Source organism: Microbacterium halophytorum (genome assembly GCF_002970975.1).
Classification (GTDB): Bacteria; Actinomycetota; Actinomycetes; order Actinomycetales; family Microbacteriaceae; genus Microbacterium; species Microbacterium halophytorum.
This window is the reverse complement of record NZ_PNFA01000012.1, coordinates 57,105-111,805: the sequence shown is the minus strand read 5'-3', so window position 1 is coordinate 111,805 and position 54,701 is coordinate 57,105. Positions and strand designations below refer to the sequence as shown.

The window sequence follows — 54,701 nt, the reverse complement described above, 5'->3', positions numbered from 1 at the left end:
CGTCCCGATTCTGGTCGGCCTCCTGGTGGGGGCAGGCGTCGGGGCGCTGAACGGCGTCGGTGTCGCATACGGCGGCGTGCCATCGTTCATCGTGACGCTCGGCACACTCACCGCCGTGCGAGGTCTCGCGCTGATGCTCTCGGGAGGCGCGCCCGTGACGGATCTCAGCTCGGCGTTCCGCGAACTCGCCTCGGGGCAGGTGTGGGGCATCCCGACGCTGGCGATCTACCTCGTCGTCGTCGCAGCCGTGGCTGCGTTCGTGCTTCGACGCACGGTGTTCGGTCGGCGTGTGTACGCGCTCGGCGGGAACCCGGCGGCGGCCGAGGTGTCCGGAATCTCCGTGAAGCGCCTCACGGTCGCACCGTTCGTCATCGCGGGAGTGCTCGCCGGTCTGGCGGGCGTGCTGCTGGCATCCCGCACGTTCACGGGCTCGCCGACCGCCGGTGCGTCGTACGAGCTCGACGCGATCGCGGCCGTCGTGATCGGCGGAGTGAGCATGGCTGGAGGTCGCGGCCGCGCCTTCGGCGTCCTCATCGGTGCGCTGATGATCGCCGTGATTGCGAACGGCCTCGACATCCTCGGCATCGACTCGAACGCGCAACTGCTGATCAAGGGCGCGATCATCGTGCTCGCCGTCCTGATCGATGTCAAGACCCGGCGCGACTGACCAGTCGCGCGAACTGCACAGATCCCGTATGGAGAGGAAACGAAGATGACGAAGAGGGCCGTATGGACAGCCGCGGCACTGGCGGCCGCGTCCGCCGTGGTGCTGACCGGCTGTGACACGACATCCGGTGAGAGCGGAGAAGTGTCGGGGGAAGAACCTCGGATCGCGCTTGTGATGAGCCATATGACCAATGAGTTCACGACGACGATCGCGGGTGCGGCCGAGGCGAAGGGCGAGGACCTCGGTTACGCCGTTACGGTCTTCGACGGTGAGCAGGACGCGGCGACGCAGGTGTCGCAGATCGAGCAGGCCGTGAGTCAGGGATTCGACGGCATCCTCGTCGAACCGGTGTCGACCGACGGTGTCGTGCCGGGCCTGCTCGCGGCCAATGACGCGGGTATCCCGATCGCGACGATCGTGCAGCGAGCGTCGGAGCAGTCGCTCGCCGCGTCGTACATCGGGGGCGACGAAGAGCGGGCGGGAGAGCTGCAGATGCAGCACGCGCTCGAGGATCTCGGTGGGCAGGGCTCGATCGCAGTCCTGTACGGCCCGATGGGGAGCGACGCGCAGATCACTCGGAACGAAGGCTACGAGACCGTGCTCGCTGAGAACCCCGATGTGAGCGTGGCGTTCGAGCAGTCGGGGAATTGGGTGACGGCCGAGGCGCTGAATCTCGTCGAGAACTGGCTGTCGACCGGTGAGGAGATCGACGCGATCGTCGCGCAGAACGATGGCATGGCGGTCGGTGCGGTGCAGGCGATCGACAACGCCGGGAGGGCGGGCGAGATCGCGGTGTACGGCATCGACGCGACCGCCGACGGCATCGCCGCGATCGAGGCTGGTGGGCTCGCCGGCACGGTCTCGCAGGACACGGCCGGCATGGGCGAGCTCGGCGTGGAGACGATGGCGAAGCTCATCGACGGCGAACAAGTGCCCGATGAGGTGCTGACCGAGGCCGTGTGGATCACGGCGGAGAACCTCGACGAGCTCGAATAGCCCCTCCACCGGCGCGATGGACACGGACGGATAACGCCTGTCATTGTGTCATTGACAATATGTCCGAACAATTAGAAACTCAACCTTATCCGGAACGATCCGATACACGATGGAGTGAGATCGAATGAACACAGCAGGCAAGAAATTCGGCAGGATGGTCGGCGTCGGCGGCTTCGTCGCAGCGGGCGTGCTGGCGCTCGCGGGTTGCGGGGGTGGACCGGCCGGCGCGCAGAAGGAGGGCGCGGCGGAAGAGCTCGACCCTCTGAAGGTCGCGATGATCACGCATCAGGCACCTGGCGACACCTTCTGGGACATCGTTCGGAGCGGCGCCGAGACCGCCGCGGAGCGCAACGGTGTTGAGTTCCTGTACAGCAGCGACCCTGATGGCGCGCGCCAAGCCCAACTCGTGCAGCAGGCGGTCGACCAGGACGTCGACGGCATCGTCGTCACGCTCGCCAAGGCGGATGCGATGTCCGGCGAAGTGCAGAAGGCCGTGGAAGCAGGCATCCCGGTCTTCAGCATCAACGCCGGCGAAGAGCAGTACAAGGACATGGGCGTCCTCGCACACTTCGGCCAGAACGAGTTCATCGCGGGCCAGGCTGTCGGCGAGCAGCTCAACGAAGAGGGATCGAAGCGGGCGATCTGCGTGATCCAGGAACAGGGTCACGTGGGCCTCGAGTCGCGTTGCGAAGGCCTCGCCGACACGTTCGACGGCGAATCGGAGGTGCTGTACGTGAACGGTCAGGACATGACGAACGTCACCTCGACCATCACATCGAAGCTTCAGACCGACTCCGACATCGACTTCGTCGTGACGCTCGGCGCGCCGTTCGCGGTCGCGACGGTCGACGCCATCACCGATGCCGGTAGCGACGCGAAACTCGCCACGACCGACCTGAACGGCGACGTCTACCAGGCGCTTCAAGACGACACCATGGTCTTCGCGGTCGACCAGCAGCCGTGGATGCAGGGGTACGAAAGCGTCGAAGCGGTGCGTCTGTACCACGAGGGCGGCTACGTCCTCGGCGGCGGGAACGCCGTGCTGACCGGGCCCGCGGTCATCACGAAGGACAACCTCGACACTGTCGCTGCCCAGTTCGAGGACGCCGCAGAGTAGGCCGCTCCGCAGTGCCCGCCGAGCCGCGCCGTCGGCGACAGGCTCGGCGGGCCGCGGCGTGCGACCTCAAACCCTCCAGAGGAGTGAGCAGATGAGTAGTGGTACTGCAGTGTTGCAGAAGGCAGACGAGCGCGTGACACGGGGGAATTGGTTCACCAAGTTCTTCACGAAGCCCGAGGCGGGAGCGACGGCGGCCGCCGTGGTGCTCTTCGTGATCTTCGCGGTCGCGGGATATCCGCAGTTCACCGAACCGTCGTCGATCGCGACGACGCTCTACGGGGCGTCGACAGTGGGCATCATGGCGCTGGGTGTGTCGCTGTTGATGATCGGCGGCGAGTTCGACCTGTCGACCGGTGTTGCCGTGATCTCCTCGGCGCTATCGGCGTCGCTGTTCGTGTATTGGTTCGGCACGAACGTGTGGGTCGGCGTGTTCGTCGGGCTGATCTTCTCGCTCGGCGTCGGCTTCATCAACGGCTGGTTGCTGCTGAAGACGAAGCTCGCATCGTTCATCGTGACGCTGTCGACGTTCTTCATGCTGACGGGGCTGAACCTCGGGTTGACGCGCTTGATCACGGGCGGCGTCGCTTCGCCGTCCATCGAACCGTGGCCCGGTTTCGACTCGGCCGTGGCGGTCTTCGCATCCGACATCCCTGTGTTCGGCATCAACGTGAAGATCACGGTGTTCTATTGGATCGCCCTGGTGATCGTCGCGACGTGGCTTCTGCGTCGCACCAAGGTCGGGAACTGGATCTTCGCGTCAGGCGGCGCGCCCGAGGCCGCTCGCGCGGTCGGCGTCCCGGTCGGGAAGACCAAGATCGGCCTGTACATGGGGGTCGGCTTCTGCGCCTGGCTCCTCGGCATGCACAACCTGTTCGCGTTCAAAACGGTGCAGTCGGGCGAGGGCATCGGGAACGAATTCCTGTACATCATCGCGGCCGTGGTCGGTGGATGCCTGCTGACCGGCGGGTACGGCTCCGCGATCGGCGGTGCGATCGGCGCGCTGATCTATGGCATGGCGCTCAAGGGCGTCGTGTACGCGGAGTGGAACCCCGACTGGTTGAAGTTCTTCTTGGGCGCGATGCTGCTGGGAGCGACGGTGTTGAATTTCTGGTTGCAGCGCCGCGCCGCGAAGGGAGGCAAGAAATGAACGCCACGACGCAAGCGGACACGCCGCTGGTCGAACTCGACGGGGCGGGCAAGCGCTACGGGAACATCATCGCTCTGCGTGACGTGAGCCTGAAGGTCGGTTCCGGCGAAGTGATGTGCGTGCTCGGCGACAACGGCGCGGGGAAGTCGACGCTGATCAAGATCATCGCCGGGCTCCACCAGCACGACGACGGCGTGTTCAGCATCGACGGCGAAGAGGTCAAGCTCTCGTCGCCGCGCGATGCGCTCAAGCGAGGAATCGCAACCGTGTACCAGGATCTCGCTGTCGCGCCGCTGATGCCGGTCTGGCGGAACTTCTTCCTCGGGTCTGAGGTCACCAAGGGCTGGGGGCCGTTCCGGCGCCTCGACGTCGACTTCATGAAGAAGACGGCGAAGAAGGAGCTCCTCGACATGGGCATCGACCTGCGCGACGTGGAGCAGCCGATCGGTACGCTCTCCGGCGGTGAACGCCAGTGCGTCGCGATCGCGCGCGCCGTGTACTTCGGCGCGAAGGTGCTGATCCTCGACGAGCCGACCGCGGCTCTGGGTGTGAAGCAGTCAGGCGTCGTTCTGAAGTACATCATCCAGGCACGCGACCGCGGCCTGGGCGTCATCTTCATCACGCACAACCCGCATCACGCGTATCCGGTCGGGAATCGCTTCCTGCTGCTCCGGCGGGGGCAGAACATCGGGTATCACGAGAAGAACGAGATCACCCTCGAGGAGCTCACGGCGCTGATGGCTGGCGGTGCCGAGCTGGAGGCGCTCGTCCACGAGCTGCGTGACGCGGGAACGAACACGGAAGAGGTGCGCGTCATCCGCGATGAGATCGAGAAGGACGAGTCTGCCGGGGTCGGCCGTGTCGCCGTCACGGAGACGGTGGCCACGCACAACCTGAAGAAGAAGCGGCGCTGAAGCCTGCCGCTCGACGCCGTCGTCCGGTCGTACGGCGCCGGAGGGGCGTCGGGGTGCCGAGCGTCTGAGCGGAACGGGCCGCCCCGAGCAGGGCTCGGGGGCGGCCCGTGCACAATGCAGTCGATTCTTGCGCGGGGCGTGTGACGGGTGGCGGAACCTCGCGCAGGGTCGTGGATGGCACGCAGAATCGACTGCGATGTGCGCGCGCCGGGCAGAGCTCCTGTGCCGTCAGACCTCGACGGACCTGTTCTCGAGGGCGCTGGTGCGGGCCGCGTCGAGGATCGAGACAGTGTGCACCGCCTCCTCGAGGGTGACGGCGAGCGGGGCGCCGTCGGCGATCGACGCGTGCAGGGCGCGGTAGTAATCGGCGTAGTCGCCGCGCTCGCTCGGCACGCGCGAGGCGCCGGCCGCGGTGCGCAGCGTGCCCCATCGCGACGCGTCCTCGACGCCCCACTCGGGCTCGGTGAGCGGGTGTCGGCCCGCGAGCGTCGCGGCCGTCTGCACGTCCGACATCCGGGACGCGTACGACCCCTCCGAGCCGTACACGATCAGCTCGTGCTCCTGCAGGCGGTTCAGCTTGCTGGACGAGACCGTGGTGTGCACGCCCGAGCGGTGGTGCATGCCGATCGTGAAGCCCGCGTCGACCCGCTGGTCGTCGCGCTCGACCCAGTCGAGGTGCGCATCGACGCGGACGACGGGACCGAACAGGTGCGTCATCTGGTCGACGGCGTGCGAGCCGAGGTCGCGCAGCAGGCCGTGCGCCGGGCCGACCTCGAGCGTGTCGGGGTCGTCGAGGTCGAAGCGGTTCACGGCACGCCATGGCTCCCCGACGGCGCCATCGGCGAGCACCTTCGCCGCCGTGACGATGTCGGTGTCGAAGCGGCGGTTGTGGAACACCGTGAGCACTCTGCCCGAGCGCCTGCCGGCCTCGGCCAGCTCACGCGCCGTCGCGGCATCCGGGGCGAACGGCTTATCCGCGACGACGTGCACGCCGCGCTCGAGGGCGCGGAGCACGAGTTCGCGGCGGGTCTCGGGCGGGGTCGTGATGACCACGGCGTCGACGCCCGCGTCGATCAGGGCGTCGAGGCCGTCGAACGCCGGGACTCCCGGCGCCGCGACCGCGAGCTCGGCGCGGCGGGCCGCGGAGCGCGTCACGACGCCCGCGAGCTCCCACTCGGTCGCGGCCTGGATGTAGGGCAGGTGGAACTTCTGGCCGCCGAAGCCGAAGCCGACGAGTCCGATGCGCATCCGGATGTCCCTTCCCTCAGAGCGACGCGGCCAGCGCGTCGTCGGCGGCGCGGAGCACAGCGGCGGCCTCCGCGAGGCCCTCGACGGGGCCGAGTGAGGTGTCCTCGTGCTCGATGTTCACGAGCATGCCCGGGTCGACCTCGTGCAGGGCGCGCAGGAACTCGGTCCAATAGGCGGTGTCGTGGCCGCGGCCGAGCGCGACGAAGTCCCACGCGGAATCCTTCGGCCACTCGTTCGCCCACTCGTCGCCGCCGAGGTTCGTGCGGTCCTCCTCGGGCGACAGTCGGCGGAAGCTGTTGTCGAGCACGCCGTAGAGCTCGGCATTGGCGCGGTTGATGCGCACGTCCTTCGCCGCGGCCTGGAAGATCAGCTCGCCGAGGTGGCGGGTGACGGCGACGGGGTCCATCTGCTGCCAGAACAGGTGCGAGGCGTCCATCTCGACGCCGAGGTGCGTGGCGCCCGTCAGGTCGAGGAGCTTGTGCACGTCCGCGGCGTTGAACACGAGGTTCTGCGGGTGCAGCTCGAGGGCGACCTTGACGCCGTGGTCGGCGGCGAATCGGTCGGTGTCGCGCCAGAAGTCGGCAGCGACGCCCCACTGGTAGTCGAGCACGTCGAGCGCCGTGGAGTTCCAGGCGTTCACGATCCAGTTAGGGTGCGATGCGCCCGGTTCACCGCCCGGCAGGCCCGACATCGTCACGACGCGCGTCTGCCCGAGCCGCTCGGCGAGCAGGATGCTGCGGTGCACGTCGGCCGCGTGCTTCTCGGCGATCGTGTGGTTCGGGTGCAGCGGGTTGCCGTTCGCGTTCAGACCGGCGATCCCGACGCCCGTCCCCTCGAAGGCCCCGACGTAGTCGTCGCGCGCCGCATCGGAGGCCAGGATGTCATCGAAGCTCGGGATGTGCCGCGCGGGCAGGAACCCGCCGGAGTTCAGCTCGATGCCGGTCAGGCCGAGCGACGCGATGACCTCGAGGGCCTCCGGCAGGGTGCGGTCGTGCAGGATCGCGTTGTAGACGCCGAGCTTCATGGCGGAACACCTTCTCGTGGCAGCTGCCCCGGCCGCGCCGGCGGGGCGCGCGCCCGCGAGCGCGCGTTCCGACGCTACCTTTGAGAGAATGTCCTGTCAATAAGATGGAATGCCCTGCGGCACCGTCGGGCCGGATGCTCGCCGCACCGTCTGCTCGGGTCGAACCCGGGTGCGGACGACGGCGCGGGCCGCGCCCCTACCGCCGCGCGCGGACGAGCGCGATCGCCGACAGGGTGATGCCGTCGCGGATCTCGCCGCTGGCGACGGCGCTGTCGATCTCGTCGGCAGTCAGCCATCGCAAGTCGGGGAACTCGGCGACGCCTCCCGCCGCGAGGTCGTGCGCGCGGACGACCGCGACGGAATCGGCGAGCAGCCCGCTGTCCGGCCAGATCGTCCCGACCAGCGCGACTTCCCCGGCACGAAGGCCCGTCTCCTCGAGCAGCTCGCGCCGCGCGGTCGCGACCGCATCGGCGTCCTCCGCCTCGGCGCCGCCCCGTGGAAGCTCGAGCAGTCGGGCCCCGATCGCTGGCCGATCGATGCCGATGAATACGACGCGTCCGTCTTCCTCGGCCCATACGACGGCGCCGGGCCCGTTCGGCTGCCCGGAGACGCGTGCTCTGACGTAACCGGGCATCCGCTGCTCGTGCACCTCGATCCCGGTGTCGTCGCTGCGCCAAGCGAGCTGCCAGCCGGGGCGGATCACGATCCGCTCCGCAGGCGGAGCGTCGACTGCATCCGCGTTGAGCGCATGCTGAACAGCGACCCGACTTCGCTCCAGGGGAACGCGCCGATCAGCGCGAGCAGGGCCCACAGCACAGCGAACCAGGCGCCGCTTCCTACGAGCACTTCCGCGTCGCGAAGGGCGAGGGTGAGTGCGATCAGGGTGAAGGCGGCCACTCGCAGCCACCGGATGAGCACTTGCTGGCGGCGGGGCGGGGTCTCACCGACGGCACTTCGCACACGGAGGGCGAGGTCGAACACGTGGCGATTGGACGGTTCATCGAGCAGGCGGTTGCCGTGTGAATCCCGCGCCTGCGCGACGGAGGCGAAAGCGCTGGGTGAGGCAACCTCCATGTGCTCGAGGATCTCACCGTCGACAGCGAGATTCCCGGAGCGCGGGCGCCGCCGACCCCGCAGGCGCCGCCAGGCGAGCCGGATGCGGGAGACCTCGTCTGCAGCCAGACCCCAGTGCCGCGCGCGATCGCCGTCGAGGTCGGAGACGCCCACGCCGCGCAGCGTCAGCATGCGCAGGTCGTCCTTCTCGCGGATCGCCTCGTAGTAGGCCGAGTTCCACCAGCGCAGCGCCCATGCCCGGTCCGAACGCGGCAGCGCGGCCAGCGCGTCGGGCAGGTGCGGAGGGTCGAACACCGGTAGGCCGCCGGTACCGTCGATGCGCTCGCCATCGAGCCAGCGCACGACAGGGGCCCGCCGCGAGGGCGGGGCCCAGGAGCCGTCAGGCTGACGTTCCCGCAGGGCCAGCAGTGCATCGGCCAGCGGCTCGTCGTCCGCGACGTGCTCCGCGGCGCGCTCCAGGGCGGCGTGCACATCGGGGGTGCGTCCGCTCCACGGCTTCGCCGCGACGCGCCCCGCCGCGATCGCCTCGACCCACTCGCGCCTCCGCGCGTCGATCAGGTCCCGCAACTCGGATCGCTCATCCGAGGCATGATCCCACAGTTCCTGAGAGAGGAAGGCAGGGTCGGAGCGCTCGCGCCACGCAGGGGAGGGGAGTTCTTCCAGTACGCTTCCCGGGCCGGTGTCTCCGCGGTCGTAGGAGCCCGTCAGGGCGATCAGGGCGCTGGAGACACGAGCGCCGCGCGCCTCGGCCGGCCCCGCGACCTGCTCGTACTGGAACTCGGCGAGGGTGCGCGCCCAGCCCGCGGTGGGCGCATCGAGGTCGGGCGGAGGCTGACAGTCGATGGCCAGGGGGAGCCGCGCGCCCGGTTCGAGCCCGAGATGCCACGCCAAGCGGTCGGGACCCATCGCGAGGAAGAAGATGCCGTCGAGTAGTTGGTTCCGATCGACGACGACCGTCTCCGCGATGAGGAGCGCCGTGCGGAGACCGCCGAGCAGCTTCCGCGTCGCCTGCTCCGCACCGAGGGCGAGCCACAGCCTGCTCTGCTCCGGCGCATCGAAGTTCGAGACGCTGATCCGCATGTCCGCCACGATTCTGCTCCCTCCGCGCAGCCGTGCTCTGAGAGCGCGCCCTACAGCTCCGCGTCGGAGCCCGACGGCTCGCCCCACTTCGGTGCCGGCGGCTGCCACGTGCGCAGGGCGGCGAGGAGATCGTCCGGGTCGGAGGCCACGATCAGGCTGCGGCGGAAGTCGGCGCTGATGAAGCCCTGCTCGACCAGGCGGTCGACCATCGCGAGCAGGGGATCCCAGAACCCCCCGACGTCGTACACGGCGATCGGCTTGCGGTGGAGGCCCAGCTGCTGCCACGTCCAGGCCTCGAAGAACTCCTCGAGCGTCCCGGCGCCGCCGGGGAGCATGACATAGGCGTCGCACAGCTTCGCCATGCGCTGCTTTCGCTCGTGCATGTCCTCGACGACCTCCAGCCGGGTGAGGTCGGGGTGTGCGAGCTCCTTGTCGACGAGCGCTGTCGGGATGATGCCGACCACATCGCCGCCCGCGTCGCGCCCCGCGGTCGCGACCGCGCCCATCAGGCCGACGTTCCCGCCGCCGTACACGATGCCGATCCCGGCGCTCGCGAGCGCGCGGCCGACGGCGGTCGCCGACGCGAGGTAGGCGGGGTCGGCCCCCGGGGCCGAGCCGGTGAACACGGTGACGCTCCTGATCTGCGGCATGCCTCCAGCCTAGGTCCGCGGAGCGCGCCGCTCGGCCGCCTGCACCATCGCCGCGGTCGCACTCGATGCGCTTCGGCGGCGATCTCTGGTGCGGATTCTGTCACCGCGGCGGGAGGGACGGCGCATCGACGACGGCCGGTGAATGCTCGGTCGATCGGAGCGCCCGGCGACGCGCGGCAAGCGCGCTCTGCGTCCTAGTGTCATCCCGTCCCGTCGTCACCAGCGCATGCGATGCGAGCAGGAGGGATGCCCGGTCGCACGGATGCGCGATGATCGCACGCAACTTCGGTTGCAGCTCTGGTGCAAATCCGAACGTGCAACCGTTGCTCTACTTCCTCGTTTTTTCAACTGTTTGAGCGTAGTATCGGCAAATACTCGAGGTTCCGACTGCAATTATCCAGACGCGTGGGGGCAAATGCTGATGACAGGCCCGATCTCCGTTCCGCATCCGGAGTTCGACTCCGAACTCATGGCGACGATCTTCGAGATCGAGAGGCTCCGGGCCGACGTCGGCGCCATGGCAACGACCCCCGTCGAGGTGTTCAGCGAGCTTCACTCCCTGTTCAACGTCGTGATGAGTGTCGTCTCTGCCCGCATCGAAGGCAACCATACGACCGTGTACGACGCCCTGGAGGGCGCGGCCGCCGGTGGTGCGTCGCATCCCGAGGAGCAGATCCGCGAGATCGTCAACATCGATGAAGCTGCACGCTTCATCGACGGCATGGACGCCGGACAGTTGCTGACCCACGCCTTGGTTCGAGAGCTGCACTCGCGGACCGTCCGGGACCTCGACCGCGAAGGCGATCGGACACCCGGCGCGTACCGCGGCGTCGACGTTGCGATCTCGGGCTCCGCGCACATACCGCCGTCGCACGCGGCGGTACATGCCGAGATGAGCGAGCTGCTGGATTTCTCGAACCGGAGGCTTCCGATGCACGAGCAGATGCTCCAGGTCGCCGTTGCGCACCACCGCTTCGTCTGGATCCATCCGTTCAGCAACGGCAACGGTCGGGTCTCACGTCTGTTCACGTACGCGATGTTGCGCCGCACGGTCTTCTCGACGCGAGGGCGGGTCGCCCTGAACCCGACGTCGGTGTTCGGGAATGACCGGGCGGCATACATCGCGGCGCTGGAAGCGGCCGATCCGCTGTCCGAGCGGGGGCTGCTCGAATGGGCGCAGTTCTTCGCGCGGGGCATTCGTGACGACCTCGGGCGTGTGATCCGGCTCCAGGATCTGGAGTTCGTGGCGGACGAGCTGGTCGGCCCGGCGCTCGTGCTGCTGGAACGCGACGGTGCGTTGGCGTCGCGCGAGCGCAGTGCGTTGCGGATCGTGCTGCGCGCAGGGAGCGTGCGAGCGGGTGACCTGGAACCCGCGTTCCCCGGAACGGCGGCGCAGCGCTCGCGGGCAATACGCAGCATGCTGGACCGAGGCCTGCTGTCGCATGCGGCGGGGCCGAGGACGTACCGGGTCAGGCTTGCCGGCGGCCCGATCGCCCCGCGACTGATACGACGTCTGGACGAACTCGGGTACCTGCCGAAGATGCTCTCGGGCGACTGACCGCTTCCGGTAGCGGCCCAGGTTCGCTTCCGCTAGACTCGACTGGTTGTGTGCCGCAGGGCTCCCGCCCCGTGCGCGCAACGTGCAACACACCCTCCTGCTGTCGGGAAATGCCCGGCAGCCGACGAGTCCGAAGGAGGTGGGTAAGTGACGCACCAGTACGAACTCATGGTGATTCTTCAGCCTGAGATCGACGAGCGCCAGGTCCCCACGATTCTCGACAAGTTCCTCAAGGTCATCACCGACGCTGAGGGCACCATCGAGAACATCGACATCTGGGGCAAGCGCCGGTTCGCCTACGAGATCCAGAAGAAGAACGAGGGCATCTACGCCGTCGTCAACTTCACTGCGACGAGCGAGGCGACCAACGAGCTCGACCGCCAGCTGGGTCTGAACGAGCAGGTCATCCGGACCAAGGTTCTGCGCGCCGAGGAGGCCATCGCGATGGTCGCCGCCGAGGCGAAGCGTGCCGAGGAGAAGGCCGCTCGCAAGACGGCGGCCAAGGCCTAAGGTCATCCGATGGCAGGCGAAACCGTAATCACCGTCGTGGGCAACCTGACCGCGGACCCGGAGCTGCGCTACACGCAGAACGGCATCCCGGTCGCAAACTTCACGATCGCTTCGACACCGCGGAACTTCGACCGCGCGTCGGGGGAGTGGAAGGACGGCGAGGCACTCTTCCTGCGGGCGAGCGTGTGGCGTGACTACGCCGAGCACGTTGCCGGTTCGCTGACGAAGGGCATGCGCGTCGTCGCACAGGGTCGTCTGCGTCAGCGCTCCTACGAGACGCGCGAAGGCGAGAAGCGCACGACGATCGAGCTCGAGATCGATGAGATCGGGCCGTCGCTGCGCTACGCCACCGCTCAGGTCACCCGCACTCAGGGTGGCAGCGGCGGGCAGTCGCGCCAGGCCGTCGGGGGCCAGCAGGCCCCGAGCAGCGAGCCGTGGTCGACGCCCGGATCGCAGTCGGGCGGCGACGCGTGGAGCACCCCGGGGTCGTTCAGCGACGACACCCCCTTCTAATTCACTTACTCAGACAGAGGAAACCATGGCTGGAAAGTCGAGCGGCGACCGCCGCAAGCCGCGGAAGGGCGCGAAGAACGCCGCCCCCGCGAAGTCCATCCGGGTCGGCGTCATTGACTACAAGGATGTCGCGACCCTTCGCAAGTTCATCTCGGAGCGCGGCAAGATCCGCGCCCGTCGCATCACCGGTGTGTCCGTGCAGGAGCAGCGTCTGATCGCCAAGGCGATCAAGAACGCGCGCGAGATGGCTCTCCTGCCCTACTCCGGCGCTGGCCGGTAAGGAGCACCCATGTCGAAGCTGATTCTCACGAACGAGGTCGACGGCCTGGGCAGCGCCGGCGACGTCATCGAGGTCAAGGCCGGGTACGCCCGCAACTACCTCATCCCCCAGGGCTACGCCGTGGCCTGGACGCGCGGCGGCGAGAAGCAGGTCGCGTCGATTCGCGCGGCCCGCGAGGCTCGCGCCATCGCGACCCACGACGAGGCCGCCGACCTCAAGGCGAAGCTCGAGGCCGGCAAGGTCAAGCTCGCCGTCAAGGCCGGTGGCGAGGGCCGCCTGTTCGGTTCGGTGCGCCCTGCGGACATCGCAAAGGCCGTCGCCGATGCGGGCCTGGGTGAGCTGGACAAGCGCAAGATCACCATCCCGTCGCCGATCAAGTCGGTCGGCAACCACGAGGCCGTCGTGCGCCTGCTCGACGACGTCGTCGCGACGATCCCCCTGCAGGTCGTCGCCCTCAAGAAGTAAGGCGCCTCGCGCGCACAGAACGGCGCGGGTCCGATCCGTCGGACCCGCGCCGTTCTGCGTGCCCGCGCGGCGTCGGGGACCGGTTGCCCGGGGGCGCGGCCAGGTGCCCGGATGCGGCTGCCCGGGGTGGGCGGGGGAGTCGGCTCGGAATACCGCTGCTCCACCGGCTTGTGGAGAGTTCTGCGCGTCTTGTCAACCTTCAAGCGTGTCTTTAATCACACCCGTTCCACAGGGTGTGAGGGAGTGGAACCCCAGGTCAGAGGTCAGAAAAAACCTTGACTTCGGCGTCAGGTCGACCGTTCTCCACAGGCTCCGTCCACATGCATGTCGGCGTTTTGCCCAGACTCTCCACACAGTTATCCACAGGGGGAATTGCGGCTGGGCGCACGCGCTCGTAGCGTGTTCACGCGGACGTTCGACGGCCGCGCCGGGTCAGGCGCGTGGGCGATGTCTGAGGTCCGTGATCCGATGTCAGTGCCGCGATACTCGTGGCAGCAATGAGCTGGGAGGGCTGCGTGTCGATCGCTGACATTTCGGAGGAACGCCTCGGTCGGTCGTACGAGTCGGAGCGCACCCCGCCGCACGACCTCCTCGCGGAGCAGAGCGCGCTCGGCGGCATGATGCTGTCGAAGGACGCGGTCGCCGACGTCATCGAGACGCTCCACGGCGTCGACTTCTACGTTCCCAAGCACGAGCTGATCTTCGACGCGATCCTGTCGCTCTACTCGCAGGGCGAGCCGACCGACGTCGTCGCGGTGACGGACGAGCTCATCAAGACGGGCAACCTCCAGCGCGCCGGTGGTGCCGACTACCTGCACACGCTCACGTCGATCGTGCCGACCGCCGCGAACGCGGGATACTACGCCGGCATCGTGCAGGAGAAGGCGATGCTCCGCCGCCTCGTCGAGGCCGGCACACGCATCGTGCAGATGGGCTACCAGGGCCAGGGTGACGCGACCGAGCTCGTGAACGCGTCGCAGGCCGAGATCTACGGCGTCACGGGCGGCGAGCAGTCCGAGGACTACGTCCCCCTCACCATCGCCGTCGACGCCGCGGTCGAGGAGATCGAGGCTGCGCGCGGCAGCGACGGCCAGATGACGGGCGTGCCGACCGGGTTCACCGAGCTCGACCGGGTCACGAACGGTCTGCACGGCGGGCAGATGATCGTCGTCGCGGCCCGCCCCGCCATGGGCAAGTCGACCCTCGCGCTCGACTTTGCGCGCTCGGCTGCGATCAAGAACGACCAGCCGACGATCTTCTTCTCGCTCGAGATGGGGCGCAGCGAGATCGCGATGCGCCTCCTCAGCGCCGAGGGTGCGGTCCCGCTGCAGAACCTCCGCAAGGGCACGCTCGACTCGCGCGACTGGACGAAGCTGGCCCAGACGCGCGGCCGGATCAACGAGGCGCCGCTGTACATCGACGACAGCCCGAACATGACCCTCGTCGAGATCCGTGCCAAGTGCCGCCGCCTGAAGCAGCGCGTCGGCCTCAAAATGGTCGTCATCGACTACCTGCAGCTGATGACGAGCGGCAAGCGGGTCGAGTCGCGCCAGCAGGAGGTCAGCGAGTTCTCGCGCGCCCTGAAGCTCCTCGCGAAGGAGCTGCAGGTGCCGGTCATCGCGCTCTCGCAGCTGAACCGTGGCGCCGAGCAGCGCACCGACAAGCGCCCGCAGGTCAGCGACCTGCGCGAGTCCGGTTCGATCGAGCAGGACGCCGACATGGTCATCTTGCTGCACCGAGACTCGGTGTACGACAAGGAGGCCCGCCCCGGCGAGGCCGACCTGATCGTCGCCAAGCACCGCAACGGCCCGACCGCCGACATCGAGGTGGCCTTCCAGGGGCACTACTCCCGCTTCGCCGACATGGCCCCCGCGGGCTTCGGAGACGACGAGCCGGTCTGACCGGGGAGCGTCGCACGGCCGCACGAGATCGCGGAGCGCTGAGCACCCCGGCCCTCGCCGGGCACGGCGATGCGTCGCCGGGTGCCGAACCCGGCGGCGCATCGCCCTGCCCGTGTGGGCTGGACAGCCCGCACCTCAGCGCAGCCTCTTGCGGTAGACAGCGATCGCGCCGATGTACGCCGCCGCCAGGATGCCGACGAGCCAAGCCATCGCGACCCAGATGTCGGTTCCGACGGGCTGCCCCGCGAACAGCGCCCGGACGGTGTTGACGATCGAGGTGACCGGCTGGTGCTCCGCGAACCAGGCGACAGGCCCCGGCATCGTGTCGGTCGGCACGAATGCCGAGCTGATGAACGGCAGGAAGATCAGCGGGTAGCTGAACGCGCTCGCGCCGTCCACGGTCTTGGCCGAGAGGCCGGCGATCACGGCCACCCAGGTGAGGGCCAGCGTGAACATGATCAGGATGCCGGCGACGGCCAGCCAGGCGCCGATGGAGGCCCCGGTGCGGAAGCCCATCAGCAGCGCGACGCCGACGACGATCGCGAGCGACACGACGTTCGACACCAGCGACGTGAGCACGTGCGCCCACAGCACACTGGAGCGACCGATCGGCATCGACTGGAACCGCTCGAAGATGCCGCCCTGCATGTCGAGGAACAGCCGGTACGCCGTGTATGCGATTCCGGATGCGATCGTGATCAGCAGGATGCCCGGGAGCATGTAGTCGATGTACGACCCGTCGGAGCCGGTGTCGATCGCCCCGCCGAAGACGTAGACGAAGATCAGCATCAGGGCGATCGGGGTGACCGCGGTCGTGATGATCGTGTCGGGGCTGCGCAGGATGTGCCGCAGCGAGCGGCCGGTGAGCACACCGGTGTCCGCGAGGGCGTGCGAGGTCATGATGCGTCCTCCTTGCTGGTGTCGGGGCCCACGAGTGCGAGGAAGACCTCTTCGAGGGTCGGCTGCTTCTCGACGTACTCGACCTTCGCCGCCGGCAGCAGCCGCTTCAACTCGTCGAGGGTGCCGTTCTGGATGATGGTGCCCTCGTGCAGGATGGCGATGCGGTCGGCGAGCTGCTCCGCCTCATCGAGGTACTGCGTCGTGAGCAGCACCGTGGTGCCGTTCTTCGCGAGCTTCCGCACCGTGTCCCAGACCTCGATGCGCGACTGCGGGTCGAGGCCCGTGGTCGGTTCGTCGAGGAAGATCACGGGCGGGTTCCCCACGAGGCTCATCGCGATGTCGAGCCGGCGTCGCATGCCGCCGGAGTACTCGCCGGCCTTGCGGCCGCCGGCATCCGTCAGTGAGAACCGGGCGAGCAGGTCGTCCGCGATCCTCCCCGGGTGCTTCAGGTGGCGCAGCTGGGCGATGAGAACGAGGTTCTCGCGCCCCGTCAGGACCTCGTCGACCGCGGCGAACTGCCCCGTGAGGCTGATCGACTCGCGCACATCGTTCGCGGCGGATGCCGTGTCGAAGCCGTTCACGGATGCCGTTCCGGCATCCGCCTTCAGGAGCGTCGAGAGGATGCGCACGATCGTCGTCTTGCCGGCGCCGTTGGAGCCGAGCAGGGCGAAGATGCTGCCGGGGGCGACCTCGAATTCGACGCCGCGGAGCACATCGAGCTCTCCGAACGACTTCCGGATGCCGCGCACCCGGATCGCTGCGCTCGTCATGATCGCTTGTCCTTTCCGATGGCCTCGTCGAACGCCTTGTTCAGGCGTGCGCGCTCCTTGTCGATCCATTCCCTGCCCTGGTAGGCACGGGCGAACGTCTCGGTGAACTCCACCGGGTCGTCGCCGACGATGTCCTGCACAGGGGTCCCGTCGACGGACGCGCGCTCCCACAGGTCCACCAGGTCGGTGAACATCTGCGCCAGCGTGTCGCCGTCGGTGAAGCCGCCGTAGTACATGAAGTACCGGTTCATCGCGGCCGCGGCGGTGCGGTAGGGCTCGGGAAGAGCCTCCATGCGCGCCCTGTCCTGCTTGTACTGCTTCTTCTGCTCGAGCGATCCGGTGATCGTCTCAATCCACTTCGCGGCCATGATCAGTTCCCTTCGTCGGTCGTGCCGTTGTCGTCGTTGTCGGTGCGGCGGAGCTGTTCGATACGCTCCGCCAGGAAGGTCCACGTCTTCCAGAACTCGGTGAGCTGGGCTCGACCTGCCCGGTTCATCGAGTAGACCTTGCGGGGCGGGCCCTTCTCGGACGGGACCTTCTCCACGTCCACGAGGCCCTTCTGCTCGATCCTGACGAGCAATGCGTAGACGGTGCCCTCCGCGATGTCCGCGAACCCCTGGTCCCGCAGCCGCGCCGTGATCTCGTATCCGTACGCGGCGCGATCGGCCAGGATCGCGAGCACGATGCCTTCGAGCGAGCCCTTCAGCATCTCGGTCATCTGATTCGCCATTGCGATCACCTCCCTCTCTACTCTGTATCGCTGACTACCACTACAAAGTAACACTGAGTACCGGTACTTGGCAACACTGAATAGCAAAAACCTCCGTGAGCGCCATGGTGGCGCCGACGGAGGACTTCGCTGAGGAGGTAGTGGCTCGGTGTCAGTGCACCTGTGCCGGGCTCTCGCCGCCCTCTGTGAACGAGGGGCGCTTGCCGATCATCCGGCCGATCAGCAGCACGACGGCGACGATCACGAGGCCCCAGGCGAGGCCGGCGAGCGCCGAGACGACCGTCTCGCCCGCCCAGGCGACGACGGCTCCGGCCGGCTCGAGGGCGTGGTGCACGCCGTGCAGCAGGTCGGAGAAGAACACCAGGCCGACCTCGCCGAGGTTGGCGAGCAGCAGGTGGCCGCCGACCCACAGCATCGCGATCGTGCCGATGACGCTGATGGTGCGGAAGACGCCGGGCATCGCGCGCACGAGGGAGTCGCCGAATCCGCTCCAGCGCGAGCCCTCGTTCTCGGCGAGGGCGGCCCCGACGTCGTCGATCTTCACGAGCAGCGCGACGGCGCCGTACACGACGCCCGTCATCAGGAGCGCGATCACCGCGAGGGCCGCGACGGTGCCCCAGATGCCCATGCCCGCGTCGAGCCCGGCGAGCGAGATGAGCATGATCTCCGTCGACAGGATGAGGTCGGTGCGCACGGCGCCGAAGATCAGCTGCTTCTCGTTGCGCGCGCTCTCCTTCTCGTGCCCGTGGTGCATGCCGAACCACTCGAGCACCTTCTCGGCGCCCTCGAAGCAGAGGTAGGTTCCGCCGGCGATCAGCAGGTACGGCAGCACACCGGGGGCGAACGCCGTCAGGAGGAGGGCGATCGGGATGATGATGACGAACTTGTTCACGAGGGACCCGACCGTGATCCAGCCGATCACCGGCAGCTCGCGCGCCGGGCGCAGGCCCGCGACGTACTGCGGTGTGACAGCGGCGTCATCGATCACGACGCCCGCCGCCTTGGACGACGCCTTCAGCGCGGCGCTCAGGATGTCGTCGACGACCGCCAGCAGACCAACCGACATGGCACTCCCTCTCGTGGTGGTGACACACAACATTAGCGGCGGGAGGTATCCGCGCGATGCGGCTCGGGAGCGGCTCGCGGCATCCGGATTCGCTCAGGTGCGATCACTAGGATGGCGGTACTCACTTCGCCGGACTCTCGAGGTCGTCCCATGTCATCCGCAGCCGCCGCGCCGTTCACGACGCGGAACGTCCAGCTGGTGCGCGCGCTCATCGCCGCCGCCGCAGCCGCGATGATCACGTTCTCCTCCGACAAGTCGTACCTCGTCGGCCTCACGGTGTTCTCGGGCTTCGCCGTCACCTCGGCGCTCGTGCTCGGCCTCGCCGCGTTCCTCGTGAACGACCGCACCCGCAGGCCCGGCTTCCTGGTGCTCGCCGCGTTCGACCTCGTCGCGGGCATGGTGACGGCGATCCAGCCGGCCCGCTCGGTCCTGCTGCTGTTCGTCGTGCTCCTCGCGTGGGCGGCGGCGACGGGCATCGCCGAGCTGTGCTTCGGGCTCGCCGATCGCAGAGCGGGCCGCGATCGCGTCGTGGCGCGAGATGGCATCGTCATCGGCGCGCTCACGCTCCTGCTGGGCGTGCTCATCGCCTTCGTGCCGCCGGCGTACAGCCTCGACTACTACATCGAAGAGGCCGGCCAGACGTTCAACCTTTCGGGCCAGATCATCATGGTGGGGCTGTTCGGCGGCTACGCCGCGATCATCGCCGTCTACCTCGCGATCGCCGGCCTGTCGCCGGCGCCCGCCGCCGATCCGGCACCGACTGCCCCCGACCACGAGAAGGACACCGCGTGACCGATAAGACCCGCCGCCGCGACCTGATGCGCCCCGCCCAGCTGCTGGGCGTCGCGTTCGTGTGCGCGGCGTTCGCCGGGATCATCACGGCGACCTCGATGGGCGCGTTCACCTCGATCCCCGGTGACGAGAAGCTGCGCGTCTGGACGATCGCGGGCGTCGTCGCCGGTGTCGCATTCATCGCGGTCCTGCTCATCGTCTCGCTGCTGCTCCTCGCGATCGATCCCGCTGACGTCGAGAAGACCGTCGACGGCCCCGTGCTGATCGGTCACGACGAGCACGTCGACCCGGATGACGCCCCCGGCGCCGCCAGCGAGGGCGACGATCAGGACGGCGGCCGCGAGCGCGGCGACGCCGGTTCGCCATCGGCCTGAGCCGCCCGTCGGGCGCGAGCTCCCGCCTTCCCCGGGAGGCCGCGCGCCGCGCCGCAGCGGCGGTCTCCCGCGCGGCGACGTGCGCATCCGGTGGCTGCGCCCGCTCGGCCCGGGTCGCGGCGTCCGAGTATACTGCGAACCGCCAATAGACTGGTCCGCGTGCGTCGCGCGCGAAGCCTGTGTGCGCGGCGGCTGGGGGCAGACGAAACCAGGGGGAGCCATGTCGCAAGACACCGGGGAGATCGAGCAGTCGACGGTGCCGGCGGAGCCGGGCAGGGCGAGGCCGCTGCGCCTCGAGTTCGCGGGCGAGTGGTTCGAGATCCAGCCGGGGAGCGCCTTCACGATCGGGCGCGAGGCCGACCTCGAGATCGACGACAACCAGTACCTGCACCGCGTCTTCCTCGAGGTGAGCTTCCGCGACGGCCTGTGGTGGCTCGCGAACGTCGGCTCGCGCCTGTCGGCCACCGTCTCGAGCGCCGGCGGCGCCGTGCAGTCGTGGCTGTCGCCCGGCGCCAACATCCCGATCGTGTTCGAGCAGTCGACGATCGTGTTCACGGCGGGGCCGACGACGTATGAGATCGGCGTGCACGCCTCCGAGCCGCAGTTCTCGGTGTCGTCGCAGGTCAAGAACTCCACGAGCGGCGAGGCGACCGTCATGCCCGTCAGCTTCACGCCGCTCCAGAAGCAGCTCATCGTCGCGCTGGCCGAGCCGATGCTGCGCCGCGACGGCGTCAGCATGAGCGAGCTCCCCTCGTCGACGCTCGCGGCGGAGCGCCTCGGCTGGACGATGAGCAAGTTCAACCGCAAGCTCGACAACGTCTGCGACAAGCTCGACCGGATGGGCGTGCAGGGGCTGCGGGGAGGCCCCGGCAAGCTCGCGACGAACCGCCGCGCCCGCCTCGTCGAATACGCCGTGTCGTCGAACCTCGTCACCCGTGCCGACCTGGCCCTCCTCGAAGAAGGCGTCATCATCGACGAAGACTGACCGGCGGGCCGCGGGCACGCACCCAGCGGCGTTGTCATCGTCGCTGGCCTGGGGGCCCGCTCCTCTTCCGCCTTGCCGGGCACGCACCCGCGACCCGCCGGTGCACGCACCCTGTGGCGTTGCCATCGTCGCTGGCCTGGGGGGCCCGCTCTTCTTCCGCCTTGCCGGGCACGCGCCCGCGACCCGCCGGCGCACGCCATCCGGCCCCTCCGAGCGACGCGGATCACGGCTTCCGTCCGCAGAGACCGCAATCCGCGTCATACGAAGAGGTGAGCGCTACTTCGTCGCGGCCTCCTCGCGGGCGGCGCGACCGCCCGCGGCGTGGTCGAAGTCGACCATGACCCGCTCGTCGAACGGCTCGTCGCCGGCGAGCACGCGCTGAGCGCGACTGCGGTCGAACTCCTTGGTCCAGGTGCCGATCACGACGGCGGCGACGGCGTTGCCCGTGAAGTTCGTGAGCGCGCGGGCCTCGGACATGAAGCGGTCGATTCCGGTGATCATGCCGACGCCGTCGACGAGGTCGGGCCGGTACGTCTGCAGGCCGCCCGCGAGGGTCGCGAGGCCCGCGCCCGAGACGCCGGCCGCGCCCTTGGAGGCGATGATCATGAACACCAGCAGGCCGATCTGCTCCGAGATCGTCAGCGGGTCGCCCAGCGCCGTTGCGATGAACAGCGACGCCATCGTGAGGTAGATCGCCGTGCCGTCGAGGTTGAACGAATAACCGGTGGGCACCGTGATGCCCGCGACGGGCTTCGAGACGCCGACGTGCTCCATCTTCGCGATGAGGCGGGGGAGGGCCGACTCGCTCGACGACGTCGACACGATGAGCAGGTACTCGCGGGCGAGGTACTTCATCAGCGAGAAGATGTTGATGCGCGCGACGAACCACAGCACGGCGGCGAGGACGACTCCGATGAACAGGGCGCACGTGACGTAGAACGCGCCCATCAGGATCGCGAGCGCCCCGACGGCGTCCCATCCGGTTTCGCCCACGACGCCCGCGATCGCCCCGAAGGCGCCGATCGGCGCGATCCACAGCACCATCGTCAGCACGCGGAAGACGACGGTCTGGATGAGCCCGATGAGGTCGAGCAGCGGCTCGCCGCGCGATCCCATCTGCTGCAGCGCGAAGCCGACCAGCAGCGCGACGAAGAGCACCTGCAGCACCGAGTCTCCCGTGAGCGCCGAGAGCAGCGTCGTCGGGATGATGCTCATCAGGAAGTCGGTCGTGCCGCCGCCCTCGCCGGAGCCCTCCACCTCGTAGTGGGCGTCCGACAGGTCGAGGCCGGCACCCGGGTGGATGATGTTCCCGACGATCAGGCCGATGATGAGGGCCACGGTCGACATGGCGAGGAAGTAGATCAGCGCGAGCCCGCCGACCTTGCCGACCGTCGCCGCCTTCGCGATCGACCCGATGCCCAGCACGATCGTGCAGAAGATCACGGGGGCGATCATCATCTTGATCAGGCCGACGAAGGCCTTGCCGATCCACGCGAGCGATGCGCCGAACTCGGGGGCGATCAGGCCGACGGCCACGCCGGCGATCACGGCGATGATGACGGCGATGTACAGCCAGTGCTCTTTGCCGACGCCCTTGCGGCGGGCGGATGGCGCCTTTGCCATGAGGTTCCTTTCGCTGGTGTTCTCATGCGCCGACCGGGGTCGGCTCCAGCAACCAAGAGTCGTCGGTCGGCTGGGTGAACGCCGAGTTGCGTGCATATTGGTCACGGGCGGCGCGGGCACAATGGGGGCCATGGCTCCGCCCGCCCGCCCATCCGGAACCGCCCCTCGCCGCAGGAGCGTCGCGCGCACGTACCTGGTGGTGCACACCGTCGTCCTCCTCGCCGCGGGCGCGGCGGTGCTGGCGCTCCTCGCGGTCGACGCGCGGCAGACGGCGCGCGCCGAGGCGGAGGCGACGACCGATGCGTTCGTCGACGCGCTCGACCGCGACCCGTTCGTGAGGGAGGCCGCCGCGGACGCATACGAACGAACGGCGGAAGGGATCGAGCCGCGGTCGGCGATCGTCGCCGACGCGTCCGCGCAGCTGCAGCCGTACGTCGAGGAGATCATCGCGACAGGAGACGTCGACTACGTGACGATCATGCATCCGGATCGCACGCGGTACACGCACGCGGACCCGGACGAGATCGGGGGGCCCTTCGTCGGGACCATCGAACCCGCGCTCGAGGGCAGGACCGTCACCGAGGTCTACGAGGGCACGCTCGGCGCCTCCCTGCGGACGACGGGGCCGGTCGTGGAAGGCGGAGAGGTCGTCGGGCTGGTGTCGGCGGGCGTGCTGCTGCGCGACGTCTCGGCCGCCGAGGTCTCGCGCCTCGTCGTCGTCGGCGGGGTGACGCTCCTCTTCGTCGCCTCGGGCATCGTCGCGATGTTCGCGATGTTCCGGCGGCTCGATCGCGTCACCGACAGCAGGGCGCCGGGCGAGCTGCGCGCCGCCTTCGACGAGCAGCGCGAGCTGACCGACGTCAGGACGATCGCGGATGCCCTGCGCGCGCAGGTGCACGAGACCGACAACCGGCTGCACACGATCGCGTCGCTGATCGAGCTCGGCCGCACCGACGAGGCGCTCGAGCTCGCCACCGATCGGCTCGGCGAGGGGCAGCGGCTCATGGACCGGGTCGTCGGCGCGCCCGATCAGCCGGTGATCGCGGCCCTGATGCTCGGCAAGTCGGCGCAGGCGCACGAGCTCGGAGTCGAGATGCACTTCGAGACGCACCTCGAACCGGGAACGCAGGGGCTCGACGCGGGCGACGTCGTCACGATCCTCGGGAACCTCCTCGACAATGCGATCGATGCGGCGGCCGCCGCGCGGCGCGAGGGGACGCCGCCCTGGGTCGAGGCCTACCTCGCGACCGACGAAGCGGGCGAGCTGACGTTCCAGGTCAGCGACAGCGGCGCCGGGGTTCCTCCGGCCGAGCGGGAGCGCATCTTCCGGCGCGGCGTCTCGTCGAAGGGCGACGGAGACGGCCGCCACGGCTACGGCCTGGCGCTCGTCGAGCGCACGGTTTCGCGGCTCGGCGGCGGCATCGAGGTCGGCGAGGCCGCCGGCGGCGGTGCGGAGTTCACGGTCATCCTGCCGCGGGGAGCGGACTGATGGCGCCGCGCGGGCGGGCCGACGCCGCATCGGCCGCAGGGAGGTGCGGCGCATGAGCGCGGGCATCCGGGTCCTGGTCGTCGAGGACGACCCGCGCACGGCGGAGGCGCACGCGGCCTACGTCGAGCGCATGCCGGGCTTCGAACTCGCCGGGATCGCGGGCACGGCCGCCGAGGCGCGGCGCCTCCTCCGCGACGCCGCCGTGCGCGGCGAGCGCATCGGCCTGCTCCTGCTCGACTTCACGCTCCCCGACGGCGACGGGCTGAGCCTCTGCGGCGAACTGCGCGCATCCGGGCTCGTCGTCGACGTCATCGCGGTGACCGCCGAGCGCGGCCTCGACGCCGTGCGCCGGGCCGTCGCCGTCGGCGTCGTGCAGTACCTGATCAAGCCGTTCGCGTTCGCGGCCTTCGCCGAGAAACTCGAGGCCTACGCGGCGTATGCCGAGCGGATGAGCCGTTCGGCGTCGGCGCTCAGCCAGTCGGACGTCGACACCGCGTTCTCGGCGCTGCGCACGTCGAACGCCGCCGGCCTGCCGAAGGGCCTGTCCGAGCAGACGCTCGAATCGGTGCGCACGCTGCTCGCGTCGGGCGCCGCGCTGTCGGCGACCGAGGTCGCCGACAGGCTCGGGCTCTCGCGCGTCACGGCACGGCGGTACCTCGAGCACCTCGTCGACCAGCGCCTCGCGCAGCGGGCGTCGCGCCGGGGCGGCAAGGGCCGCCCCGAGAGCGAGTACGCGGCGGTCTGAGGGGTGCGCCTCATCCGGCCCTTCGAATGACGCCGGCCGCGGTTCCCGGGCGGAGAGACCGGGCCGAGCGCCCTTCGGACCGGCGGCCGATGCCGGCGTCAGATGTGGTCGCGGATCAGGCCCTCGGCGAGGCCCGTGTAGGCGTCGGGTGTGAGCGCGAGCAGGCGCTCCTTGGCGTCGGCGCCGATGTCGAGGCCCTCGACGAACTCCGCGAGGTCGGCGCCGCCGACGCGGCGGCCGCGCGTGAGCTCCTTCAGGAGCGCGTACGGGTCGCTGATCTGGCTGCGGCCCGCGACGACCTCGGCGCGGACGACCGTCTGGATCGCCTCGCCGAGGATCTCCCAGTTGGCGTCGAGGTCGGCCAGCAGCGTCTCGCGCGACAGCGCGATCTGGTCGAGCCCGCCCGCGAGGTTGTTCAGCGCGAGCAAGGAGTGGCCGAACGCGACGCCGATGTTGCGCTGCGTCGTCGAGTCGGTGAGGTCGCGCTGCAGGCGCGACGTGACGAGCGTCTGGGCCAGGGTCGCGAAGACGCCGGCCGAGATCTCGAGGTTCGCCTCGGCGTTCTCGAACTTGATCGGGTTGATCTTGTGCGGCATCGTCGACGACCCGGTGGCGCCCTCGACCGGAATCTGCGTGAAGTAGCCCAGTGAGATGTACGTCCAGATGTCCTGTGCGAGGTTGTGCAGGATGCCGCCCGCGTGCTTCGCTGCGTCGTAGAGCTCGACCTGCCAGTCGTGCGACTCGATCTGCGTTGTGATCGGGTTGAAGTCGAGGCCGAGACCCTCGACGAACCCGCGCGCGATCGACGGCCAGTCGGCGCCCGGATCGGCGACCACGTGGGCCGACCACGTGCCGGTCGCACCCGAGAACTTGCCGAGGTACTCGACGTTCTCGATGCGCCGGATGACCCGCTCGACGCGCCAGACGAACACGCCCAGTTCCTTGCCCATGGTCGACGGCGTCGCCGGCTGACCGTGCGTGCGCGAGAGCATGGGCGCGTCTGCCAGCTCGAGCGCGAGGGCGCGGAGCTTGTCGGTCGTCGCCTTCAGCGCGGGGAGCCAGACCTGCTCGACGGCGCGCTTGACGGTGAGGGCGTACGACAGCGAGTTGATGTCCTCACTCGTGCAGCCGAAGTGGGTGAGCTCGGCGATCGCGTTCAGACCGAGCTGGTCGAGGCGGTCGCGCACGAGGTATTCGACGGCCTTCACGTCGTGGCGGGTGACGGCCTCCTTGGCGGCGAGCCAGTCGATCGACTCCTGGTCGAAGTCGGTGTACAGGGCGCGGAGCCGCTCCTTGGTCGCATCGTCGAGGGGCGCCGTGCCGAACAGCGAGCGGTCGGTCATGGCGATGATCCACTCGACCTCCACCTCGACGCGGGCGCGGTTCAGGCCGGCCTCCGAGAGGAACTCGCCGAGAGGGGCGACCGCGGCCTGGTATCGGCCGTCGAGGGGGCTCAGGGGCTGGGTCGGGAAAGCGCTCACGATGACTCCTGGTCGGGGCGGATGCGGCCGTCTGCCGTCCGGAGAAGTCTACGTGGCGGCCCCGCCCTCGCTCACAGGTGGGGCATCCGGCCGGGTGCCCTCCACAGCGCCGTCTGCTCCTCGCGCGCGGGGCGGACGGCGGGCGATGTTGGGGTATGCCGTTCAGCGCCCCCGTTCTCGTCTCCGACTACCCGATCACCCGGATGCGCATCGTCGCGGCGGAATGCGAGGCGCTCGCCGCCGACCTGCGCGCCATCGGGGTGAGCGTCGACTGGGAGTCGGACGCCGCGCGCGCGTTCTTCGTGCGGGTCGGCGAGACGGTCGGTCAGGTGGCCGCGGTGGGCGGGATCGCGGCCGACGTGGCGAACGCCGTGCAGTGGCAGGTCGACAATGCGCCGGGCGAGGAGGGCGACGGATGAGCATCGAGGTCACGAGCGGGTCGGTCACGGCGGTCGACACCACGTCGCTGCGGGTGGCCGCCGCGCGCGTCGACGCCGTGGCGGATCGCCTGCGGGAGCTGTCGACGACGGCGCAGGAGGCCGCGGTCTTCATCGCGGCGAACCCGACGATGCACGACGGGCGCGCTTTCGACGTGCAGCGCGAAGCGCTGCGCGCCGCCGGTCGGGTCGGGAAGGTCGCACACGACCTGCGCATGGCGGCCGACGAGTACGAGTTCATCGAGCTGCGGTTCCGGTGGATGATGATCGCCTCGCCCCTCATCGCCTACGCGCCGCTCGCGGGCGGCGGCGCTCGCCTGGCACCGCGCGGCGACGCGTCCTCCGTGCGAGAGGCCGAGCGGATCGAGGCGCGCTGGGCCGAGCTCGCCCACGAGAGCCCGCTCGCGATGGAGCGCGCGAACGAGAGGTGGAACGCGTGGCGCGCGGATCCCGACGCCGGGGCGTTCGAGGAGTGGGGCGACGCCGTCGACCGGCTGCCCCTGACGCCGTGGGGTGTGCCGAGCGCCGACCCGGGGTCGGTGCTCGCCGGCGATGTGGGCGCCTCCATCGCCGCGCTCGGCCTGGGCGTGGTTCCCCTGACCGCGCGCCTCGTGGGCAAGGGCGACCCCGCAGCGGTGCGGCCGATGGCGCTGCGAGCCGACGCGTCGGCGCCCGGCAGCCTGCGCGAGGCCGCGGCCCGCATTCCGGATGGCGAGACCGATTCGCGCATCCGAGTCGAGACGTACGAGATGCCGGGCGGCGGGCGAGAGCACGTCGTCTACCTCGCCGGCACACAGGGCGACGGCGACGACGCGTGGGACTGGGGTTCGAACGTCGAGCTGTACCGCGGGCACCGCTCGGCGTCGTACAACGGCCTCGAGCAGGCGCTGGCCGACGCCGGCATCCGGCCCGGCGAGGCGGTGCACGAGATCGGGTTCAGCCAGGGCGCCATGGTGGGCGCCAGGATGGCGGCGGAGGGCGAGTACGACGTGCGCTCCCTGATCAGCCTGGGCTCGCCCATTGATGTCGCGGGCACCGACGGGATGCTGCAGGTGTCGGTGCGGCACACCGATGACGTCGTCACGGCGCTCGCGAACGGCGGGAACCCCGCCGAGGGTGTCCTCGTGTCGAAGCACTACGACCCTGGCGGCGGCCTGCGCGACATCGTGGTGCCGGCCCACCGGCTGCACGCCTACGTCGAGACCGCGGCCGAGGTCGACGCGAGCACCGACCCGCGCCTCGACGAGCTCGACGAGCTGTTCGCGCGCCTCGGCACGGCGCGCTCGGCGACGGCGGTCGAGTTCAGCGCCCAGCGGGCGGAGTGAGCGGCATGCCGGGGCGTCGGGAGCGCGGAGCGATCGCGGCCCCGCGCCGATCGCGGCCCTCCGCCCGCGCGGGTGACGCGCCGGTGTGGGGCACGATGGGTCGGGTGACGGACTCGGGCGAGGCGAAGGGGGCGGCGGCGCTCGCCGCCGTCGAGGTGCGCGAGCGCTACGCGCGGTTCGCCCGCGAAGAGGCGCCGGGGCGCAGCGATCTCTACGCAGAATGGGCTGCAGGCGTCGCGGCCGACCCCGGGGTGCTCCGTGCGCTCGCCGGGCTGGGCGCGCCGCACCGGCAACCGCCGCTCGTGTTCGCCGTGAGCCGGATGCTCGGGGCGCCCGAGGGCCCGTACGCCGGCTGGGCGGGCTTCTTCCGCGCGCACGAAGGGCGGATCGTCGCGGAGTGCGCCGCGCGCTCGGTGCAGACCAACGAGCCGCTGCGATGTGCGCCGCTCGTGTATGCGCTGGAGCGCATTCCCGGCCCGATCGCGCTGCTCGAGGTCGGGGCATCCGCCGGCCTGTGCCTGTTCCCCGAACGGTACGCGTATCGGTTCCGCGCGGAGCCTGTTGGCGACGGCGCGGAACCGCCCGCTCTCCTGGCCGCCGGGTCGGTCGACACGGCCGCTCGCCGGCGGACCGCCGCGGAATCGCGTTCGTCGGCGATGGGGCGAGGCGTCGAGCAGCCGGCATTCAGCTCGGGCTCTGTGCGCCTCGAGCCCGAACTGCGCGGCGGGCTGCCCGCCCCCGAGCGGCTGCCCGATATCGTCTGGCGAGCGGGAATCGATCTCGAGCCGCGAGATGCCCGAGACTCGGCCGATCGCGCCTGGATCTCCGGGCTCGTCTGGCCCGGCGAGGCCGAGCGCGCCGCCCGCATCGCCGCCGCGCTCGACGTCGCGGCGGCCGACCCGCCGCGCATCGTGCGCGGCGACGCGTCCGAGCCGGGCGTGCTCGCCGCGCTCGCCGCGGAGGCGCCCGCGGGCACGACCCTCGTCGTCACGACGCCCGGCGTGCTGCCGCACGTTCCGCGAACGGCCCGCGAGCGGCTGATCGCGATCATCCGGGGCCTCGACGCGCGCTGGGTCACCCTCGACAGCCCGCGTGCCCACGACGCGTGGACGCAGCCGGTCGGCGCGGACGCCGACGGGTTCGTGCTCGCGCTCGACGGCGAGCCGATCGCCCGCGCCGACCCGCTCGGGGGCTGGATCGCGCCGGCGTGAAGCGGGCAGCGCGCCCGCCCGGCGCAGCCATCGCTCAGTCGCGCGACTTCTTGCGCTGCGGCCTCACGATCGCCCCGAAGATCGCGGTGATGATCGAGATGACGATGGCCGCCAGGATGGCCGTCCAGAAGTTGTCGACCTCCAGGCCCCAGTGGAAGCTGCTCGTCAGCACGCCCGTGAGCCACAGCAGGAACCCGTTCACGATGAAGCTGATCAGCCCGAGGGTGAGCAGGTACAGCGGGAACGCGACGACCCGGATGACGGTGCCGACAACCGCGTTCACGATTCCGAAGATGGCGGCCACCACCAGCAGGGTGAGGGCGGTCATCAGCGGGCCGCCGTCGCCGAACGGCCGCACGGAGACCTCGAAGAAGGAGAACAGGGTCACGACCCAGAGCGCGAAGCCTGTGACGATGATGCGGATGACGAAGCCCATGCAGACAATGTCGCACGCCGGCGCGTCCCGCGCATCCTGCGGATTGCCAGCCGGCGCCGCACCGGTCGTACGCTTGTCTGCGTGACCGAGCCCCGCCTTCCCCGCCTCCGCCCCGAGATCGAGCAGCTCCCGCCCTACCGGCAGGGCCGACCGGCCGACCCCAGCGGATTCAAGCTCTCGAGCAACGAGAACCCCTTCGGGCCCCTGCCCGGCGTCGTCGACGCGATGCAGCGGGCGACGGCGATCAACCGGTACCCCGACGCGACCGCCGGCCGGCTGCGCGCGGCGCTCGCCGAGAAGTACGGCGTCACGAGCGAGCAGGTGCTGGCGGGCGCCGGCAGCGTGTCGCTCATCGCGGCGCTGATCGGGGCCGCCGCCGGAGCCGGCGACGAGGTCGTCTATTCGTGGCGCTCCTTCGAGGCCTACCCCGGTCTCACCCTCGTCGCGGGCGCCCGCAGCGTGCAGGTGCCGAACCTGCCCGACGGTCGCCACGACCTCGACGCGATGGCGGCCGCCGTCACCGACCGCACCCGCGTCATCCTGCTCTGCACCCCGAACAACCCGACGGGCCCCGTCATCACGGCCGCCGAGTTCGAGGCGTTCGCCGACCGCGTGCCCGGCGACGTGCTGATCCTCCTCGACGAGGCCTACGCCGAGTTCGTGTCGGCACCCGACGCCGTCGACGGCCTCGCCGCGCGCGTGCACGAGGCGCGCCCCAACGTCGTCGTGCTGCGCACCTTCTCGAAGGCGTACGGCCTCGCGGCCCTCCGCATCGGCTACGCGATCGGCCACGAGCACGTGCTCGACTCCGCGCGCGCGACCGTCATCCCGCTCTCGGTCACGGCGCAGGCCGAGGCCGCCGCACTCGCGAGCCTGGAGCAGGAGGCCGAGCTGCTCGAGCGCGTCGCGGTCATCGTCGACCGGCGCGACCGGCTCGTGGCGGGCCTCCGCGATGCCGGGTGGCCGGTTCCGGATGCCCACGGCAACTTCGTCTGGCTCGGGACGGACGACCCCGCCGACGCCGCGGCATTCGATGCGGCCGGCCTGATCGTGCGAGTGTTCCCCGACGGCATCCGGATCTCGGTGGGCGAGGAGGAGTCGCTGCCGCGCGTTCTCGAGGTCGCCCGCGCCCTGCGCGCCGCCTGAGCGGGCATATGCCGCGAGCGGCATGCGCCCGACCGCATACGACTGTGGGGTTCGCGCACGGAGCGGGAAATGCATTGTCGAGGATGTCACACCGCGCTTCCGGCCGCACCGGCATAGCGTGGAGTGGTGACTTCGGCGGATGAGAACACCGGGCAGGACGACGCGCTCGTCCGCGTGCTCGACGCGAACGGACGGTTCGCACCCACGGAACAGGCAGAGCGGTACCTGCCTCTGATCGAGGCGATCGGTGACGCCGAGCTCGAGCAGTTCTACCGCGACATGGTCGTGGTGCGGGCATTCGACGAGCAGGCGACGAACCTGCAGCGCCAGGGCCAACTCGCGCTCTGGCCGCCGTCGCGCGGTCAGGAGGCGGCACAGGTCGGCTCCGTGCGCGCCGCGCGGCCGCAGGACACGCTGTTCCCCTCCTATCGCGAGCACGTCGTCGCGACGAGCCGCGGCGTCGACCCGCTCGGCATCATCAAGGTGATGCGCGGGGTCAGCCATGGCGGCTGGGACCCGACGGACCCCGCGAACGGGAACGTGCGTCCCTACACGCTCGTGCTCGGCTCGCAGACGCTGCACGCGACGGGCTACGCGATGGCGAAGAACTTCGACGGCGTCACCGGCACCGGCAACCCCGAGACCGACGAGGCCGTCATGGTCTACTACGGCGACGGCGCATCGAGCCAGGGCGACGTGCACGAGGCCATGGTGTTCGCCGCGAGCTACCGGACGCCGCAGGTGTTCTTCCTCCAGAACAACCAATGGGCCATCTCGGTGCCCGTCTCCACGCAGTCGCGCGTGCCCCTCGCACACCGCGCCGCCGGCTACGGCATGGAGGGCATCCGGATCGACGGCAACGACGTGCTCGCCAGCTACGCCGTCACGCGCGCGGCGCTCGACGAGGCCCGCTCGGGCGGCGGGCCCCGCGCGATCGAGGCCGTGACCTACCGCCTCGGTGCGCACACCACGAGCGACGACCCGACGAAGTACCGCACGAAGGACGAGGAGGAGTCGTGGATCGCGCGCGACCCCATCGCCCGAATGCGCGCCTACCTGCTCTCGCGCGGTGCCGGTGACGAGTTCTTCGCCGCCGTCGACCAGGAGGCCGCGGCGTACGCCGACGATATCCGCACCCGCACCGTCGAGCTCGGCTCGCCCGCTCGGGAGCTGATGTTCCAGCACGTGTACTCGGAGCCGCATCCGGTGATGGCCGAGCAGGCGCGCTGGCTCGCAGACTACGAGGCTTCGTTCGAGGAGGCAGACGCGTGAGCGCGATCGAATCCGGCCCCATGCCGCTCGGCAAGGCCCTGAACGCCGGCCTGCGCCAGGCGATGCTCGACGACGACAAGGTCCTCATGATGGGCGAGGACATCGGCCCGCTGGGCGGCGTCTTCCGCGTCACGGAGGGGCTGCACGCCGAGTTCGGTCCGAACCGCGTGCTCGACACGCCTCTCGCCGAGTCGGGCATCGTCGGCACCGCGATCGGCCTCGCGATGGGCGGCTACCGCCCCGTCATCGAGATCCAGTTCGACGGCTTCGTGTTCCCGGCGTTCGACCAGATCACGACCCAGCTGGCCAAGCTCACCAACCGGCTCGACGGCGCCGTGAAGATGCCCATCGTCATTCGGATCCCCTACGGCGGCCACATCGGCGCCGTCGAGCACCACCAGGAGAGCCCCGAGGCCTACTTCGCGCACACGCCGGGCCTGCGGGTCGTGAGCCCCTCGACGCCGAACGACGCCTACTGGATGATCCAGGACGCGATTCGCTCGGACGACCCCGTGATCTTCCTCGAGCCGAAGGCGCGGTACTGGCCGAAGGGCGAGGTCGACGTCACGGAGCGCGCGCTTGACCTGCACGCCAGCCGCGTCGTGCGCCGCGGCACCGACGTCACGCTCGTCGGCCACGGCGCGATGGTCTCCACGCTGCTGCAGGCGGCCGCGATCGCCGAGGGCGAGGGCATCCACTGCGAGGTCGTCGACGTGCGCTCGCTGTCACCCGTCGACTACGGGCCCATCGTCGACTCGGTGCGCTCGACGGGCCGCATGGTCTACGCGCAGGAGGCCCCGGGGAACGTCAGCGTCGGCAGCGAGATCGCCGCGACCGTGACGGAGCGCGCGTTCTACTCGCTCGAGGCGCCGGTGCTGCGCGTCTCCGGCTTCGACACGCCCTTCCCGCCCGCCAAGCTCGAGGGCGCCTACCTGCCCGACGCCGATCGCGTGCTCGAAGCGGTCGACCGCGCACTGGCCTACTGAGAGAATCGGCACATGCAGACCTACAACCTTCCGGATGTCGGCGAAGGGCTGACCGAGGCCGAGATCGTGCAGTGGCACGTGAAGCCGGGCGACGCCGTGGCCGTGAACGACGTGGTCGCCGAGATCGAGACGGCCAAGTCGCTCGTCGAGCTGCCGTCGCCGTACGCCGGCACCGTGGGTGAGCTGCTCGTCGCGGAGGGCGACACGGTCGACGTGGGCACGCCGATCCTCACGGTCGCGGGGGCCGACGAGGCGCCGGCAGGCGAGAAGGCCCCGGATGCCGCAGCGGCCGACGATGCCGGCTCCGGTTCCGTGCTGGTCGGCTACGGCTCGGGCGGCGACGCCACCACCCGCCGCCGCAAGCAGAAGCGCGAAGCGCCCGTCGCCTCGACCGTCGGGGTCGTGGCGAAGCCGCCGGTGCGCAAGCTCGCGCGCGACCTGGGCGTCGACCTCAAGGACGTGAACGCGACGGGCCCGGCCGGCGAGGTCACGCGCGACGACGTCGTGAAGCACGCCGACCAGGCGAAGGTGTTCCGCAACATCGAGACCCCCGCGTGGCCGGCCGAGCGCGAGCGCTCGATCCCCGTGGCATCCGGCTCGCCCGCCGACGACCGGTACGAATCGATCCCCGTCAAGGGCGTGCGCAAGGCCACGGCATCCGGTGTCGTGAAGTCGGCGTACACGGCGCCGCACGTGTCGGTGTGGACCGACGTCGATGCGAGCCGCACGATGGAGTTCGTGAAGCGGCTGAAGGCCCAGCCCCAGTTCGCCGACGTGCGCGTCTCGCCGCTGCTCGTGTTCGCGAAGGCGCTGATCTGGGCCGTGCAGCGCACTCCCGAGGTGAACTCGGCATGGGTCGAGACCGAGTCGGGGGCCGAGATCCAGGTGCGCGGCTACGTCAACCTCGGCATCGCGGCGGCGACGCCCCGCGGCCTCATCGTGCCGAACATCAAGGACGCGCACCAGCTCAGCCTCCGCGAGCTCGCGGTCGCGCTGCAGGAGCTCACCCTCACGGCCCGCGAGGGCAAGAGCACGCCGGCCGACCAGCAGGGCGGCACCATCACGATCACGAACATCGGTGTGTTCGGGATGGACGCGGGCACCCCGATCATCAACGCGGGCGAGGCCGGTATCGTCGCGATGGGCGCCATCCGCCAGAAGCCCTGGGTCGTCGACGGCGAGGTGCGCCCCGCCTGGGTGACGACGGTCTCTGGCTCGTTCGACCACCGCATCGTCGACGGCGACAAGATCAGCCGCTTCCTGGCCGACATCGCCGCCGTGCTCGAGGAGCCGGCGCTCCTGCTCGACTGACGCCCCACCGCTCAGGTGCGACCAAGGGTGGGTTTTACGACCTGACACCCGCAACAGGTCGCACGTGAACGGCCGAGCTTGGTGGGCGCTCGCCGTCGCGCGGCGCTACTCCCCGGGGTATGCGAGCCCGATCTGGGCGCGGATCTCGTCGAGCGTGCCCATGATCTCGACGGTCTCGTCGATCGTGAGCTCGGCGGGGGAGGAGGCTCCCTCCGCGACCGCTCGCTCGGCGGCGATCGCCTGCATCTGCATGCCGCGGCCGTCGATGCGCTCCTCGAAGCGCTCGAGCACCGTGCCGTCGGTCGCCGTCACCGTGAACGTCGCCTGCGCGAGCCAGTAGCTCTCGATGTCGATGCGCGCCGTCGTGCCCAGGATGTGCGCCGTGTTCAGGCCGGCCGCGCGCGAGGTCGAGACGCTCGTCGAGATCGCGCCCGATTCGTGCGACATCACGACGGCGACGTCGGTGTCGGCGCCCGTCTCGGCGAACCGCGCCGTCGCCTGCACCGACGTCGGGCGGCCCGCGAAGTCCCACGCGAACGACACGGGGTAGACGCCGAGATCGAGCAGCGCCCCGCCCCCGAGGGCGAGGTCGTTGAGGCGATGGGCCGGGTCGGTCGGGAGGGCCTGCGCGTGCGTGGCCGTCAGCATCCGCATGTCGCCGAGCGTGCCCGCGTCGACGATCTCGTGCGCGCGGCGCATGTGCGGCAGGTAGCGCGTCCACATCGCCTCCATGGCGACGAGCCCGCGCTCCGCGGCGAGGGCGCGCAGCCGCTCGGCCTCGCCGCGGTTGACCGTGAAGGCTTTCTCGACGAGCACGTGCTTGCCCGCCTCGAGGGCGAGGGTCGCGGCCTCGACATGCTGCGGGTGGGGCGTCGCGACGTAGACGATGTCGACCGTCGGGTCGTCCACGAGCGCTTCGTAGGAGCCGTGCGCATGCGGGGCGCCGAACTCCGCGGCGAAGCGATCGGCCGATTCCTGCCGGCGCGAGCCGGCGGCCGCGATGCGCAGCCCCGCCGTGTTCAGGTCGCTCGCGAAGGCGCGCGCGATGCCGCCTGTGGCCAGGATTCCCCATCCGAGACTCATGCGGCGAGCCTAGCGGGCGCCCCGAGGGGCGGGGTTCGCCGGCCGGAGCGAGCGCCGCATCCGGGCTGCCGCTCGCGGCGTCGGCGGGCGCCGACCTCGCGCGCACCGGTGTCGATCCGTCCGGCGCCTAGGCGCCCGCTTCGCTCCAGGCGGGGAAAGGGTCGGCGTACGCACCCCACGCGGAGGGGCCGGCGGCGAGCTCGGCATCGCTCAGGCAGGCGTCGTCCAGGGCGCGGGTGAGCGCCGGAACGTCGATGTCGAGGCCGATGAGCGCGATGTCGACGCCCGCCGTGAGCAGCTCGTCGTCGTCCCCGAGCTCGTCGTCCGTGCCGACGGGCGGCAGCGAGAACATGCTGCCCACGTGCTCCCAGTGCGCTGTCGCGCCGGGGCGCGTCGCGAGGCGGCAGAAGCCGGCGGAGCGCAGCACCACGCCGAACGCCTCTCCTTCGAGGTCCCCATCGAGGAGCCGCCTCAGTCGCCCCGGGTGGAACGGCCGCTCCGCCTGGTAGCGCATCGATCGCACGCGCGGGTCGGTCATGTGGGGGTCGTGGTCGTCGTTGAGCACGGCGATCCATCCGGGGCGGTCCTGCACCGGCGTGAGGGGAGCGGGCCCCTCCGGGGCGGTGACGGGTGCCGGATGCAGGCGCAGGCGGGCCCTCGGGCCGAGCGCGCTGAGCAGCGCCATCGCGGTCGACAGCTCCGGCGTCGACAGCGGCTCCCAGCCGGCGAGCACGACCGTCGTGGCGTACTCGATCTGCGCGGCGGTCACGAGCGCCCGCGAGCGGTGCACGAGGCCGACGGGAGCCGACTGCAGCACGTAGTCCTCACGGCGGAGGTCGTCGACGAGGTGCATGGCATCGACGACGCAGATCAGGCCGGTCAGCCGTGCGGCCGCATCCGGAGCGGCGAACGCGCCGATGATCGCGGTCGGCATCGTGGCTGTGGGGAACTCGATGACGGCCCCGCGGTCGCCGCTCCAGGGTGCGAGGGCGAGGGCCTCGTCGACCGGGTCGGGCGACAGCGCGACCCTGGCGGCCGTGTGCAGGGTCCGGTCGGTCCGGGTGGCGAAGTGCGAGGCGTAGGCGGCGCGCTCGTGCGCGCACGTCCCGACGACGGCGATGACGTCTGCGGCTGCGGGGTCCATGGGTATCCGTTCCGAATAGGCGGTCTTCTACGTTAGACTATTGATAACCATTATCGTTAATTTGGGCGCTCGGGGGCGACAGCCCTCCGGATCGACCGCCCGAGAGGAGTCGTCATGAAGGTTCGCGCGTCGATCAAGTCGCTCAAGAATCAGCCGGGTGCACAGGTCGTGCGGAGGCGCGGAAGGGTCTACGTCATCAACAAGCAGAACCCGCGTTTCAAGGGGCGCCAGGGCTGACGGCGAGTCCCGTCAAGAGCGGGCCGCGGACCCGCTCCCAGGCATGATTAAGAGAACGATTATCGATAGGCATATGATGGGCACCATGAACCGACGCACACTCCCCGCTCTCTCGCTCGTCGCCGTGGCCGGCCTCGCTCTCGCCGGCTGTGCCGCATCCGGCGACGATGCCGGCGCGGCGGAGGGCGGCTCGGTCTCGGTCGTCGCGTCGACGAGCGTCTACGCCGACCTCGCCTCGAGCGTCTTCGGCGACGCGGCCGACGTCACGGCGATCGTGGACTCGCCGTCGGTCGACCCGCACGAGTACGAGGCGACTGCGCAGGACCAGCTCGCCGTCACCGAGGCCGACCTCGCGATCTTCAACGGCGGCGGCTACGACGCCTACATGGAGCAGCTCGTCGAGGCGGGCGAGGTCGAGCACTCGGTCATGGCGGTCGAGTACAACCACGACTATCCGGATGCCGAGGTCGACGGGCACGAGCACTCCGACGAAGAGGCCGATGCCGACGATCACGCGGAGGGCGAGGCCGAGCACGACCACGCCGAAGACGAGGGCGATGGCCACACCGAGGCCGAGCACGCCGACGAAACCGAGCATGACCATGCCGAAGGCGAGGACGGCCACAACCACGTCGAGGGCTTCAACGAGCACGTCTGGTACGACCCGCACACGATGATCCACGTCGTCGAGGCGATCGCCGACGAGGCCTCGGAGCTGATCCCGGATGAGGCGGACGCCTTCGCGCAGAACGCGGCCGACCTGACCGAGCGGCTCGAGGGCCTCGAGGCCGGTCTCGCCGACATCGAGGCCGACCACGCCGGCGCGACCGTCGCGTTCACCGAGCCGGTCGGCGGCTACCTCACGACGGCCGCGGGGCTCGAGGACGTCACGGCCGAGGGCTTCGCCGAGGCCGTCGAGCACGGCCAGGAGGTCGCGCCCGCGACGCTCCTCGAGGCGACGACCGCGCTCGAGGGCGGCGAGGTCGACGTGTTCGTCGTGAACCCGCAGACCGCCGGTCCCGAGACCGACGCCGTCGTCGAGGCGGCCGAGACAGGCGGCGTCCCGATCGTCGAGTTCACCGAGACGATCCCGGACGGCGACGACTACGTCACTTGGATGCAGGCCAACGTCGACGCGCTCGCCGCGGCGCTCGGCGAGTAGCCCCGTCGCACCGAGCGGGCCCGGCCGGCTGGTCGGGCCCGCTGAAAACTGTTCTCAGACGCAGAGTTAGAATCGTTCTCATGCCCCAGTCCTCCCCTGTCCTCGACGTGCGCGGAGCGGGGCTGAGCCTCAGGGGCCGCGAGCTCTGGGGCGGGCTCGACCTGCAGGTGCAGCCGGGGGAGTTCATCGCCGTGCTCGGCCCGTCCGGCTCGGGCAAGACCACGCTGCTGCGCGCGATCCTGGGCCTGCAGGGCCTCAGCGAGGGCGAGATTCGGGTGTCGGGCTCCCCCGTACGCCGCGGCAACCCCCGTGTCGGCTACGTGCCGCAGCAGCGCCCGTTCGAGCTCGAGACGAGCATGCGCGGCCGCGACCTGGTCGCTCTCGGCCTCGATGGGGCGCGCTTCGGCCTGCCGATCCCGCGCCGCGGCAGCCGCAAACGGGTCGACGAACTGCTCGAGGCGGTCGGTGCGTCCGGCTACGCCGATAACCCGGTCGGCCGCCTCTCGGGCGGTGAGCAGCAGCGGCTCCGCATCGGGCAGGCGCTCGCCGATTCGCCCGACCTGCTCCTCTGCGACGAGCCGCTGTCGAGCCTCGACCTCGCCAACCAGCGCGCCGTGACGAACATCATCAACCGCGAACGCTCCGAGCGCGGCGCCGCCGTGATGTTCGTCACGCACGATGTGAACCCGATCCTCGACCACGTCGATCGCATCCTCTACATCGCGGGCGGGCGCTTCACGCTCGGCACTCCGAAGGAGGTGCTGCGCAGCGACGTGCTCACAGACCTGTACGGCGCCCCGGTCTTCGTCATGCAGGCGGGCGACCGCCTGGTGGTCGTCGGGGTTCCGGATGCCGATGCGCACCACGATCACGAGTTCGCGGCCGAGCACAACCACGGGGAGGCGGCGTGATGCCCCGGCTCGTGCCCTCGCTCGAATGGAGCGACGTCCTGTCGTTCGAGAACTACGGCGCGCTGCTGCAGCTCGTCTCGAACGCGATCATCGCGGCCGGTGTGCTCGGCATCGTCGGCGGCCTGATCGGCGTCTTCATCATGCAGCGCGACATGGCGTTCGCAGTGCACGGCGTCAGCGAGCTCTCGTTCGCGGGCGCCGCGATCGCCCTTCTCGCGGGCGCCTCGGTCGTCGCCGGCTCCCTCGTCGGCGCCGTCGCGGCGGCGATGATCATCGGCCTGCTCGGCTCGAAGGCGCGCGACCGCAACTCCATCGTCGGCGTGCTGATGCCGTTCGGCCTGGGCATCGGCATCCTCTGCCTGTCGCTCTACGACGGCCGCAGCGCCAACCGCTTCAGCCTGCTCACCGGCCAGATCGTGTCGGTCACAACCCCCGATCTCGGCTGGCTGATCGGCATCTCCGTGATCGTGCTCGTCGCGCTCGTGCTCGTCTGGAACCCGCTGCGCTTCGACTCGCTCGACCCCGCGTCGGCGGCCGCCCGCGGCGTGCCGTCGACGGCGATCAGCCTGGTCTTCATGCTGCTGATGGGCCTCGTCGTGGCGGTCGCGGTCCACATCATCGGCGCGCTGCTCGTGATGGCGCTGCTGGTCACCCCGGCGGCGGCCGCCATGAAGGTCGCGCACGGCCCGCTCTCGGTGCCCCTGCTCTCGGCGCTGTTCGGCTTCGTCTCGGCGGTTGGCGGCATCATGCTCGCGATCGCGGGCACCCTGCCGGTGAGCCCGTACATCACGACGATCTCGTTCCTCATCTACGTCGTCTGCCGGCTGATCGCCTGGCAGCGCGGCCGCGCCATCCGGAAGCGCCACGCGCACATCCCGCACACGGAGGCGGTGGCCCTCCCGTGACCGCCGTGGCCGGATGCACCGCCCCGAGATTAGGCAGATTCCCCGAGACTAGGCAGATTCCGTGCGATTCGGCCTAGGGCCGGGTAACTCCCCTACGCCCGAGCGCGGCCACGCGCTCTGACCCGGGTCTGAGGTTCACGGCCTAAACTCCTGTCATGGCTCAGCAGCGGAACACCTGGCAGCGCGAGCGGGTGCGCGAGGCGCTCGACGACGCCGAAGGCTTCGTGAGTGCGCAGTCCCTGCACCAGTCGCTGCGCGACGCCGACACCGGCATCGGGCTGGCGACCGTGTACCGCACCCTCGCGGGCATGACCGCCAGCGGCGAGGCCGACTCGCTGCAGAGCCCGGAGGGCGAGGCTCTGTACCGCGCGTGCGCCTCGAGCGGGCACCACCACCACCTGATCTGCCGCTCGTGCGGCACGGCCGTCGAGATCGAGGCCAGGGCCGTCGAGAGGTGGGCGCGCGACACGGCCGCCGAGCACGGCTTCACCGACGCGGAGCACGTCATCGACATCTTCGGCCTGTGCGCGGCCTGCACGGCCGAGCGCGCCGCAACAGCGTGAGGCGCCCGTGACGCGGGTCGCCGAGCACCGCTCCGGCCTGCGGTGGCCGCGCGCCGCCATCGGGGCCGCCGCCGTCGCGGCGCTGTGCGCCGTCGCGCTCTTCGCGCCTGGGCTGTACAGCGCACCGCTGCCGACCCGGATGCAGGACGCGCTGACGCTGTCGATGAGCGTCCTGATCGAGGCGCTCCCGTTCGTCCTGCTCGGCGTCGTGCTCTCGATCGCGGTGCAGGTGTGGGTGCCGGTCGGCGTGATCGAGCGCATCCTGCCGCGCGCCGCCTGGGCGCGCCGCGCCGTGCTCTCGCTCGTGGGGATGTTCGTGCCGGTCTGCGAGTGCGGCAACGTGCCGTTCGCCCGCGGCCTGATGATGCGCGGCGTCGGCCCGGCGGACACGCTCGCGTTCCTCGTCGCGGCGCCCATCGTCAACCCGATCGTGATCATTACGACGCACCAGGCGTTCGGCTTCGACGACGGCATCCTCGTCGCGCGCCTCGTCGGCGGCTACCTGATCGCCAACCTCGTCTCCTGGCTCTACAGCCGCCACCCCGACCCCGGCTCGCTGCTGACGGAGCGCTTCGCCCTGGCGTGCGAGACGGCGTCTCACGCCGGTGGGTCGAAGGCCTCCCGCTCGCTCGCGCAGTTCGTCGTCGAGCTGCGCGCCGTGATGCCGGCGCTCGTGATCGGTTCGGCCCTCGCCGGGGCCGTGCAGGTGCTCGTGCCGCGCGACGCGCTCGTCGCGATCGGGGCCAACCCGCTCCTGTCGATCGTCGCGATGGTGCTGCTCGCCCTCACAGTCGCGATCTGCTCGAACGTCGACGCGTTCTTCGCGCTGTCGTTCGCCGCGACGTTCTCGCCCGGTTCGATCGTCGCGTTCCTCCTCGTCGGCCCCATCGTCGACGTGAAGATGATGGCCCTGCTGCGCACGACGTTCACGACGCGCGTGATCGCGGGCATCAGCGTCGTCGTGATCCTCTCGGCGGTCGCGATCGGGCTGGGGGTGAACCTCTTTGTCTGAGCGAGCGAAGCTCATCGGCGCCCGCTGGCTCGGCGTCGGCCTCACCTCGGCCCTGGCGGTGCTCACGCTGGTCCTCGTCGCCACCGACCAGTTCTCCCTCTACGTCAACCCGGCCCAGGAGCCGTTCGCGGTGGTCCTCGCGGTCATCGCCCTCGTCGGGGCCGCCGCGTCGTTCGCGCTGCCGCTCGGGGCCGAGGCCGATCACGGCCACGAGCATCCGGATGATCATGATCATGCGGGCACCGACACGCGCCGCGGCCGAGCGGCCGCCGCCGGGGCCGCCGTCGCCGGGGGAGCGATCGCCTCCGCGGTCGTCGCGGCCGCCGTGCTGCTGCCGCCGACCTCGCTCTCGGTCCAGCTCGCGCAGGAGCGCGACACGGGCACCGCCCCGCTGTTCTCCGGGGCCGACGAGGTCGTGTTCGCGGCGTCGGTCGACACGTCGCAGTTCGGCGTCGGGGGCTGGGCCGCCGCCTTCGCCCGCTCGACGACACCGGAGACCTTCGACGGCGCCCCCGTCGACCTCACGGGCTTCATCGCGCCCGGCGACGACGGCGCCCGCCTCGGCCGCCTCGTCATCACGCACTGCGTGATCGACGCGCAGCCGGCGTACGTGCCGCTCGAGGCCGACGACGTACCGGCTGAGGGGCAGTGGGTCGAGATCACGGGCCACGTCAGCCAGGCCTCGGGCGGCGACCTCGTCGTCACGCCCGACGAGATCACCCCGATCGCCGAGCCGGACGACCCGTATGAGTACTGATCACACGCGTCGCGCCGCGCGCCTGCGCCGGGCCCGCCGCCGCTACGCGCTCGGGTTCGCGGGCGCCGTCGCCGCGCTCGCCGCGCTCGTCGTCGCCGGCTCAGCGGTCTCGCTGACGCGGGGGCCGCACATCAGCGCTGTCACGGTCGACCCACAGGCGGCGACCGAGTCCGCCGGAAGCCGCGTGATCCTGCGGGCGAACCAATCGCTCGGCGAGATCGACCCCGATTCAGTCGAGGTCGAACCCGCCGCGCCGTTCTCGGTCGATGCGGCCGGCCGCGAGATCGGTGTGCGCTTCACGGCGCCGCTCGACGACGACACGGAGTACCGGATCACGGTGCCCGGCGTCTCCGCGGCCGGCGGCTCCGGACCGGCGTCGACGCTCGAGGCGAGCTTCCGCACGCCGCCGGTGAGCGTGCTCGCGCTCGAGCGCCGCGACGGCGACGACGTCGTCTACCGCGCGGGCCTCGGCGGGAAGCGGGAGAGGGTGTTCTCCGCTCCGGAGATCGTCGACTTCCGGGCCGTTACGGGCACGATCGTCGTCTCGGTGCGCGAGGAGGACGGCACGACCTCCCTCATCCGGATCAATGAGGACGGCTCCGGCGCGGAGCGCTTCGCCCTGCCGGGGGACGGGGTGGTGGGGAACCTGCAGATCTCGGAGCGCGGTGGTCGCATCGGGTACACCTACACGGACCTGCCCGCCTCGCCGGGGGAGGCGCCCGAGCGCGAGTCGCAGCTGTTCACGGCGACCCTGCGTGCGCCGGGCGATGAGCCGACGCCCGTGCTGGTCGCCGGTGAGGCGCCGAGCATCGGCGCGTGGCAGTTCGTGCCCGACGCGTCGGCCGTGCTCCTGATCGACTTCACAGGGGAGCTGCTTCTCGTCGAGCCCGGCTCCGACGCGGAACCGGGCATCCTCGACTCCGCGATCGACATCGAGGCCGTCGCGCGCGGCACGTACACCGCGATCGTGCGGCGCCCGGACGGGGTCGTGTGGATCGACCTGGAGACGGGAGACGAGGAGGCGCTCGCCCCCGCGGACGACGAACCGGGCCCCCTGCAGTCGGTGCTGCCGATGCCGACGGGCTCGGGGGGCGTCGACACCGTGCGGCAGTATGCGGTGATGGGCGACGGCACGGCCCCCACCGGGCAGGACATCGCCTTCGTCGAGGCCGACGGAACCGCCCGCGAGATCGCGCACGTCTCGCTCCCGGATGCCCTGCTGCAGACGTGCCTGTCGCCGAGCGGGCGCTACGTGGCGGCGACAGTCGCACCCGACCTCGCTTCGAACCCGTACGACGACCTGCCGGTGCCCGTGCCGACCGGCGTCGAGACGCGGGTCTACGAGGTCGCGACGGGCGAGGGCGTCGCGACGCTGCCCGGCTTCGACGTCTCGTGGTGCAGCGCCGCTCCTTCGATTGGCTAGACACGCCCGGGCGTGCTAACATCGTCGTTTGTCTGCGTGCGCTTCCTGCGCGCAGTACGCACCTCCCCATTCGGACACAGCCCGCTCGCGGGCCGGATGACGGTCGTGCAGGCAAGAGATCTTGGGTGGTCCCGTCCGGGGCCACGGTATTGAAGGAGAGAATCATGGCAGCTGTGTGCCAGGTGACCGGCGCCGTTCCCGGCTTCGGTCACAACGTCTCGCACTCGCAGCGGAAGACGAAGCGCCGCTTCGACCCCAATGTGCAGAAGAAGACGTACTACGTTCCGTCGCTGGGCCGCAAGGTCACGCTCAACGTGTCGGCCAAGGGCATCAAGGTCATTGACGCCCGTGGCATCGACTCGGTTGTGAAGGGCCTGATCGCGAAGGGTGTGAAGCTCTAATGGCCAAGAAGGCACAGGACATCCGTCCGATCATCAAGATGCGTTCGACCGCGGGCACGGGCTACACGTACGTGACCAAGAAGAACCGTCGCAACAACCCCGACCGCCTCGTGCTGAAGAAGTACGACCCGGTCGTCCGCAAGCACGTCGAGTTCCGCGAGGAGCGTTAAGCATGGCCAAGAAGAGCAAGATCGCGCGCAACGAGCAGCGCAAGGTGATCGTCGCCCGTTACGCCGAGAAGCGTCTCGAGCTGAAGAAGACCCTCGTGAACCCGAACGCTTCGGAGGAGGAGCGCGAGGCCGCTCGCGTGGGCCTGCAGAAGCTGCCCCGCAACGCTTCGCCCGTGCGCGTCCGTTCGCGCGACGTCATCGACGGCCGCCCCCGCGGTGTGCTGACGAAGTTCGGCATCTCGCGCGTTCGCTTCCGCGACATGGCTCACCGCGGTGAGCTCCCCGGCGTGACGAAGTCGAGCTGGTAAGACTCCGAGCGGGCTCCGCAGGAGCCGGCTGACGCGAAGGGCCGGGCACCGATTCATACGGCGCCCGGCCCTTCGTCGTATCCGCACGCGGGGTGTCACACGCGTCACAATCGCCACATCCGGGGCGACACGCCGCACGAAAACGGCCGAATCGATCGATAATCCGCGGAATTACGCGGGCAATTGGTACTGTCGGACCGGTCGCACAGACCGACCGGGGGTAACCGCCCCCGGCTCGAAACACCACATCTGCGGCGCCGATAGCCGCTGGAGGATGACATGGCCGACAAGTCCATCAACAAGACCGAGCTCGTTGCGAGCATCGCCAGCGCCACCGGCCAGAGCCAGGCCGCTGTCTCGGGCGTTCTCGACGCCTTCTTCTCGACCGTCTCGGAGTCGGTCGCCAAGGGCGCGAAGGTTTCGATCCCCGGCTGGATCGCCTTCGAGCAGGTCGACACCGCCGCCCGAACGGGCCGCAACCCGCAGACCGGCGCCGAGATCAAGATCCCGGCCGGCAAGCGCGTCAAGGTGACCGCTGGATCGAAGCTCAAGGCTGCCGTCAAGTAAGCGCAAGCCCAGCGAACGGGACCCCGCCGGCCGGCGGGGTCCCGTTCGTGCGTCGAGCGCGTTCGGTGCGTGCACGCACTCGTGCACGCCGCCGTCGCAGAATTCGCGTCACACACCCGGGCGACAATGCATCGTCTGTCACCGCGACGGCATCTTCCGCCCCGGCTGTGGCAAGCGTCGTGCGCCGGCGACCCGGGAACCTCGCAGGGGCGCCCGCCTAGGCTGGGCGGGTGAATCCGCGCACGCTGCGGGCCGTCGGGCCGACGCTCCTCGTTGTCGCCGCCTTCCTCGTCGCCGCCTGGGCCCTCGTCTTCGGCGGTGCCGTCGACGCGACCGAGCTCGCTGATGCCGGCGCCGGCGTCCGCTGGGGCCTGCCGCTGGCGAAGCTGGTCGTCAATCTCGCGGCCGCCGCGATGCTCGGTTCGCTCGTGCTCGCGCTGTTCGCGCTGCGGCAGGGGGAGCGCGAGTGGGAGATCGCGCTCGACACCGCGTCGATCGGCGCCGCCGTCTTCACGATCGCCGCCGGCGCCGTCACGTTCCTGACCTTCCTCGACACCTTCACGCCGGAGGTGAGCGCCAGCGCCGAGTTCGGCTCGCAGTTCGGCCGCTACCTCACCGAGCTCGAGCTCGGGCGCGCCTGGCTGATCACGACGATCGCCGGCGCCGTGCTGACTGTGCTCGCGTTCGCGGTGCGCGGTTGGATCCCCACCGCCGTGACCGCCGCGCTGGCGGGCGCCGCGCTGATCCCGATGGCCACGCAGGGCCACTCGGGGGACCTCGCCGACCACAACATCGTCGTCACGGCGCTCGCGATCCACATCATCGGCGCCGCCGTCTGGGTCGGCGGCCTCCTGCTCGTCGTGATCGTGCGCCCGCAGCTCGCGTCCGACACCCGGACCGATCGGGTCGTACCGGTGCTCGAACGCTACTCGTCGATCGCGCTCGCGGCGTTCGTGCTCGTCGCCTTCTCGGGCATCCTGCGCTCCTTCGCCTCGATCGCCCGCATCGACCAGCTGTTCACGACGACGTACGGGCTGATCCTGCTCGTGAAGATCGTCGCGCTGGTCGGCATGGGCGCCCTCGGCGCGTGGTACCGGATGCGGCTGATCGCGACCGAGCGGAACGGCGCGTTCTGGCTGATGGTCACGCTCGAGCTCGCGCTGATGGGGGCCGCCTCGGGCGCTGCGGCCGCCCTCGCGCGATCCGTGCCTCCCGTCGACCAGGAGCCGCCGCCGCTGCAGACCCCGGCGGAGATCCTCACCGACTCCCCGCTGCCGCCGGAGCTGACCCCCGTGCGCCTGTTCACCGAGTGGGAGATCGACCCGCTGTGGCTCACGGTGGGCGTGCTCGGCATCTTCTTCTACCTCGCGGGCGTCCGACGGCTGCGCGGCCGCGGCGACGCGTGGCCTGTGTACCGCACCGCGCTGTGGGTGCTCGGCATGCTCGCACTGATCTGGGTGACCAACGGCGCGCTGAACGCCTACGGCCACTACCTCTTCAGCGCGCACATGCTGCTGCACATGCTGCTCGCGATGGCGATCCCACTGCTGCTCGTGCCCGGCGCCCCCGTGACGCTCGCGGCCAGGGCCATCCGGAAGCGCGAGGACGGCTCCCGCGGCGGCCGCGAGTGGATCCTCTGGGTCGTGCACAACCCGCTCGCCAAGGTGCTCACGCACCCGCTCGTCGCGGCAGGCATCTTCGTCGGCTCGCTGTGGCTGTTCTACTTCTCCGGCCTGTTCCGGTGGGCGCTGTACGACCACATCGGCCACGAGTGGATGGTCGCCCACTTCCTCATCTCCGGCTACCTGTTCGTGCTGTCGCTGACCGGCATCGACCCCGTCCCGTATCGGATGCCGCACGCCGGGCGCCTCGTGACGCTGATCGTGACGATGGCGATGCACGCCTTCTTCGGCATCGCGATCATGAGCCAGTCGGGCCTGATGGTCGCCGAGTGGTTCGGATCGATGGGCCGCACGTGGGGCGCGACGCCGCTGGAGGATCAGTACGTCGGCGGAGGCATCGCCTGGTCGATCGGCGAGATCCCCACCGTCATCACGGCGATCATCGTCGCGATCCAGTGGAGCAGGAGCGACGAGAAGAAGCAGAAGCGCCGCGACCGGCACGCCGACCGCACGGGAGACGCGGAGCTCGACGCCTACAACGTGCGATTGGCGAAGATCGCCGCCCGAGACGCCCGCCGAGGCGAGTGATCACCCCGCCCCGCAGCCTTCATATGACGCGCATCACCGTTCTCACGCGGGGAAAGCGTCATCTGCGTCATGCGAACGGCGCCGGCTCGCTCGGCTGAACCGATCGGACGCGCTCACCGCAGGAGCGGGGCGCCGATCTGGATGCGGGCGGAGCCGTCCTCCAGCAGCTCGACCGTTCCGTCGATCTGGAACGGCACGTCCTCCGACACGTGGCTGATGGAACCGTCGAAGTACGACTGCTCGTCGAGCTCGATGTGGGCGACGCCCTCGGCCGGTTCGATGCGCCACCAGGCGCCGTCAGGCACGAGCTCGATCTCGGGGTACGACGTGATCGACCACTCCGGCTCGGTGCCAGGGGCGATGAGGTTGTCGATGCTGTAGCCGTAAGGGCAGTCCTCGGGGAGCAGCACGTTGCGCGAGCCGCACTCCTGGCTCAGCCACGAGGCGGCCTCGTCCTCGATGACCTGCTGGAACTCCTCGCTCGGCCCGGCCGCGATCTCCGCCGCGTTCGCGCTCAGCGGTTCCGTGACGGCAACGGTGACGGGGTCGGCGACGGTCGTGGCGGTGTCGACGGCGACGTCGTACGACATGGGGGCGAACGCAAGCATTGCGATCGCGTCGCCGGGTTCGGCCTCGAGGCCGGCCGCGGAGACCTGACGTTTGTCGACCTCGAAGCCGTTCGCCTGGAACCGCCACGAGCCGTGCACGTCGACGTTGAGGACGGCGAGCGGGCTCTCGGCGAAGCGCCAGGTCGGCACGAGGCCGTGCCATCCGGTGCGCTCGACGAGGAAGGTGGTCTCGTGCTCCGCGTCATCCAGCCGATAGGCGAGCGTCACGGCGACGGCGCCGTCGCCCGCGGGCTCCTCGGAGACGGACCGCACATCGGTCGGGCCTTCCGCGAGGGCGGCCGATCGCAGCAGGGCGTCGTGCGCGAACGCGGGCAGGTCGGCCTGCTCGAGCACGTCGGCGTTGATGCCGACGCCGTCGGTCATCAGCGCGTCCGCGGCTCTGCCGTCGGTCAGCAGCTGCACGTACCGCTCGGCGAAGGCCGTCGGCCCCCAGAACTGGCGGTACAGCGACGCGAGCCCGGCGCCGATCGCAGCCACGAGGAGGGCGCCGATGACGACGAAGCCCACGATCTCGACCGCGCGGGGGCGGCGCGCCCCGACACGGGAGGGTGCGGTCGCCGGCTGCATGCCGCCAGTTTAGGGAGCGGGCGTGCGTAACCCCTGGGCAGGCCATCGGAGGAAGCCGAATCGTGACGCCCGCGCGCGCGACCGATAGGCTTTCCGGATGACCGCTCCCGCCCTGTCGGCGGAGCAGGAGAGCCTGTTCCGCCTGATCGAAGACACCAGGGAGCACGTCTTCATCACGGGCCGCGCCGGGACGGGCAAATCGACGCTGCTGCGCCACCTCACCTGGCACACGAGCAAGCAGATCGCCATCTGCGCGCCGACGGGCGTCGCCGCACTCAATGTCGAGGGCCAGACGATCCACTCGCTCTTCCGGCTCCCCGTCGGCCTGATCGCCGACAGCGACCTCGAGCAGAACGACGCGACGCGCAAGCTCCTGAACGCGATCGACACCGTCGTGATCGACGAGATCTCGATGGTCAACGCCGACCTGATGGACGGCATCGACCGTGCACTCCGGCAGGCGCGCGGGCGCCGCGCCGAGCCGTTCGGCGGCGTCCAGATCGTGATGTTCGGAGACCCGTACCAGCTGGCACCGGTGCCGCCGCGCGGCGACGAGCGCCGGTACATCGACGACCACTACCGCTCGTTCTGGTTCTTCGACGCGCACGTGTGGGCGGGCCATGAGGCAGAGGAAGGCGTGCTCGACGTGGGGCGGCACGGCGCCGACCTGCACATCCGGGAGCTCACCCACATCCATCGGCAGTCGGATGACGGCTTCAAGACGATGCTGAACGCCGTGCGATACGGGCGCGTGACGAAGGAGATCGCCGACGCGCTGAACGGCGCGGGCGCGCGCACGCCGCCCGACGACCCGAAGGACCCGATCATCACGCTCGCGACCCGGAACGACCGGGTGAACGCGATCAACGCCAGGCACCTCGAGCAGCTCTCGGGGCGGGAGCAGATCGCGCGTGCGGACGTCGTGGGCGACTTCGGCCGCGGCGACCAGTACCCGGCCGACGAGGAGTTGAAGCTCAAGGTCGGCGCGCAGGTCATGTTCCTGCGCAACGACACGGGCTCGGGGGGCGAGCCGCCGCGCTACGTGAACGGAACCATCGGCACGGTGAAGAAGATCGTCGGCGACGCGGTGCGCGTCGAAGCCGAGGGGGAGGAGTTCGACGTCGAACCCGTCGTGTGGGAGAAGTACCGCTACGCGTACGACCCGCACAGCCGCAAGCTCAGTCGCGAGGTCGTGGCCGAGTTCACGCAGTTCCCGCTGCGCCTCGCGTGGGCGGTCACGATCCACAAATCGCAGGGCAAGACGTACGACAGGGCGATCGTCGACCTGGGCTCCGGAGCCTTCGCGCCCGGCCAGACGTACGTCGCGCTGTCCCGGCTGACGTCGCTCGACGGGCTCTACCTGTCCCGGCCCCTGCGGCCGAGCGACATCCGGGTGGACGAGGATGTGCGCCGCTTCATGCGCGCGGTGTGGGAGACGCAGGGCGAGAACATGCGGGTCGCGACCGGATGACCGGCACCGGCCGGGCGCACTCCCAGGGTCGGGAGGCCGCGCGGCATACAATCGACGGGGTTCCAAGCGGCCAGGGGAGTGATATGCGAGGCAGGGCGACACGGCGCGGAGCGGCGGCGATCGCGGTGGTGGCGGCGCTGGGCATTGCGCTCGCCGGCTGCGGTTCGGACGATCGCGTCGAGGTGCCGGAGCACTCGACGGCGGACCTCCCGGCCGAGACGACCGACCAGGTCGACGCGGCGGTCGACCTCGCGATGCGGGCATCCGGTGCCAGCGGCGCGATCGTCGGCGTGTGGGCGCCGTGGGGCGGCGAGTACGTCGCGGGCCTCGGATCGACCGCGCACGAGGGCGGCAGCGACGTCACGCCCGACATGTCGTTCCGCATCGGCGACGTCACGCGCGCCATGACGTGCGACGTTCTCTACGGCCTCGACGACGACGGCCGGCTCAGCGCCGACGACCCGGTCACGAAGTACGTCACGACCGTCTCCGGCCTCGAGGACGTCACGCTGCAGGACCTGTGCGACAGCACGAGCGGCCTCGGCGAGAGCGGGAGCGACCTCCTGGTCAATTGGGTCCGCACGCCCGAGCGGGCGTGGGACGCGCGTGAGATCGCGGCCGTCGGCCTGAACAAGCGCTCCGGTGAGCCCGGCGAAGCGTACCGCGACTCCGACGCGGGCTACATGCTGCTCGGCGAAGCGCTGCGGCACGCGACGGGCGAAGAGCCGCGCGACCTCATCCGGGAGTACGTTGCAGAGCCGTACGGCCTGGGCAGCACGTACCTCCCGGCCTCCGGCGCGTCGACACCGGGTGACGACTACCTGCCCGGCTACCGTTCGTCCACGAAGAACGTCGAGGACGGCTGCACGGCACCCGCCGATTTCTCTGCCGCATCATCGAGCATCGGGTACACCGACTCCGGCGTCGTCTCTACGATCTCCGACCTCGGCCGGTACGGGCAGATCCTGGCGCTCGAGTCGGCGGACGACGGGCAGGGCCGATTCGACCACTCGCTCCCCGTGGACCCGGACGCGGCGACGTGGCTGACCTACGGCGGCGGGGCGTTCCAGGCGGGCCCGCTCGTGGGGCAGGCGGGCTCGACGCTGGGGTACTCGACGAGCGTGTGGTCGGACCCGACGACGGGGATGACGGTCGCGGTGGTGCTGAACAACTCCCACGACGACCGCTTCGCGACCTGGCTCGGTCGCCAGCTCGCGGCGATCGCGTCGCGCACCCCTGCGGCGGACGGCCAGCAGCAGCCGGAGATCGGCCTGCCCTGGTCGGCCGATCACTACGATTCGCTCGTCACCGACAACGCGATCTGCGACCTCGGCGACGAGTGAGGCGGGCCCTCCCGTCGGGCGGGGTGTTCCGTAAATGGAGGGGATGACGGGAATCGAACCCGCGCTGTCTGCTTGGGAAGCAGAAGTTCTACCATTGAACTACATCCCCGCGCGCATGCGTGCCCGTCGATCCTAACAGCACTGCGCGGTCGTCCGTGTCGCGCGCAGCCCTCCGTGTCTGCGGTGGAGGCCCTGCGCGGCTATGCTCGGGGCATGGCACGGGGGTCGCAGTACACGTGGGAGTACCGCTCGACTCCTGAGGGGCTGACGCGGCCGTACCTCATCCCGCCGATCGAGGACGACCCCTTCTTCCAGGCGCGCCAGACGCGCCGTTCGCGCCGCGAGCAGTCGTCCATGACGGTCCGCGGCGTCGAGCCGCACTCGACGGCGGGGCAGTCGTACGAGGCGGGGACCGCATCGATCCCGCGGACGGACGCGCAGGGCAGACCGCTCTCGGCCTCCCAGCGGCGCCAGTTGGCGCAGGCTCAGTTCCAGGCGGCCCAGGCGCAGCAGGCCTCCGCGGGGCGGAGACACCGCCCGATGAGGCCGGCGAGCCCCACGGGCGCCGCGCCGGGCGGCACGAACCCGCCCCGCCGTCGGGGCAGCGTGCTCGGGTGCCTCATCCCGCTCGTCGTCATCCTGGTCATCATCGGATCCTTCGCGAGTCCGATCATCGAGGGGATCATCGAGCGGCTGACGCCGGACGACAACAGCGGGCCGGTAACGGTCAGCGAATTCGGCGCCGAACCCTCGACCGACGAGATCATCGAGATGCTGGGCGCGGCGGACGAGCACGAGAACCGGTCGTTCGAGGCGTACGCCGTCGTCAGCGACGGCGGTGCGGACGGCGCGTACCGCGCGACGCTCTCCGGCTACGTCCCCTCGTCGCCCGAGGAGATCGAATGGGAGGCCGAGGCCGAACTCATGCTCGGCGGCGACGCGGGCGTGGCGGCCGGTGACCTGATCAGGGGCGAGTTCGTCTTCGACGGCGACCCGGACGCCTACATCCCCGAGCTCTCGGTGGGGTCGTGGGAACCCGCCGAGTTCCACGACATCACGCACGACATCGCGATCACGGAGACCGGCCGCGATGACGGTGAGATCTCGTACGACGTCGAGTTCACGAACACGGCCGACGTCGAGCGCGCGTACTCCGTCGACATCGAGATGATCCCGCCCGAGGGCAGCGCCGTCATGGAGGGCTGGGACTACGTCTCTACGGAGCCGATCCCGGCGGGCGAGGCGGTCGTCGTCCATGCGACGAGCTACATGTTCGACATCGGCGACGCGCACATCGAGTACCTGATGGGCAACCCGTACCGATACTGATCTCGGGCCCGGATAAGGTGGGCACGTGCTGCTCTCCGATCGTGACATCCGGGCCGGGCTCGACGACGGCCGCATCGGCCTCGACCCGCTCGACGAGGCGATGATCCAGCCGTCGAGCGTCGACGTGCGCCTCGACCGGTACTTCCGGCTGTTCGACAACCACAAGTATCCCTTCATCGACCCGGCCGAGGACCAGCCCGACCTGACGCACCTCGTCGAAGTCGAGCCGACCGAGCCGTTCATCCTGCACCCCGGTGAGTTCGTGCTGGGGTCGACGTTCGAGCGGGTCTCGCTCCCGGATGACGCCGCCGCTCGCCTCGAGGGCAAGTCCTCGCTGGGACGGCTGGGGCTGCTGACGCACTCGACGGCGGGCTTCATCGATCCCGGGTTCTCGGGCCACGTGACGCTCGAGCTGTCGAACGTCGCGACGCTGCCGATCAAGCTGTGGCCGGGGATGAAGATCGGGCAGCTGTGCTTCTTCCGCCTCAGCTCACCCGCGGAGAACACGTACGGCTCGGGCCCGTACGGCAACCGGTACCAGGGCCAGCGCGGCCCGACGGCGAGCCGGTCGGCGCAGAATTTCCAGCGCACCGACGTGTCGATCACCGACGCGGGTGCCGCCGGCGCCTGATCATCGCCCCGAGGGGCTTGCATTAGGTAAGGCTTACCTTGGTATGCTTGATGCGGCCGGTGGGCACCTCGGGAGGGACGTCACACGGCTCCGGCGCCCGGCGCGAGCACGGAGTGGGGGCACTCCGCCCGCGCCGGGCGCCGATTCGCGCGGGGCTCAGCCCAGGTTCAGCGCCATCTCGCCGGGTGCGCCGGGGAGCTCAGGGCCCTCCGTGAGGACCTCGCCCGTGGCCAGGTCGACGGAGACGACGCGGTTGTTCGCGACGTCGGCGACGTAGGCCGTCTCGCCGTCCGTCGTCAGCGCCGGATGCTCGTCCTGCCAGTCGGCCGGGCCCTCCCAGGCGTCGATCACGGGGTGCTCGGCCGTGAACTCGCCCGTCTCGGGGTCGAGCACGTGGATCGCGCCGTCGGTGCCGAGGATGTACGCGGCGTCATCCGGGCCGCGCACGGCGCCGCGCCACGTGTACTCCACATCGCCGAGGTTCTGCGTGCGGTACTCGCCGGCCGCCGTGTCGATCAGCGCGACGTCGTTCAGCAGGTAGCCCTCGGCATCCGGGTCGTTGTTGTAGTCGCCGACCACGATCGGGCTCGTCTCCGACACGTACGCGTTGCCCATGCGGCCGTGCTCGTCCGGTGCGTCGAACTTCGTGAACTCGCCGTCCGCGTAGAGGAGGGCGCCGTCCTGGCAGCCGAAGATCACGGCCTCGCCCGCCGCCGTGCCCTCGCCGTGGATCTCGGGGCACTCGTCGCTCGACGTCAGCTCGTCGAAGTGGCCGTCGTGGGGCTCGAGCGCCACGGCCCCTGATCGGGCGGTGTCGTCGCCGACCGTCGTCAGGAGCGTGCCGTCCTTCAGCACGATCGATACGCCGTGGTGTGCGTGCTCGGCCGTGTAGGTGGTCGTCTCGGGGAGCGCGCCGTCGGAGTCGATCAGCGCGTCGGTGTCGAAGAACGTCGTCTCGCCCGTGCCGTCGGCGAACAGGACGGTGGTGCCGGCGTGGCGGACGACGTGGCCGGCCGCCGGGGCCTCGAACACCGTCTCCGTGAGCTCGGGCGCGGCCGTGTCGAGCACCTGGAAGCCCTCGGCCGTCGTCACGAAGACGTTGCGCCCGTCTCCCGCGGGGTTCAGGCGCGTGAACTCGTCGCTCGCGAACTCGTCGATCGGCTCGAGCGTTTCGGCGTCGAGTACGAGCACCTTGCCGTCGAGCGAGACCGCGAGGCGCTCGCCGACCGCGGGCGCCTCGGCGCTCGTGCTGGCGCCCTCGGTCGTGTCGGCCTCGTCGGCCGAGGAGCCGGATGCGCATCCGGCGGCGAGCACTGCGACGGCGGCGAGCGATCCGAGCGCCGCACCTCCGCGCCAGCGTGGGGTCGTCGTCATGGGGTTTCCTTTCATGTTCGGCCTCACCTGTTGAGGCCCTGGGCGATGCGGTCGGAGTTGACCCGCATCATGTCGAGGTAGGTCGGTGCGGGGCCCTCGGGCCCCGTGAGCGACTCGGAGAACAGCTCGACGACGTCGACGTCGACGCCGGCCTCGTCCGCCAGCACCTGCACGAGGCGATCGGGCTGCGACGACTCCGCGAAGATTGCGGGCACGCCGGTGGACTCGATCGCCGATGCGAGCGAATCGAGGTCGGCGGCGGACGGAGAGGCGAGGGTGGT

General features: G+C 70.3%; 58 protein-coding genes and 1 tRNA gene (2 of these 59 cut by a window edge). 40 read left to right on the top strand and 19 right to left on the bottom strand.

Features of this window, described 5'->3' with window-relative positions; genetic code table 11:
* From C0010_RS11775 to C0010_RS11755, 5 genes are all read left to right on the top strand, one after another.
* A protein-coding gene (locus tag C0010_RS11775) for an ABC transporter permease (protein WP_105567278.1) crosses the window boundary here: on the top strand, window positions 1–667 show its 3' portion. The gene continues 299 nt to the left of window position 1, outside the view; 667 of the gene's 966 nt are visible here — the last part of the coding sequence; the start codon falls outside the window, past its left edge; the stop codon is at window positions 665–667.
* 45 nt (window positions 668–712) lie between these two features.
* Window positions 713–1,663, top strand: coding sequence for a sugar ABC transporter substrate-binding protein (locus tag C0010_RS11770; RefSeq protein ID WP_105567277.1), 951 nt, complete (start codon window positions 713–715; stop codon window positions 1,661–1,663).
* A 124-nt stretch (window positions 1,664–1,787) separates the two neighbouring features.
* Window positions 1,788–2,780, top strand: coding sequence for a substrate-binding domain-containing protein (locus tag C0010_RS11765; protein WP_105567276.1), 993 nt, complete (start codon window positions 1,788–1,790; stop codon window positions 2,778–2,780).
* Between the two features lie 91 nt (window positions 2,781–2,871).
* Entirely contained in the window at window positions 2,872–3,927 is a 1,056-nt protein-coding gene (locus tag C0010_RS11760) for an ABC transporter permease (protein ID WP_105567275.1), read from the top strand.
* Window positions 3,924–4,841 (top strand): ATP-binding cassette domain-containing protein, encoded by a 918-nt coding sequence (locus C0010_RS11755; protein ID WP_105567274.1) that lies wholly within the window; start codon window positions 3,924–3,926, stop codon window positions 4,839–4,841. The genes C0010_RS11760 and C0010_RS11755 overlap by 4 nt, the downstream gene beginning before the upstream one ends.
* Window positions 4,842–5,069: 228 nt before the next feature.
* Here C0010_RS11755 and C0010_RS11750 read toward each other — a convergent pair whose 3' ends face one another.
* The 5 genes from C0010_RS11750 to C0010_RS11730 all read right to left on the bottom strand — a co-directional run bounded on the left by C0010_RS11750 (window position 5,070) and on the right by C0010_RS11730 (window position 9,917).
* The gene (locus tag C0010_RS11750; protein ID WP_105567273.1) at window positions 5,070–6,089 is read right to left on the bottom strand and encodes a Gfo/Idh/MocA family protein; all 1,020 of its coding nucleotides are present in this window, start codon (window positions 6,087–6,089) and stop codon (window positions 5,070–5,072) included.
* Window positions 6,090–6,105: 16 nt separating this feature from the next.
* Window positions 6,106–7,113 (bottom strand): sugar phosphate isomerase/epimerase family protein, encoded by a 1,008-nt coding sequence (locus tag C0010_RS11745; protein WP_105567272.1) that lies wholly within the window; start codon window positions 7,111–7,113, stop codon window positions 6,106–6,108.
* Window positions 7,114–7,309: 196 nt separating this feature from the next.
* On the bottom strand, window positions 7,310–7,816 hold the full coding sequence (locus C0010_RS11740; RefSeq protein WP_105567271.1) for an NUDIX hydrolase: 507 nt from the start codon (window positions 7,814–7,816) through the stop codon (window positions 7,310–7,312).
* Window positions 7,813–9,276, bottom strand: a complete 1,464-nt coding sequence (locus C0010_RS11735; protein WP_158685489.1) for a hypothetical protein — start codon at window positions 9,274–9,276, stop codon at window positions 7,813–7,815. The genes C0010_RS11740 and C0010_RS11735 overlap by 4 nt, the downstream gene beginning before the upstream one ends.
* 41 nt (window positions 9,277–9,317) lie before the next feature.
* Entirely contained in the window at window positions 9,318–9,917 is a 600-nt protein-coding gene (locus tag C0010_RS11730) for an LOG family protein (protein ID WP_105567269.1), read from the bottom strand.
* A gap of 469 nt (window positions 9,918–10,386) precedes the next feature.
* On the opposite strand from C0010_RS11730, the gene C0010_RS11725 reads away from it, so the two are divergent.
* The 6 genes from C0010_RS11725 to dnaB all read left to right on the top strand — a co-directional run bounded on the left by C0010_RS11725 (window position 10,387) and on the right by dnaB (window position 15,144).
* Window positions 10,387–11,475 carry a Fic family protein gene (locus C0010_RS11725; protein WP_158685488.1) on the top strand — a complete coding sequence of 363 codons (1,089 nt, stop codon included), beginning with the start codon at window positions 10,387–10,389 and terminating at the stop codon, window positions 11,473–11,475.
* A gap of 147 nt (window positions 11,476–11,622) precedes the next feature.
* Window positions 11,623–11,985: a 30S ribosomal protein S6 gene (rpsF, locus tag C0010_RS11720; protein ID WP_105567267.1), complete on the top strand. Its 363-nt coding sequence runs from the start codon at window positions 11,623–11,625 to the stop codon at window positions 11,983–11,985.
* Between the two features lie 9 nt (window positions 11,986–11,994).
* Window positions 11,995–12,498 carry a single-stranded DNA-binding protein gene (locus tag C0010_RS11715; protein WP_105567266.1) on the top strand — a complete coding sequence of 168 codons (504 nt, stop codon included), beginning with the start codon at window positions 11,995–11,997 and terminating at the stop codon, window positions 12,496–12,498.
* Window positions 12,499–12,523: 25 nt separating this feature from the next.
* The gene (gene rpsR, locus C0010_RS11710) at window positions 12,524–12,778 is read left to right on the top strand and encodes a 30S ribosomal protein S18 (RefSeq protein WP_087053732.1); all 255 of its coding nucleotides are present in this window, start codon (window positions 12,524–12,526) and stop codon (window positions 12,776–12,778) included.
* A gap of 9 nt (window positions 12,779–12,787) precedes the next feature.
* Window positions 12,788–13,243 (top strand): 50S ribosomal protein L9, encoded by a 456-nt coding sequence (gene rplI, locus C0010_RS11705; RefSeq protein WP_105567265.1) that lies wholly within the window; start codon window positions 12,788–12,790, stop codon window positions 13,241–13,243.
* Window positions 13,244–13,758: 515 nt separating this feature from the next.
* Window positions 13,759–15,144: a replicative DNA helicase gene (gene dnaB / locus C0010_RS11700; RefSeq protein WP_232531930.1), complete on the top strand. Its 1,386-nt coding sequence runs from the start codon at window positions 13,759–13,761 to the stop codon at window positions 15,142–15,144.
* 135 nt (window positions 15,145–15,279) lie between these two features.
* Here the strand turns inward: dnaB and C0010_RS11695 are convergent, their stop codons facing one another.
* The 5 genes from C0010_RS11695 to C0010_RS11675 form a co-directional block, all read right to left on the bottom strand.
* Entirely contained in the window at window positions 15,280–16,044 is a 765-nt protein-coding gene (locus C0010_RS11695; protein WP_105567263.1) for an ABC transporter permease, read from the bottom strand.
* Window positions 16,041–16,814, bottom strand: a complete 774-nt coding sequence (locus C0010_RS11690) for an ABC transporter ATP-binding protein (RefSeq protein WP_105567262.1) — start codon at window positions 16,812–16,814, stop codon at window positions 16,041–16,043. Before C0010_RS11690 ends, C0010_RS11695 begins: the two co-directional genes overlap by 4 nt.
* Window positions 16,811–17,182, bottom strand: a complete 372-nt coding sequence (locus C0010_RS11685) for a DUF1048 domain-containing protein (protein ID WP_105567261.1) — start codon at window positions 17,180–17,182, stop codon at window positions 16,811–16,813. Before C0010_RS11685 ends, C0010_RS11690 begins: the two co-directional genes overlap by 4 nt.
* A 2-nt stretch (window positions 17,183–17,184) precedes the next feature.
* Complete coding sequence (locus C0010_RS11680; RefSeq protein ID WP_105567260.1) at window positions 17,185–17,544, bottom strand: PadR family transcriptional regulator; 360 nt, start codon at window positions 17,542–17,544, stop codon at window positions 17,185–17,187.
* A 151-nt stretch (window positions 17,545–17,695) separates the two neighbouring features.
* Complete coding sequence (locus C0010_RS11675; RefSeq protein ID WP_105567258.1) at window positions 17,696–18,610, bottom strand: DUF808 domain-containing protein; 915 nt, start codon at window positions 18,608–18,610, stop codon at window positions 17,696–17,698.
* 150 nt (window positions 18,611–18,760) lie between these two features.
* Between C0010_RS11675 and C0010_RS11670 the strand changes: the two genes are divergently transcribed.
* From C0010_RS11670 to C0010_RS11660, 3 genes are all read left to right on the top strand, one after another.
* The gene (locus C0010_RS11670) at window positions 18,761–19,402 is read left to right on the top strand and encodes an acyl-CoA synthetase (RefSeq protein WP_105567257.1); all 642 of its coding nucleotides are present in this window, start codon (window positions 18,761–18,763) and stop codon (window positions 19,400–19,402) included.
* The gene (locus tag C0010_RS11665; protein WP_198410820.1) at window positions 19,399–19,776 is read left to right on the top strand and encodes an amino acid transporter; all 378 of its coding nucleotides are present in this window, start codon (window positions 19,399–19,401) and stop codon (window positions 19,774–19,776) included. Before C0010_RS11670 ends, C0010_RS11665 begins: the two co-directional genes overlap by 4 nt.
* A 220-nt stretch (window positions 19,777–19,996) precedes the next feature.
* On the top strand, window positions 19,997–20,761 hold the full coding sequence (locus C0010_RS11660; RefSeq protein WP_232531929.1) for an FHA domain-containing protein: 765 nt from the start codon (window positions 19,997–19,999) through the stop codon (window positions 20,759–20,761).
* A gap of 276 nt (window positions 20,762–21,037) precedes the next feature.
* On the opposite strand, the gene C0010_RS11655 is transcribed toward C0010_RS11660, so the two are convergent.
* Entirely contained in the window at window positions 21,038–22,384 is a 1,347-nt protein-coding gene (locus C0010_RS11655) for a cation:dicarboxylate symporter family transporter (RefSeq protein WP_105567256.1), read from the bottom strand.
* A 130-nt stretch (window positions 22,385–22,514) separates the two neighbouring features.
* Here C0010_RS11655 and C0010_RS15030 point away from each other — a divergent pair, with 130 nt between their 5' ends.
* Window positions 22,515–23,873 (top strand): sensor histidine kinase, encoded by a 1,359-nt coding sequence (locus tag C0010_RS15030; protein ID WP_158685487.1) that lies wholly within the window; start codon window positions 22,515–22,517, stop codon window positions 23,871–23,873.
* 52 nt (window positions 23,874–23,925) lie between these two features.
* Window positions 23,926–24,618, top strand: coding sequence for a response regulator (locus tag C0010_RS11640; RefSeq protein WP_105567255.1), 693 nt, complete (start codon window positions 23,926–23,928; stop codon window positions 24,616–24,618).
* 98 nt (window positions 24,619–24,716) lie between these two features.
* On the opposite strand, the gene purB is transcribed toward C0010_RS11640, so the two are convergent.
* Window positions 24,717–26,099 (bottom strand): adenylosuccinate lyase, encoded by a 1,383-nt coding sequence (purB, locus tag C0010_RS11635; RefSeq protein ID WP_105567254.1) that lies wholly within the window; start codon window positions 26,097–26,099, stop codon window positions 24,717–24,719.
* Window positions 26,100–26,254: 155 nt separating this feature from the next.
* Here purB and C0010_RS15025 point away from each other — a divergent pair, with 155 nt between their 5' ends.
* The 3 genes from C0010_RS15025 (at window position 26,255) to C0010_RS11620 (ending at window position 29,072) form a co-directional block, all read left to right on the top strand.
* Window positions 26,255–26,518 (top strand): hypothetical protein, encoded by a 264-nt coding sequence (locus tag C0010_RS15025; protein ID WP_158685486.1) that lies wholly within the window; start codon window positions 26,255–26,257, stop codon window positions 26,516–26,518.
* Window positions 26,515–27,861 (top strand): hypothetical protein, encoded by a 1,347-nt coding sequence (locus C0010_RS11625; RefSeq protein WP_105567253.1) that lies wholly within the window; start codon window positions 26,515–26,517, stop codon window positions 27,859–27,861. The genes C0010_RS15025 and C0010_RS11625 overlap by 4 nt, the downstream gene beginning before the upstream one ends.
* 104 nt (window positions 27,862–27,965) lie before the next feature.
* The gene (locus C0010_RS11620) at window positions 27,966–29,072 is read left to right on the top strand and encodes a DUF2332 family protein (protein ID WP_232531928.1); all 1,107 of its coding nucleotides are present in this window, start codon (window positions 27,966–27,968) and stop codon (window positions 29,070–29,072) included.
* Window positions 29,073–29,106: 34 nt separating this feature from the next.
* Here the strand turns inward: C0010_RS11620 and C0010_RS11615 are convergent, their stop codons facing one another.
* Window positions 29,107–29,508: a phage holin family protein gene (locus C0010_RS11615; protein ID WP_105567252.1), complete on the bottom strand. Its 402-nt coding sequence runs from the start codon at window positions 29,506–29,508 to the stop codon at window positions 29,107–29,109.
* Window positions 29,509–29,589: 81 nt separating this feature from the next.
* Here C0010_RS11615 and C0010_RS11610 point away from each other — a divergent pair, with 81 nt between their 5' ends.
* The 4 genes from C0010_RS11610 (at window position 29,590) to C0010_RS11595 (ending at window position 34,223) form a co-directional block, all read left to right on the top strand.
* Entirely contained in the window at window positions 29,590–30,654 is a 1,065-nt protein-coding gene (locus C0010_RS11610; protein WP_105567251.1) for a histidinol-phosphate transaminase, read from the top strand.
* A 126-nt stretch (window positions 30,655–30,780) separates the two neighbouring features.
* Window positions 30,781–31,926: a pyruvate dehydrogenase (acetyl-transferring) E1 component subunit alpha gene (pdhA, locus tag C0010_RS11605; RefSeq protein WP_105567250.1), complete on the top strand. Its 1,146-nt coding sequence runs from the start codon at window positions 30,781–30,783 to the stop codon at window positions 31,924–31,926.
* A gap of 20 nt (window positions 31,927–31,946) precedes the next feature.
* Window positions 31,947–32,912 (top strand): alpha-ketoacid dehydrogenase subunit beta, encoded by a 966-nt coding sequence (locus C0010_RS11600; protein WP_105567328.1) that lies wholly within the window; start codon window positions 31,947–31,949, stop codon window positions 32,910–32,912.
* Window positions 32,913–32,924: 12 nt separating this feature from the next.
* Window positions 32,925–34,223 (top strand): dihydrolipoamide acetyltransferase family protein, encoded by a 1,299-nt coding sequence (locus C0010_RS11595; protein WP_105567249.1) that lies wholly within the window; start codon window positions 32,925–32,927, stop codon window positions 34,221–34,223.
* Between the two features lie 105 nt (window positions 34,224–34,328).
* Here C0010_RS11595 and C0010_RS11590 read toward each other — a convergent pair whose 3' ends face one another.
* A complete protein-coding gene (locus C0010_RS11590) occupies window positions 34,329–35,306 on the bottom strand; it encodes a Gfo/Idh/MocA family protein (RefSeq protein WP_105567248.1) in 978 nt (325 codons plus the stop codon).
* Between the two features lie 127 nt (window positions 35,307–35,433).
* Window positions 35,434–36,450 (bottom strand): GTP-binding protein, encoded by a 1,017-nt coding sequence (locus tag C0010_RS11585; RefSeq protein WP_105567247.1) that lies wholly within the window; start codon window positions 36,448–36,450, stop codon window positions 35,434–35,436.
* Between the two features lie 114 nt (window positions 36,451–36,564).
* Between C0010_RS11585 and ykgO the strand changes: the two genes are divergently transcribed.
* The 13 genes from ykgO (at window position 36,565) to C0010_RS11520 (ending at window position 47,076) form a co-directional block, all read left to right on the top strand.
* Window positions 36,565–36,687: a type B 50S ribosomal protein L36 gene (ykgO, locus tag C0010_RS11580; protein WP_105567245.1), complete on the top strand. Its 123-nt coding sequence runs from the start codon at window positions 36,565–36,567 to the stop codon at window positions 36,685–36,687.
* An 85-nt stretch (window positions 36,688–36,772) separates the two neighbouring features.
* On the top strand, window positions 36,773–37,849 hold the full coding sequence (locus C0010_RS11575; protein ID WP_105567327.1) for a metal ABC transporter solute-binding protein, Zn/Mn family: 1,077 nt from the start codon (window positions 36,773–36,775) through the stop codon (window positions 37,847–37,849).
* An 80-nt stretch (window positions 37,850–37,929) separates the two neighbouring features.
* On the top strand, window positions 37,930–38,760 hold the full coding sequence (locus C0010_RS11570; protein ID WP_105567244.1) for a metal ABC transporter ATP-binding protein: 831 nt from the start codon (window positions 37,930–37,932) through the stop codon (window positions 38,758–38,760).
* Complete coding sequence (locus C0010_RS11565) at window positions 38,760–39,665, top strand: metal ABC transporter permease (RefSeq protein ID WP_105567243.1); 906 nt, start codon at window positions 38,760–38,762, stop codon at window positions 39,663–39,665. The genes C0010_RS11570 and C0010_RS11565 overlap by 1 nt, the downstream gene beginning before the upstream one ends.
* 155 nt (window positions 39,666–39,820) lie before the next feature.
* Window positions 39,821–40,228: a Fur family transcriptional regulator gene (locus tag C0010_RS11560; protein ID WP_105567242.1), complete on the top strand. Its 408-nt coding sequence runs from the start codon at window positions 39,821–39,823 to the stop codon at window positions 40,226–40,228.
* 7 nt (window positions 40,229–40,235) lie between these two features.
* Complete coding sequence (locus C0010_RS11555) at window positions 40,236–41,240, top strand: permease (protein WP_232531927.1); 1,005 nt, start codon at window positions 40,236–40,238, stop codon at window positions 41,238–41,240.
* The gene (locus C0010_RS11550; RefSeq protein ID WP_232531926.1) at window positions 41,233–41,997 is read left to right on the top strand and encodes a TIGR03943 family putative permease subunit; all 765 of its coding nucleotides are present in this window, start codon (window positions 41,233–41,235) and stop codon (window positions 41,995–41,997) included. Before C0010_RS11555 ends, C0010_RS11550 begins: the two co-directional genes overlap by 8 nt.
* Window positions 41,987–43,420, top strand: coding sequence for an Ig-like domain-containing domain (locus tag C0010_RS11545; RefSeq protein ID WP_105567241.1), 1,434 nt, complete (start codon window positions 41,987–41,989; stop codon window positions 43,418–43,420). The genes C0010_RS11550 and C0010_RS11545 overlap by 11 nt, the downstream gene beginning before the upstream one ends.
* Window positions 43,421–43,584: 164 nt before the next feature.
* Window positions 43,585–43,821: a 50S ribosomal protein L28 gene (rpmB, locus tag C0010_RS11540; protein ID WP_105567240.1), complete on the top strand. Its 237-nt coding sequence runs from the start codon at window positions 43,585–43,587 to the stop codon at window positions 43,819–43,821.
* Window positions 43,821–43,991, top strand: coding sequence for a 50S ribosomal protein L33 (rpmG, locus tag C0010_RS11535; protein ID WP_087053762.1), 171 nt, complete (start codon window positions 43,821–43,823; stop codon window positions 43,989–43,991). The genes rpmB and rpmG overlap by 1 nt, the downstream gene beginning before the upstream one ends.
* Before the next feature lie 2 nt (window positions 43,992–43,993).
* Window positions 43,994–44,299: a 30S ribosomal protein S14 gene (gene rpsN / locus C0010_RS11530; RefSeq protein ID WP_105567239.1), complete on the top strand. Its 306-nt coding sequence runs from the start codon at window positions 43,994–43,996 to the stop codon at window positions 44,297–44,299.
* A 279-nt stretch (window positions 44,300–44,578) separates the two neighbouring features.
* Window positions 44,579–44,866, top strand: a complete 288-nt coding sequence (locus tag C0010_RS11525) for an HU family DNA-binding protein (RefSeq protein ID WP_105567238.1) — start codon at window positions 44,579–44,581, stop codon at window positions 44,864–44,866.
* 230 nt (window positions 44,867–45,096) lie between these two features.
* Window positions 45,097–47,076 carry a cytochrome c oxidase assembly protein gene (locus C0010_RS11520; RefSeq protein ID WP_105567237.1) on the top strand — a complete coding sequence of 660 codons (1,980 nt, stop codon included), beginning with the start codon at window positions 45,097–45,099 and terminating at the stop codon, window positions 47,074–47,076.
* A 113-nt stretch (window positions 47,077–47,189) separates the two neighbouring features.
* Here C0010_RS11520 and C0010_RS11515 read toward each other — a convergent pair whose 3' ends face one another.
* Window positions 47,190–48,272 (bottom strand): hypothetical protein, encoded by a 1,083-nt coding sequence (locus C0010_RS11515; protein WP_105567236.1) that lies wholly within the window; start codon window positions 48,270–48,272, stop codon window positions 47,190–47,192.
* Window positions 48,273–48,369: 97 nt separating this feature from the next.
* Here C0010_RS11515 and C0010_RS11510 point away from each other — a divergent pair, with 97 nt between their 5' ends.
* Together C0010_RS11510 and C0010_RS11505 are read left to right on the top strand one after the other, a co-directional pair.
* Window positions 48,370–49,743 carry an ATP-dependent DNA helicase gene (locus C0010_RS11510; RefSeq protein WP_105567235.1) on the top strand — a complete coding sequence of 458 codons (1,374 nt, stop codon included), beginning with the start codon at window positions 48,370–48,372 and terminating at the stop codon, window positions 49,741–49,743.
* Between the two features lie 83 nt (window positions 49,744–49,826).
* Window positions 49,827–51,086 carry a serine hydrolase domain-containing protein gene (locus tag C0010_RS11505; RefSeq protein WP_105567234.1) on the top strand — a complete coding sequence of 420 codons (1,260 nt, stop codon included), beginning with the start codon at window positions 49,827–49,829 and terminating at the stop codon, window positions 51,084–51,086.
* A 35-nt stretch (window positions 51,087–51,121) separates the two neighbouring features.
* Here the strand turns inward: C0010_RS11505 and C0010_RS11500 are convergent.
* A tRNA-Gly gene (locus C0010_RS11500) sits at window positions 51,122–51,195 on the bottom strand.
* Window positions 51,196–51,299: 104 nt separating this feature from the next.
* Between C0010_RS11500 and C0010_RS11495 the strand changes: the two genes are divergently transcribed.
* Window positions 51,300–52,415: a hypothetical protein gene (locus tag C0010_RS11495; protein ID WP_105567233.1), complete on the top strand. Its 1,116-nt coding sequence runs from the start codon at window positions 51,300–51,302 to the stop codon at window positions 52,413–52,415.
* A gap of 25 nt (window positions 52,416–52,440) precedes the next feature.
* On the top strand, window positions 52,441–53,046 hold the full coding sequence (dcd, locus tag C0010_RS11490; protein ID WP_105567232.1) for a dCTP deaminase: 606 nt from the start codon (window positions 52,441–52,443) through the stop codon (window positions 53,044–53,046).
* Window positions 53,047–53,202: 156 nt separating this feature from the next.
* Here the strand turns inward: dcd and aztD are convergent, their stop codons facing one another.
* Both aztD and aztC read right to left on the bottom strand, forming a co-directional pair.
* The gene (gene aztD / locus C0010_RS11485; protein ID WP_105567231.1) at window positions 53,203–54,420 is read right to left on the bottom strand and encodes a zinc metallochaperone AztD; all 1,218 of its coding nucleotides are present in this window, start codon (window positions 54,418–54,420) and stop codon (window positions 53,203–53,205) included.
* Window positions 54,421–54,443: 23 nt separating this feature from the next.
* On the bottom strand, window positions 54,444–54,701 hold the 3' end of the coding sequence (gene aztC / locus C0010_RS11480; protein WP_105567230.1) for a zinc ABC transporter substrate-binding protein AztC. Its footprint extends 657 nt past the window's final position; only the last 258 of its 915 coding nucleotides appear in the window; the start codon falls outside the window, past its right edge; its stop codon occupies window positions 54,444–54,446.

What these genes read in the sequence shown, in the direction of transcription:
- C0010_RS15025 (WP_158685486.1), top strand. Translation starts at nt 26,255, where the DNA reads ATGCCGTTCAGCGCCCCCGTTCTCGTCTCCGACTACCCGATCACCCGG.
- C0010_RS11615 (WP_105567252.1), bottom strand. Translation starts at nt 29,508, where the DNA reads ATGGGCTTCGTCATCCGCATCATCGTCACAGGCTTCGCGCTCTGGGTC.
- C0010_RS11575 (WP_105567327.1), top strand. Translation starts at nt 36,773, where the DNA reads ATGAACCGACGCACACTCCCCGCTCTCTCGCTCGTCGCCGTGGCCGGC.
- ykgO (WP_105567245.1), top strand. Translation starts at nt 36,565, where the DNA reads ATGAAGGTTCGCGCGTCGATCAAGTCGCTCAAGAATCAGCCGGGTGCA.
- C0010_RS11600 (WP_105567328.1), top strand. Translation starts at nt 31,947, where the DNA reads ATGCCGCTCGGCAAGGCCCTGAACGCCGGCCTGCGCCAGGCGATGCTC.
- C0010_RS11585 (WP_105567247.1), bottom strand. Translation starts at nt 36,450, where the DNA reads ATGGACCCCGCAGCCGCAGACGTCATCGCCGTCGTCGGGACGTGCGCG.
- C0010_RS11655 (WP_105567256.1), bottom strand. Translation starts at nt 22,384, where the DNA reads ATGGCAAAGGCGCCATCCGCCCGCCGCAAGGGCGTCGGCAAAGAGCAC.
- aztD (WP_105567231.1), bottom strand. Translation starts at nt 54,420, where the DNA reads ATGACGACGACCCCACGCTGGCGCGGAGGTGCGGCGCTCGGATCGCTC.
- C0010_RS11505 (WP_105567234.1), top strand. Translation starts at nt 49,827, where the DNA reads ATGCGAGGCAGGGCGACACGGCGCGGAGCGGCGGCGATCGCGGTGGTG.
- rpsN (WP_105567239.1), top strand. Translation starts at nt 43,994, where the DNA reads ATGGCCAAGAAGAGCAAGATCGCGCGCAACGAGCAGCGCAAGGTGATC.
- C0010_RS11570 (WP_105567244.1), top strand. Translation starts at nt 37,930, where the DNA reads ATGCCCCAGTCCTCCCCTGTCCTCGACGTGCGCGGAGCGGGGCTGAGC.
- C0010_RS11595 (WP_105567249.1), top strand. Translation starts at nt 32,925, where the DNA reads ATGCAGACCTACAACCTTCCGGATGTCGGCGAAGGGCTGACCGAGGCC.
- C0010_RS11560 (WP_105567242.1), top strand. Translation starts at nt 39,821, where the DNA reads ATGGCTCAGCAGCGGAACACCTGGCAGCGCGAGCGGGTGCGCGAGGCG.
- C0010_RS11745 (WP_105567272.1), bottom strand. Translation starts at nt 7,113, where the DNA reads ATGAAGCTCGGCGTCTACAACGCGATCCTGCACGACCGCACCCTGCCG.
- C0010_RS11695 (WP_105567263.1), bottom strand. Translation starts at nt 16,044, where the DNA reads ATGACCTCGCACGCCCTCGCGGACACCGGTGTGCTCACCGGCCGCTCG.
- C0010_RS11515 (WP_105567236.1), bottom strand. Translation starts at nt 48,272, where the DNA reads ATGCAGCCGGCGACCGCACCCTCCCGTGTCGGGGCGCGCCGCCCCCGC.
- rplI (WP_105567265.1), top strand. Translation starts at nt 12,788, where the DNA reads ATGTCGAAGCTGATTCTCACGAACGAGGTCGACGGCCTGGGCAGCGCC.
- C0010_RS11675 (WP_105567258.1), bottom strand. Translation starts at nt 18,610, where the DNA reads ATGTCGGTTGGTCTGCTGGCGGTCGTCGACGACATCCTGAGCGCCGCG.
- C0010_RS11715 (WP_105567266.1), top strand. Translation starts at nt 11,995, where the DNA reads ATGGCAGGCGAAACCGTAATCACCGTCGTGGGCAACCTGACCGCGGAC.
- C0010_RS11730 (WP_105567269.1), bottom strand. Translation starts at nt 9,917, where the DNA reads ATGCCGCAGATCAGGAGCGTCACCGTGTTCACCGGCTCGGCCCCGGGG.
- rpmG (WP_087053762.1), top strand. Translation starts at nt 43,821, where the DNA reads ATGGCCAAGAAGGCACAGGACATCCGTCCGATCATCAAGATGCGTTCG.
- rpmB (WP_105567240.1), top strand. Translation starts at nt 43,585, where the DNA reads ATGGCAGCTGTGTGCCAGGTGACCGGCGCCGTTCCCGGCTTCGGTCAC.
- C0010_RS11510 (WP_105567235.1), top strand. Translation starts at nt 48,370, where the DNA reads ATGACCGCTCCCGCCCTGTCGGCGGAGCAGGAGAGCCTGTTCCGCCTG.
- C0010_RS11685 (WP_105567261.1), bottom strand. Translation starts at nt 17,182, where the DNA reads ATGGCCGCGAAGTGGATTGAGACGATCACCGGATCGCTCGAGCAGAAG.
- C0010_RS11690 (WP_105567262.1), bottom strand. Translation starts at nt 16,814, where the DNA reads ATGACGAGCGCAGCGATCCGGGTGCGCGGCATCCGGAAGTCGTTCGGA.
- C0010_RS11770 (WP_105567277.1), top strand. Translation starts at nt 713, where the DNA reads ATGACGAAGAGGGCCGTATGGACAGCCGCGGCACTGGCGGCCGCGTCC.
- C0010_RS11565 (WP_105567243.1), top strand. Translation starts at nt 38,760, where the DNA reads ATGCCCCGGCTCGTGCCCTCGCTCGAATGGAGCGACGTCCTGTCGTTC.
- C0010_RS11660 (WP_232531929.1), top strand. Translation starts at nt 19,997, where the DNA reads ATGTCGCAAGACACCGGGGAGATCGAGCAGTCGACGGTGCCGGCGGAG.
- C0010_RS11545 (WP_105567241.1), top strand. Translation starts at nt 41,987, where the DNA reads ATGAGTACTGATCACACGCGTCGCGCCGCGCGCCTGCGCCGGGCCCGC.
- C0010_RS11765 (WP_105567276.1), top strand. Translation starts at nt 1,788, where the DNA reads ATGAACACAGCAGGCAAGAAATTCGGCAGGATGGTCGGCGTCGGCGGC.
- C0010_RS11640 (WP_105567255.1), top strand. Translation starts at nt 23,926, where the DNA reads ATGAGCGCGGGCATCCGGGTCCTGGTCGTCGAGGACGACCCGCGCACG.
- rpsR (WP_087053732.1), top strand. Translation starts at nt 12,524, where the DNA reads ATGGCTGGAAAGTCGAGCGGCGACCGCCGCAAGCCGCGGAAGGGCGCG.
- C0010_RS11725 (WP_158685488.1), top strand. Translation starts at nt 10,387, where the DNA reads ATGGCGACGATCTTCGAGATCGAGAGGCTCCGGGCCGACGTCGGCGCC.
- C0010_RS11755 (WP_105567274.1), top strand. Translation starts at nt 3,924, where the DNA reads ATGAACGCCACGACGCAAGCGGACACGCCGCTGGTCGAACTCGACGGG.
- C0010_RS11670 (WP_105567257.1), top strand. Translation starts at nt 18,761, where the DNA reads ATGTCATCCGCAGCCGCCGCGCCGTTCACGACGCGGAACGTCCAGCTG.
- C0010_RS11680 (WP_105567260.1), bottom strand. Translation starts at nt 17,544, where the DNA reads ATGGCGAATCAGATGACCGAGATGCTGAAGGGCTCGCTCGAAGGCATC.
- C0010_RS11760 (WP_105567275.1), top strand. Translation starts at nt 2,872, where the DNA reads ATGAGTAGTGGTACTGCAGTGTTGCAGAAGGCAGACGAGCGCGTGACA.
- C0010_RS11625 (WP_105567253.1), top strand. Translation starts at nt 26,515, where the DNA reads ATGAGCATCGAGGTCACGAGCGGGTCGGTCACGGCGGTCGACACCACG.
- C0010_RS15030 (WP_158685487.1), top strand. Translation starts at nt 22,515, where the DNA reads ATGGCTCCGCCCGCCCGCCCATCCGGAACCGCCCCTCGCCGCAGGAGC.
- C0010_RS11495 (WP_105567233.1), top strand. Translation starts at nt 51,300, where the DNA reads ATGGCACGGGGGTCGCAGTACACGTGGGAGTACCGCTCGACTCCTGAG.
- C0010_RS11590 (WP_105567248.1), bottom strand. Translation starts at nt 35,306, where the DNA reads ATGAGTCTCGGATGGGGAATCCTGGCCACAGGCGGCATCGCGCGCGCC.
- C0010_RS11750 (WP_105567273.1), bottom strand. Translation starts at nt 6,089, where the DNA reads ATGCGCATCGGACTCGTCGGCTTCGGCTTCGGCGGCCAGAAGTTCCAC.
- C0010_RS11525 (WP_105567238.1), top strand. Translation starts at nt 44,579, where the DNA reads ATGGCCGACAAGTCCATCAACAAGACCGAGCTCGTTGCGAGCATCGCC.